We start from the raw sequence: 56,937 nt of genomic DNA, 5'->3' as shown, positions 1-56,937 counted from the left end.
CGCGTGGCTCGTGCATCGCGCGGCGCACGGCGCGTCGGCCACCACGATCGAGGACGTGCTGCATTGGGGCACGCAAGGCGGCGCCCGCGTGCTCGGGCTGGATGCGGTCGGCACGCTCGGGGTCGGACAAGCCGCCGATCTCGTGCTGTACGACGTGAGCGGACCGCGCTTCAACGGTTTCCACGACCATGCGATCGCGCCGGTGGCGGCCGGCGAGCCCGCGCCGGTGAAGTACAACATCGTGAACGGTCGGATCGTGGTGGACAACGGCGAGATCCCGGGGCTCGACCTTGCCGCGTTGCGCCGTGCGGCCGTCGCCGCGGTGCGGCAGTTGCTCGACTGAGTGGAGGCCATCCGATGAATCCGCGCATCCGCATCGGCATCCTGACGCCGTCGTCGAACACCGCGCTCGAGCCGCTGACGAGCGCGATCGTCGCCGACCTGCCACACGTCAGCGTGCATTTCGCGCGCTTCACCGTGACCGAGATCGCGCTCAGCGCGGCCGCGCTCGACCAGTTCGACGCGGCGCACATCCTCGTCGCCGCGCGGCAGCTCGCCGACGCGCGCGTCGACGTGATCGGCTGGAGCGGCACGTCGGCCGGCTGGCTCGGCTTCGAGCGCGATGCCGCGCTGTGCCGCGGCATCGAAAAAGCGACCGGCATCCCGGCGACGACGTCGGTGCTCGCGCTGAACGAGTTGCTCGAGCGCACCGGCGTGCGGCGGCTCGGCCTCGTCACGCCGTATCTCGACGACGTGCAGCAACGGATCGTGCGTCAGTATGCGCAGCTCGGCATCGACTGCGTGGCCGAACGGCATCTCGGGCTGCGCGACAACGCCAGCTTCGCGGACGTGCCCGATACGCAGCTCGCGGCGTTGATGCGCAAGACGGCACAGGCGCGGCCGGATGCGGTGGCGACGTTCTGCACGAACCTGCATGCCGCGCATCTGGCCGGGCCGTTCGAACAGGCGACGGGCATCGCGGCTTACGACACGGTGTCGACGGTCGTGTGGAAGGCGTTGCGGATGGCCGGCGTCGATACGGGCGTGCTGGCGCGGTGGGGAAAGCTGTTCTCGATGAGTTGATGCGCATCGCCGCGGCCGCGAGTATGCTTGTGCTTCGCACGCTCTCCAACACGCGGCGGCACGGCGCAAGCGACACCGATGCCCCGCCAACCGCCACTCATCATCGATGGATTTCGACGTCATCGTTCTCGGCGCCGGCATCGTCGGCGTCTCCGCCGCGCTGCACCTGCAGGATCGCGGGCGCAAGGTTGCGCTCGTCGATCGCGGCGCGCCCGGCGAAGGCACGAGCTTCGGCAATGCCGGGCTGATCGAGCGCTCGTCGGTCGAACCGTACCCGTTCCCGCGCAGCCCGTTCACGCTGATGCGCTATGCGCTGAATCGCTCGACCGACCTCTACTGGCACAGCGCGTCGCTGCCCGCGTTCGCGCCGTGGCTCGCGCGGTTCTGGTGGGAATCGGCGCCGCTGCGTCACGCGGCGGCCTCGCGCGACATGCTGCCGCTGATCGAACGCTGCATCGTCGAACACGACGCGCTGATCGCCCGGGCCGGCGCCGGCGAACTGATTCGCGCGAACGGCTGGCTGGAAGCGTTCCGCACGCCGGCCGCATTCGAACGCGGCGTGGCCGAGGCCGGCCTCACCGCGCGCCGCCACGGGCTCGGCATCACGCCGCTCGACGCGGCCGCGCTGCTCGCGCATGAACCGAGCCTCGCGGCGGGCTTCTGCGGCGCGCTGCACTGGCTCGACCCGAAAAGCGTCGTCGATCCGTCCGCGCTCGTCAAAGCGTATGCGCAGCTGTTCGCGCAGGGCGGCGGCACGCTGCTGACGGGCGACGCCGCGAGCCTCGACGCGCTGTCACCCGGCTGGCAGGTGAAGACCGACGACGGCCCGGCGGCCGCGCCGGCCGTCGTCGTCGCGCTCGGCCCGTGGTCCGACACGGTGTTCGGCAAGTTCGGCTACAAGATTCCGCTGCGCGAGAAGCGCGGCTATCACATGCACTACGCGCCGTCCGCGCGCGGCGTGCCGTCGGCGCCGATCGTCGATCGCGAATACGGTTACGTGATCGCGCCGATGCGGCGCGGATTGCGGCTGACGACCGGCGTCGAGATCGCGCGGCGCGGGCTTCCGCCAACGGGCGTGCAGCTCGAACGCGCGGAACGCGTCGCGCGGCCGGTGTTCGGGTTCGGCGAGCGGCTCGACCCGCATCCGTGGCTCGGCTTCCGGCCGTGCACGCCCGACATGCGCCCGGTGATCGGCCCCGCGCCCGCGCATCGCGGGCTGTGGTTCGCGTTCGGCCACAACCATCACGGCCTGACGCTCGGCCCCGTCACCGGCCGCCTGCTCGCCGAGATGATGACCGGCGAGGCGCCGTTCACCGATCCGGCGCCGTATCGCGCGGATCGCTTCTGAGCAGGCGATCCCCCGACGCGCCGCCCCGAATGGCGTCGAATCCGGCGTCGTCAGCGAAAGCGCAGCTGATCTCGCCCGAGCTGCGCAACGGACGCGCAGCCCATCAGCCGCATGTCCCGTTCGATCTCCGCCCGCATCAGTTGCAACGCGCGCTCGACGCCGGGCTGCCCGGCGGCGGCGAGCGGGAACAGGTAATAGCGTCCCAGCCCGACGGCCTTCGCCCCCAACGCCAGCGCCTTCAGTACGTGCGAACCGCGCTGCACGCCGCCATCCATCATCACGTCGATCCGGTCGCCCACCGCGTCGACGATCTCGGCAAGCTGATCGAACGCCGCGCGCGAACCGTCCAGTTGCCGTCCGCCGTGGTTCGACAACACGATGCCGGTACAGCCGATGTCCACCGCCCGGCGGGCATCGTCGACCGACATCACGCCTTTCAGGCAAAACTGCCCGTTCCACTCCCGCACCATCGCGGCGACGTCGTCCCATGACATCGACGGATCCAGCATGTCCGTGAAGTAGCGGCTGATCGACATCGCGCCGCCGCCCATGTCGACATGCCGGTCGAGTTGCGGCAAACGGAACCGCTCGTGGGTAAGATAGTTGATGGCCCAGGCCGGCTTCAACGCGAACTCGGTCAGCCCCGCGAGAGTCAGCCGGAATGGAATCGAAAAACCGGTGCGCTTGTCACGCTCGCGATTGCCGCCGGTAATGCTGTCCACCGTCAGCATCATCACGTTCACGCCGGCTTCCCTCGAGCGGTTCATCATCTCGCGATTGAGGCCGCGATCCTTGTGAAAGTAGAACTGGTAGACCTGCGGGCCCTGGCTGATCGCACGCGCTTCTTCCAGGCTCACGGTGCCGAGCGACGACACGCCGAACATCGTGTCGAATTTCGCGGCCGCGGCGGCGACCGCGCGCTCGCCGTCATGATGAAACAGGCGTTGCAGCGCCGTCGGCGAACAATAGACCGGCATGCCGAGCTTCTGCCCCATGACCGTCACCGACAGGTCGACATCGCGCACGCCGCGCAACACGTTCGGCACCAGATCGCAGCGTTCGAACGCACGCGTGTTGCGTCGATACGTGGCTTCATCGTCGGCCGCACCGTCGATGTAGTTGAAGATCGGTCCCGGCAACCGCCGCCTGGCGAGTTCGCGGAAGTCGTGGAAATTGTGGCAATCGTTCACGCGCATTCGTCACACTCCATTCGGCGCGCGAGCGGCGTGCCGGTCGACCGGCGCGCGTCGCTCGCAGCGCAGCGTTCGTTCTGTCCCGACGGCCGGTGCGCTCGCACGGCGCGGACGCCGCATCGACACCCGGAAGGGTCCGCGTCGCGTGCGCCGTTTCCCGACATGCAGGAAATCGATTCGTGCGCTCAGTCGAGCGCGCGGCCGAAGATGCGGATCACTTCGTCGAGATGCTCGGCCATCGCGCGGCGCGCGGCGTCCGGGTCGCGCGCGCGGATCGCGTCGAGGATCGCGCGATGCTCGAGTTCGGACCGGTGCGGCATGTCGTTCGGCATGTACAGCGACTGCAGCCGCTGGAACATCAGGTCGTACTTGTGCGCGAGCAACTGCTTGATCATCAGCGCATACGCGGGGTTGTCGCTCGCTTCCGCGATGCGGATGTGGAACAGCCGGTCGCCCGGGTGCGTGAGCGAGCCGCTGCGGTTGTCGTCCTGGTTGCGCAGGAACGCTTCGTGAATCCCTTCGATCTGCGCGTCCGAGCCATGCTTCGCGGCCAGCGACGCGGCTTCCGGCTCGATCAGCCGGCGCGCCTGCAGCAGCGCGAACGGCGGGATTTCGGTATCGAGGTCGAGCGCGATGCCGAGTTCGGGATCGATCTCGACGATCGAGAACGGCGCGACCTTCGCGTCGGGCGCCGGCGCGGGTTCGGGCACGGCAGCCGCTTCCGGGTGGCGCACCTTCACGCCGTCGCCGACGCGCACGCTGACGAGCCCGTTCACTTCGAGCGCGATCAGTGCCTCGCGCACCGACGTGCGCGACACGCCGAAGCGTTCGGCCAGTTCGCGCTCGGGCGGCAGATAGCTGCCCGGCGGGAAATCGCCGGACTCGATCATCGCGCTGAGCTTGTCGGCGATCTGCTGGTAGAGGCGGCGGTTCTGAATCGGCTGGATGGACATACGTTGACGCTGGTAATCGGTTTCGTTCCGGACGGTCTGACGAATCGGCAGACCGCTCGCGCCTATTTTATATGCCGCGCTTCATGTCGCCCGGCACCGCGTAGCAACGCGCGGCCGTGCCGCCCCACAACGCGTCGCGCTCGGCCGCCGACAGCCGCGATTCGGCCCAGCGCTCGACGAGCGACGCCACTTCGTCATACGACGCCGCGAGCAGGCACACGGGCCAGTCCGAGCCGAACATCAGCCGCTGCGGGCCGAACGCGTCGAGCGCCGCGTCGAGGCACTGTTCGACATGCCGGATATCCTGTCCGCGCAGACCGCGCCGCCAGTCGGCCTCGGTCACGAGCCCCGACAGCTTGCACACGACGTGCGGCAGCGCGCCCAGCTCGCGCAGCGCCGCACGCCAGCGCGGAAATGCCGTGTCGTCGCGCTCGAACGCGGCGAGCGCCGGCTTGCCGCAATGATCGAGCACGAGCCAGTGCGCGTCGTGCCGCGCGCAGAACGCACGCACGTCCGGCAACTGGCGCTCGAACACGAGCACGTCGTACACGTAACCGTTCGCCTGCAGCCACGCGACGCCGCGATTGAAGCCGGGATCGGCGACGAACGCGCCGACGTCGGCTTCGTCCTGCACCTGGTGACGAAAGCCGCGCAGCTTCGGGCTGCGCCACTCGGCGACACGGTCGGCCAGCGCCGGCGCGCCGAGATCCTCCCAGCCGACCACCGCCGCGATGCGTGCGTCGTCGCGCGCGAGGTCGAGCAGGAATGCCGTCTCGTCGCGCCCGGCGCGCGCCTGCACCGCGATCGACGCGCCGAGCGCCTGCGCATGCATCTGCGGCCACAGCGCGTCGGGCAGGTAGTCGCGCGCGAGCACGCCCATGCCGGGGCCGATCCACGGATAGTCGGCCGCGCGATAACGCCAGAAGTGCTGATGCGAATCGATACGCACTGCGCCCATGATGCCCTCGTGTTCAATCGCCGCGGCGGCGACGGCCCGCATCGTCGCCACCATTCGCCACGTTCAGTCGTACAACACCGCCGTGATCTTCGGATCGTCGATATTGGTCTTGTCGTACCAGTAGAACCCGGTATCGATGACCTTCGGCAGCTTCTCGCCCTTGATCGCCTTCACGGCCGCCTCGACGGTCTTGTAGCCGATCCCGATCGGGTTCTGCGTGATCGCGCCGGCCATCAGCCCGCTGCGGATCGCGTCCTTCTGCTGCTTGCCGGAATCGTAGCCGATGATCACGACCTTGCGCTTCATCTCGCGCACGCCGTTGACCACGCCGATCGCCGAGCCTTCGTTGGTGCCGAACAGCCCCTTGAGCTTCGGATACGCCTGCAGGATCGACTTCGTCACCTCGGTCGACTTCAGCTGGTCGCCCTCGCCGTACTGCACGGTCACGACCTGTACCTTCGGATGCGCGGACTTCATCCGTTCGAGGAAGCCGTCGCGGCGGTCGATGCCGGTGCGGCTCGTCTGGTCGTGCGCGACCACGGCCACCTCGCCTTCGTCGCCGATCAGCGCGGCGAGCTTGTCGGCGGCGAGCGCGGCGGCCGCCTTGTTGTTGGTCGCGGCCGTCGTCACCGGAATGTCGCTGTCCACGCCCGAGTCGAACGCGATCACCGGAATCTTCTCGGCCTGCGCCTTCTTCAGGAGCGGCAGCGCGGCCTTGCTGTCGAGCGCCGCGAAGCCGAGCGCGGCCGGTTTCTTCGCGATCGCGGCCGACAGCATGTCGATCTGCTTGTCGACCATCGCCTCGGTTTCCGGCCCTTCGAACGTCACCTTCACCTTGTAGTCCTTCGCCGCCTGCATCGCGCCCGATTTCACGGCCTGCCAGAACTGATGCTGGAAGCCTTTCGAGATCAGCGGGATGTAGGTTTCCTGCGCCTGCGCGCCGGCCGTGACGCCGACGGCGAACGTCAGCCCGACGATCGCGTTCAACACCTTGCTCCTGATCACTTCGCGTCTCCTTGGTTGGTATCGACTGAAATGCCGGCCCGGCCGGCGGTGAAGCCCGTTCGTGCTTGCGCCCGTACCTGCGTCAGCGGCGCCGCCGGCGCAGGATGTCCACGTAGACGGCGAGGATGATGATCACGCCCGTCACGACCGTCTGCCATTCCTGCGCGACCGACATGATGCGCAGGCCGTTGGTCAGCACGCTCATGATGAACGCGCCGATGATGGTGCCGACGATGCTGCCCGCGCCGCCCGACAGCGACGTGCCGCCGATCACGACGGCCGCGATCGCATCGAGCTCGTAGCCCTGCCCGAGCGCCGGCTGCGCGGAGTTCAGCCGCGACGCGATCAGCAGGCCGGCGATCCCGCACACCGCGCCGCTGAACGTGTAGACGGCGATCTTCCACGCGTCGACGTTCACGCCGGACAGCCTGAGCGCCTCCTCGTTGCTGCCGAGCGCGAACGTGTAGCGGCCGAAGATGGTGCGGTTCAGCACGATCGACGCGCCGATCGCGACGAGGAACAGGATCAGCACCGCGTTCGGGATCGGCAGCGCGGGAATCAGGTTGCCGATCAGCGAATCCTGCGCGATCGACGTGAAGCCCGGCGTGTCGTTGAAGTAGATCGGCCGCGTGCCGGAGATCACGAGCGACAACCCCTTGAGCAGCATCATCATGCCGAGCGTCGCGATGAACGGCGGCACCTTCATCTTCGCGATCACGATGCCCGACACGCAGCCCGACAGCGCGCCGAAGCCCAGCGCCGCCAGAATCCCGAGCGGCAGCGGCATGCCCCATTTCGTCAGCACGACGCCGGCCATCACCGCGCAGAACGTCATCAGCGTGCCGACCGACAGGTCGATGCCGGACGTGATGATCACGTACGTACAGGCGACGGCCAGCACGCCGTTCACGGCGGTGGCCTGCAGGATCGACACGAGGTTGTCGACTTCGAGGAAGTTCGACGACGCGAAGCTGAAGAACACGATCAGCAGCACGAGGCTCGCGAACGCGAGCAGCTTCTGCCGCGCGGCCGGGTTGAAGAAGCGCGATTTCAGGCTCGCTGCGGCGGCCGGCGTGTCGCCGGTGGCCAGGGACGGAACGGGATGCGTATCGTTGGACATGATCGGGTAGGCGTCTGAGCGTCTGATTCAGGACAATACGGTCGACTCGCGCTGCGTCGCGAGCTGCATGATCTTTTCCTGCGTGGCGTCGGCCGCGCGCAATTCGCCGGTCACGCGGCCTTCGCACATCACGAGGATCCGGTGGCTCATGCGCAGCACCTCGGGCAGCTCCGACGAGATCATCACGATCGCCTTGCCGTCGGCGGCCAGCGCGTCGAGCAGCTTGTAGATCTCGCTTTTCGCGCCGACGTCGATGCCGCGCGTCGGTTCGTCGAAGAACAGGATGTCGCAGTCGCGCAGCAGCCACTTCGCGATCACGATCTTCTGCTGGTTGCCGCCCGACAAGAGCCGCGCGGGCTGCGCGACCGACGGCGTGCGGATCGCGAGCTGGCGCACGTACGACTGCGCGGCCTCGCGCATCCCGCGCGCATCGAGGAACATGCCGCGGCGCACGAAGCGGCGCATGCTCGACAGCGCGATGTTGTTCTGCACGTCCATCCCGACCGCGAGCCCGAAGTGCTTGCGATCCTCGGACAGGTAGCCGATGCCGAACTTCACCGCGTCGGCCGGCGTGCGGATCGTCACGGCCCTGCCGTGCACGCGGATCTCGCCCGCATCGACCGGATCCGCGCCGAACACCGCGCGCGCGACCTCGGTGCGGCCCGCGCCCATCAGCCCGGCGAAGCCGAGGATCTCGCCGCGCCGCAGCGTGAAGCCGACGTCGCGGATCGCGCGGCCGCGCGACAGCCCGCGCACTTCGAGCGCGATCTCGTTCGCGGACGTATCGGGCGGCGTGCGGGTTTGCGCATCGAGCTGGCGGCCGACCATCATCGAGATGATCGTGTCCATCGACGTGTCCGCCATCGGCACGGTCGCGACGTACTTGCCGTCGCGCATCACGGTCACGCGATCGGCGATCTGGCGCAGCTCGTCCATCTTGTGCGAGATGTAGATGATGCCCACGCCGTTCGCGCGCAGGTCGCGGATGATGCGGAACAGCTCGGCGATCTCCGCGTTGTTCAGCGCGGCGGTCGGCTCGTCCATGATCAGCACGCGCGAGTCGAACGACAGCGCCTTCGCGATCTCGACCATCTGCTGCTTCGCGACCGTCAGCCGGCCGACCGGCGTGCGCGGATCGAGATCGAGCCGCATCCGCCGGAAGATCGCGGCAGCGTCCCGGTTCAGCCTGTCTTCGTCGACGAACACGCCGAAGCGGCCGCGCGGCTCGCGGCCGATGAAGATGTTCTGTGCGACGCTCAGGTGATTCATCAGGTTCAGTTCCTGATGGATGATGCCGATGCCGAGCGCCTGCGCGGCACGCGGGTCGGCGATCTCCACCGGGCGGCCGTCCATCCGGATCTCGCCCGCGTCGCGCTGGTAGACGCCCGCGAGTATCTTCATCAGTGTCGACTTGCCGGCGCCGTTCTCGCCCATCAGCGCATGCACTTCACCCGCATGCAGGTCGAAACGGCAATCGTCGAGCGCCTGCACGCCCGGAAAGCGCTTGCCGATGCCGGTCAGCGCGATCAGCGGCGGCGGGGTGTTCGGGGTCGGGTCGGGTTGCATGGAACGCGGCCCTCAACTGATCGCACGATCGAGATGCGTGTAGCCACCATCGACGAACAGCCACTGGCCCGTCGTGTGCGATGCGCGATCCGACAGCAGGAACACGGCCGTATCGGCGATCTCGTCGGCCGTCGTGAAGCGCCGGCCGAGCGGCACCTTGCCGGCAATTTCCGCGACTTTCGCCTCCGGATCGTCGAAACCGGCGATCCAGTTCTGGTAGAGCGGCGTCATCACCTCGGCGGGAATCACCGCGTTCACGCGCACGCCGTCATCGCGCAACGCGACCGCCCATTCACGTGTCAGCGCGAGCTGCGCGCCCTTCGACGCACAATAGCCGCTCGTGTTGCCCTGCCCGGTCACGGCCGTCTTCGACGAAATGTTGACGATCGCGCCGCGCGCCGCCTTCAGGTGCGGCACGCAGTAGTGCGCCATCACGTAGTAATGGATCAGGTTGCGTTCGAGCGACGCGACGAACGCATCGCGTCCGGCGTCGAGCCCGATGCTGTCGTTGATGCCCGCATTGTTCACGAGGCCGTCGATACGGCCGAAGCGCGCGACGGTCTGCGCGACGGCATCGCGGCACTGCGCATCGTCCTGCAGTTCGACGCTCACGCACGCAGCGCGCGGCTGATGCTGCGCGAGTTCGCGCCAGAAGGCGTCGTCGGGCGCGTGGCGCGCGAACACCACCGGTATCGCGCCCTCGCCGGCCAGCCGCATCGAGACCGCGGCGCCGATGCCCGACGCGCCGCCGGTCACGATCACGACCTTGTCTTGCAGATTCAAATCCACTTCGCGTCTCCGTCGTTCATGTTGTCGCCGCGCACGACGCGCGCGGCGCGCCGTCGCGCGTCGCCCCGCGTCAGCCGCGGAACCGGTATTGCTCCAGCGATTCGGGCTTCATCTCGATCGAGAAACCGGGCGCCGTCGGCGGCATGTACGCCGCGCCGCGCACCACGCACGGTTCGACGAAATGCTCGTGCAGGTGGTCGACGTACTCGGTCACGCGCCCTTCCTTCGTGCCGGAAATGCACACGTAATCGATCATCGACAGGTGCTGCACGTACTCGCACAGCCCGACGCCGCCCGCATGCGGGCACACCGGCAGCCCGTACTTCGCGGCCATCAGCATCACCGCGAGAATCTCGTTCACGCCGCCGAGCCGGCACGCGTCGATCTGCACGACGTCGATCGCGCCGCGCGCGATGAACTGCTTGAACAGCACGCGGTTCTGGCACATCTCGCCGGTCGCGACCTGCACCGGCGCGATCGCCTTGCGGATCTTGCGATGCCCTTCGACGTCGTCGGGGCTCGTCGGCTCCTCGATGAACCACGGCCGCGCGAACGCGAGCTCGCGCACCCAGTCGATCGCCTCGTCGACCTCCCACACCTGGTTCGCGTCGATCATCAGCTTGCGGTCGGGGCCGATCACCTCGCGCGCGATCGTCACGCGGCGGATGTCGTCCTCGAGGTTCCCGCCGACTTTCAGCTTCACGTGGTCGAAGCCTTCTTCCACCGCCTCGCGGCACAGCCGGCGCAGCTTGTCGTCGCTGTAGCCGAGCCAGCCGGCCGACGTCGTGTAGCACGGGTAGCCGTCGCGCTCGAGCGCGGCGATCCGCGCGGCCTTGCCGGGCGCCTGCCGGCGCAGCAGCTCGAGCGCTTCGTCCGGGCTCAGGCAGTCGGTCAGGTAGCGGAAGTCGATCGCCCGCACCAGCTCCTCCGGACTCATGTCGGCGACGAGCCGCCACAGCGGCTTGCCGACGGCCTTCGCCCACAAATCCCACACCGCATTGACGACGGCGCCCGTCGCCAGGTGGATCGCGCCCTTGTCGGGGCCGATCCAGCGCAACTGGCTGTCCGACGTGACGTGCCGCCAGAAACGGCCCATGTCCTCGCGGATCCAGTCGAGGTCCAGGCCGACGACGAGGTGACGCATCGCGTCGATCGCCGCACAGCAGATTTCGTTGCCGCGCCCGATGGTGAACGTGAGCCCGTGACCTTCGAGCCCGTCGTGGTCGGTTTCGAGCACGACGTAGGCCGCCGAATAATCGGGGGCCGGATTCATCGCGTCGGAGCCGTCGAGCTGGCGCGAGGTCGGAAAGCGCACGTCGAGGACGCGCATCGATCGAATGATAGGCATGACGAACCGTCCGTTAAAGGGAATCAGGCCTGCACGGTGCGCTGGCGTTGCTCGCCGAGCCCGTCGATGCCGAGCGTGATCACTTGTCCGGCGCGCAGGTAGACGGGCGGCTTCTGCCCGAGGCCGACGCCCGGCGGCGTGCCGGTCGAGATCACGTCGCCCGGCTGCAAGCTCATGAAGCGGCTCAGGTAGCTGATCAGGTGCGGCACGCGGAACACCATCGTCGCGGTCGAGCCGTTCTGGTAGCGGTGGCCGTCCACGTCCAGCCACAGCCGCAGCGCGTGCGGATCGGGCACTTCGTCGGCCGTCACGAGCCAGGGCCCGAGCGGGCCGAACGTGTCGTTGCCCTTGCCCTTGTCCCACGTGCCGCCGCGTTCGAGCTGATATTCGCGCTCCGACACGTCGTTCACGACGCAGTAACCGGCGACGTGCGACAGCGCATCGGCTTCGTCGATATAGCGGCCGCCCTGGCCGATCACCACGCCGAGCTCGACTTCCCAGTCGGTCTTCTCGGAGCCGCGCGGGATTTCGACGTCGTCGTTCGGGCCGGAGATCGCGCTCGTCCACTTGCCGAACACGACGGGCTCCTTCGGCACCTCCATCCCCGATTCGGCCGCGTGATCCGAGTAGTTGAGCCCGATGCAGATGAACTTGCCGACGCGGCCGACGCACGCGCCGAGCCGCGGCGTGCCTTCGACGAGCGGCAGCGACGACGGCGGGATGTCACGCAGCCGCGCGAGCGACGCGGGCGTCAGCGCGTCGCCGGCGATGTCGTCGATCACGCCGGACAGATCGCGAATGTGGCCCTGCGCATCCAGCAGGCCCGGTTTTTCATGGTGTTTGTCGCCAAATCTCAGCAGTTTCATATCGTCGTCCGAACGGAAACGGAAAGTGAATGGAAAGGGGCGGTCAGTTTGACGCGGTCAGTTTGACCAGCCGCCGTCGATCAGGTGAATCGTGCCGGTGGTGAACGACGCTTCGTCGGACGCCAGGTACAGCGCGAGCGCGGCCACTTCGTCCGCGGTGCCGATGCGGCCGATCGGCTGCCGCGCGACGAACGCCTGGCGCACCTCGTCGGTCGACACGTGGCGCGTGCGCGCCTGGTCGGCGATCCGCTGCTCGAGCGACGGCGATTCGATCGTGCCCGGGCAGATCGCGTTGCAGCGGATGCCCCGCTCGACGAAATCGGCGGCCACCGCCTTGGTCAGCCCGATCACCGCCGCCTTGGTGGTGCCGTACACGAAGCGGTTCGGTACGCCCTTCACGCTCGACGCGGCCGACGCCATGTTGACGATCGACGCGCCGCCGGCTTCGAGCATCGCGGGCAGCAGCGCGCGGATCAGCCGGTACATCGACGTGACGTTCAGGTTCAGCGAGAACGCCCACGCGTCGTCGTCGCAGTCGAGGATCGAGCCGTGGTGCACGTAGCCCGCGCAGTTGAACAGCACGTCGAATGCGCGTTCGCTCGCGGCGAGCGCGGCCACCTCGTTCGCGTCGGTGACGTCGAGCCGCCGCGTGACCAGCCGTCCGCCCGCGCGCTCGGCGTCGGCTTCGAGCCGCACCAGCGCGGCTTCGTTGATGTCGGTCGCCAGCACGTCGGCGCCCTCGCGCGCGAACCGCAGCGCGGTCGCACGGCCGATGCCCTGCCCGGCCGCCGTCACCAGCGCGCGTTTGCCCTGCAATCTCATGAGCACTCTCCGAAAAAGCCGGCCGCCAGTCGGCCGATTGGCACAAAGGACTAAAGGTCCAACCAATCATAGGAACGGATCCCGCGTTTGTCACGAAATCGGAATTCAGTATTTACCCGGGGCTGGCGAACCCGTCCGGCGGATAAGGATTCGGCGTGAGAGCGGCGTCGAGGCTTTGCTTGGGCGATCCGCGCAAAGCCAATACGGGCGGGCCTTTGCGCCGATTCTTCGGCGCCGTTCGGCACGGCGAACGGCGCAACCTGACAAAAAAGTCATGTTCGCGTCAGGGTGTCAACGGGTGGCGCACGCCATCATGGCGTTGCCGGACCGCGCTTCCGGTACATCGCCTCCCCGCCCGCGCAGGATCCCTGCGGGCACCTCCGTCCTCCGGCGATGTATCCCGTGACTGGGCGAGCAGACACGGCGCGCGGGCCGATTTTCCGCCCCGGACGTCCCCGTCCGGGGCTTTTTGTCCTTGGTTTTTCAAGAAAATAAGCGTGGATTGTTTCTAAATCGGCAAAAGGTAATTTGAGCCAGACAGGATGTTTTTTCCGGTCACAGACGCTTACATTTAGCGCACCACTCATGGAAACCCCTACGGATTCCCCCTTGGGTAGTGACACCCCACTGCCATGGCCGAACCCGCACGGGCTTTAGGAAACGGCAAAATGAAGGCCTCCAAATCCCTGCCTGCGCTCGATCCCGCCGACGTCCACGTCGAAATCCTCGAACGTTCCGATACGCTGCTCGTCGTCCGCTGGGTCGAACCCGGCCGCTGTCACTACGGCGAACAGCGCTGGCGCCGCCGCTTCGCGCAGCGCACCGGCACCTGCGCGCTGTCGCGCCAGGTCATCCATCGCGGCGACGAAGTGTTCCGCCCGGCCGAGCGCCCGGCCCCCGCGAACGCCGCCGCCATGATCTCCGCCGCCGAAGTGCTCGCGCTGGCCGGCAGCAGGTAACACCTGCCGGCCGCGCGCCGGGCTCGCGGCGCCACGCGCCAGCCCTAGAAGCGCCGGTCTAGTTCCCCCGCTTGTCTGCTCCGTCCGCCCGCACTATCGTTACACCACTCAATGTAACGATTACGTGCCGCGGCCGACCGGCTGCGCCGATGGAGGCAGACATGCATGCATGGAGCGCGCGCCACGTCCCGGCGCAAGGCGGCAAGATCGCGGTCGTGACCGGCGCCAACAGCGGTCTCGGCTGGCAGCTCGCGGAAACGCTGGCCGCGAAAGGCGCGACGGTCGTGATGGGCTGCCGCGACGCCGCACGCGGCGCGCAGGCGGCCGACGCAATCCGCCGGCTTCATCCTCATGCCCGCGTCGAAGTCGATCCGCTCGACCTCGCCGATCTCGCGTCGATCGCCCGCTTCGCCGCCGACGTCGGCGAACGCCACGGCCGCGTCGACATCCTCTGCAACAACGCCGGTGTGATGTTCCTGCCGCTGCGGCACACGCGCGACGGCTTCGAGATGCAATTCGGCACCAACCACCTCGGCCATTTCGCGCTGACCGGCCAGTTGCTGCCGGCGCTACGCGCCGCGCGCCGGGCGCGCGTCGTCACGATGTCGAGCGGCTTCAACCGCGGCGGCCGGATTCGTGTCGACGACCTGCGCGCCACGCAGCGCTACAACCGTTATCTCGCCTACTGCGACAGCAAGCTCGCGAACCTCGTGTTCGCGATCGAGTTGCAGCGCCGTTTCGAGCGCGCGGCGTTCGCCGGCATCAGCGTCGCCGCACACCCCGGCTACGCGGCGACCAACCTGCAGTTCGCGGGCCCGGCGATGGACAGTTCCCCGGCCCGCGCCGCGCTGATGCGTGCCGCGAACCGTTATCTCGCGCAGCCGGCCGACCAGGGCGCGCTGCCCGCGATCCATGCGGCAACGTCGCCCGATCTGGCGGGCGGCGCGTACATCGGCCCGTCCGGCTGGTTCGAGTCGCGCGGGCTGCCGGCGCCGGCGAGCGTACCGCGCGCGGCACGCAACGTGGCGTCGGCGGCATTGCTGTGGGAGGCCTCGGAAGCCGCCACGGGCGTGCGCTTCCTCAGCGCCGGGGCGCCCGCCGCACGCGCGCCGGGCCGGCCGTTCGATGCGGCGGCCGAAGCACGCTGAACCGCCCGCGCGCGATCTCGATATTCTTCATACTTATTACGGCAACCGAAAAGAAAGCCCGTTGAAAGACTGATTCGACGCTCCACTGTTACCAGACAGGAAACAATCTATCGTCAAAATCAGCGTTTACCCTGAACCGCCCGGTGACTAAGATTTGATCAATCGCTCAAGACATGGTGTCGAGAGCGAACTCAATAAAACACCGGAGGTCACCATGAAATCGCTCGTTTCCGCAGTCGTTGCCGCTGCCGCCCTGTCCGCTTCGTTCGGCGCATTCGCCCAAAGCACCGTGACGCGCGCTCAAGTGCGCAACGAACTGGTCCAGCTCGAAAAGGCCGGCTACAAGCCGGGTCTGTCGAGCCCGTACTACCCGAACGACATCCAGAGCGCCGAAGCGCGCGTTCATGGCGCCGACACCAGCGGCTACGGCGGGCAACCGGCTCCGCTCGTCCACTCGGGCGCACCGGCTGCCGCGTCGTCGAACGCACGCGACTCGATCTTCTTCGGCCAGTAAGCCGACGCGCCCCCGGCGGGCGCCGCGCGTCGCGCGCTGAAGTCAAGCAGTCCGGACGAGCCCCCTTCGCGGGGCTCGTCTTTTTTGTGAAACGCATACCTCCGCCGCCCGGCAGCGGGTGGCTTCGCCCGGACGCCTGGCGTCCGGGTGCTTTTTCCCGAACAGGTGTGCGAGAAGGCGCCGTGCGTGTCGGTCAGCGCGCCGCGGCCGCAGCCCCGGCCGGCGCCGATCGCGACAGCACGCGCCACCGCGACAGCAACTCGTCGCGATCGACGTAACAGCCCTGCAAGTGCCGGCGGCCCGTCGACGGGTCGAACTCGGTGCGCGCGTGCAGCACGCGCCGGTTGTCGAACGCCCACATGTCGCCTGCCCGCAACCGGCGCTGCACGCGAAAACGCGGCTCGCGCGCCAGCGCGAGGAACCGCCGATACGCACGATAGACGGCCGACACCGCGCCGGCCGGCGCATCGAGCGGGCCGCGCAGGAAATTCGCGACACGCACCTCCGTCACATGACCGCGCGCATCGAGCCCGATCACCGGCGCCGAACAGCGGTAGTCGCTGTTCGCGCTCTTGTTCCAGAACTCGAACGGCGTCGATGCGAGCCGCTCGAAATCGTCCGGATGTTCGCGCCGCAACGCATCCGCGAGCGCGAAGCCATCGAGGAAGATGCTGTCGCCGCCCGTCGCGTCGTTCGCGAGACAGTGCAGGAACTGCACGCCCGGCTGCAATTCGCGCGTCGGCAGATCGGTGTGCGGCGGAAGATTCAGCGACGTATACGCATTGCTGTCCGGGCGCGGCTTCGATTCGACGTCGAACAGCACGCCGAAATTGCTTTCGCGGATCAGGCCGACGCGGCGCGCGATCTCGTCGACACGGCCGCGCTCGGCCGGCACGCCTTCGACGAGCGTCAACCCCGTGCGCTGCAACGCGCCGAGCCATGCCAGCAACGCGCGGTCGTCCTCCATCACGTCGCGCCACGCGAACACGCCGATCGCCGTCGCATCGTCGCCGGTCCATACGTGCCGCCGATGCGCGGCCAGACGCTCCGCGCGCGATGCGTCGTCGTACGCATGCGCACGCAACCAGCCCGGCGACCACGCACTGCGGTGCCCGTCGTTCCATTCCACATGCAGCGCGCCATCGGTTTCGACGTGCGCGGTGAGCGCGGACAGATCCTCGCGCGCATCGGCGATCTCGAATACCTGTTCGCGCGTGATCGCGTGCACGCACGCGGAACACGCGCAGTTGTCGCGCAGCCAGTCGAAATGGAACGGCGAGCGTCGCGCGTCGCTCCACTCGACGTCCACCGCGCCATCGCCGATCGTCGCCGCCGCGATGGCCGCGTCGGCCGAAAACGTCCGCCAGTCCTCGATACGGTGTTGCACCGCTGCCTGCATCGTTGCCTCCCCGAAAACGCCCGCTACGCGTGTGGTGCGAGCAAGAACCCGCCGACCATCCGGTGCATCCGTGCGGCCTGCGGGCTCGTTCCGAGCGCGCGCCAGCAGCCATGCACCAGCCCCTCTCCCATCCAGCCGTGCGCGACCCCGCCGGCCGCGCGAATCCGCTCGACGTACACGCGCGCATCGTCGCGCAGCGGATCGTGCTCGGCGCCGATCGCGAGCACCGGCGGCAAGCCGTCGAAGCGTGTGGCTTCGAGCGGCACCGACGCGCGCAGCAGCGGGTCATCGTTCAGCAGCACGGCCGACAGGTCGCCGTTCCAGTACAGCGCGCGGTAGCGATGCACGTCGTCGAGCGTCAGCATCGGCGCGTGCGCTTCCGTTTCGCGCGCGGGCGATTGCGGTTCGAAACCGAGCATCGGATAGACGAGCGCGATGCCGTCCACGTTGCGTTCGCCCGCATCGCGCAGCGCGGTCGCCACCGCCGCCGCGAGCATCCCGCCCGCGCTGTCGCCCGCGAGCGTCAGCGGATGCGCGCACGGCCCGAACGGCCAGCGCGCATCGCGTGCGGCGCGCGTGACTTCCATGCAATCGTCGAGCGCGGCCGGCGCGCGGTGTTCGGGCGCCAGCCGATAGTCGACGGCGATCACGTCGAGGCCAGTATCGGCCGCCAGTTGCGCGGTGATCAGCGCATGACTGTCGAGCGAGCCGACGACGAAACCGCCGCCATGAAAAAACAACACCGTGCCGCGTGGCGTGCCGTGCGCGGACGTATAGCGCCGCAGCGCGATCGGGCGGCCGTCCGGCGCGTGCCACACGGCGTCCCGCCGCACGATGCCGGCCGGCAGCGCGGCCGGCGTCCATTCGGCCGCGAAGCGGTCGTAGAGGCGGCGCTGCTCGTCGGGCGAGCGCGCCGCCGCATCGGCCGGATACCACGCGTCGACGGCCGCGACGAACGCCGCGATTTCCGGTTCGAGCATCGTGTGCGCTCCGCGATCGAGGATGACGATGGAAAAGATGACGCGCGTTGCTAGCGCCGCGGCGGCAACCCGATCACGCGGCCCGCATAAGCAGGCGCCGCGCAATCGCGCTGCAATGCGTGCAGTTCGGCCACGCGCGCGGCCACGTCGTCGTCGAACGGCGCCGACTTCGCACCGCCGCGCGTATCGACGTGCAGCAGCATCTGCTCGCTCGCCGATACCGCGTCGTCATGCCCGTCGGCGAAGAGTTCGAGATACAGATGCAGCCGCTTCGCGTCGTGCGCCAGCACGCGCGCATCGACGCGCACCGGCGTGCCTTCCTTGATCTCGTGCAGGTAGTTCACATGCGCTTCGAGCGTATAGACCGAGCGGCCCCGCTCGCGACGCGCGGCGTCGTTAAGGCCGATGCGATCCAGCAGCGCATCGGTCGCGAAGCTGAAGATCAGCAGATAGAACGCATCGCGCAGGTGGCCGTTGTAGTCGACCCATTCGGGCCGCACCACGTCGCGGTAAATCGTCAGCGGGATATCGCCCGTCATCGTCTAGTCCTCGAATCGCATCCCGTGCCGCGCCTTCACCGCGGCGATCGATTTCAGCACCTCGGTGATGCACTCGTCGCGATAGCGTTCGAGCTCCTTGATGCTGCGCGTGCCCTGCTGTTCGGTCGTGCCTTCGACGACGCTGTCGATCAGCGCGTCGGTCAACGTCGGCGCGACCAGCTTCGTCCACGGCAGTTCGAGCGCGGGGCCGAATTGCTGCATGAAGTGTCGCATGCCCGCGTCGCCGCCGGCCAGCGTGTAGGTGAGGAACGTGCCCATGAACGACCAGCGGATGCCCGCGCCGAAGCGGATCGCATCGTCGATCTCGCCGGTGGTCGCGACGCCTTCGTTGACGAGATGCAGCGCCTCGCGCCACAACGCTTCGAGCAAACGATCCGCGATGAAGCCCGGCACTTCCTTGCGCACGTGCAGCGGCCGCATGCCGAGCTTGCGATAGATCTCCATCGCGCCTTCGACCGCTTCCGGCGACGTGCGCGCGCCGCCGAGCACCTCGACGAGCGGCAGCAGGTACACGGGGTTGAACGGGTGGCCGACCACGCAGCGCTCCGGATGCGTCGCCCGCGCGTAGAAATCGGTCGGCAGCAGCCCCGACGTCGACGACGCGATGATCGCGTCGGGCTTCGCCGCGCGGCTGATCTGCTCGTGCAGTTCGAGCTTCAGCGCTTCGCGCTCGGGCGCGCTTTCCTGGATGAAATCCGCATCGGCGACGCACGCCTCGATCGTCGACACGAACCGCAACCGCGCGGGATCGGCGCCCGGTGCGAGGCCGACGCGTTCGAGCGCGGGCCACGCGTTCGCGACGTTCGCGCGCAGCCGCGCTTCGGCGCCCGGCGCCGGGTCCCACACGACCACGTCGAGACCGTGCGCGAGCGCGCGGGAAATCCATCCGCTGCCGATCACGCCGGTGCCGATGGCGGCAAACGTCTTGATGTCGGTCTTCACAGCCATGTCAACGCATCCTTCAAATCAGGGGAAATCGGGGGGCGGCCGCGCGGGGACGCACGCCGCCATGTCATGTCATGTCAGTCGGCGAGACGGTGAAACGGCTCACGCGAATTCGGCAACCGCACGGCGTTCGAGCAGTCGCTCGCCGCGCGCCGGCAGGCCGAGCTTGCGGCGGCCCTCGGCCGGCGTCAGCACGCGGCCGCCGAGGCGTTCGACGATCTCGCGGGCGCGTTCGACGAGCGTGCCGTTGGTCGCATGCACGCCGCGGTCGAGCCAGATGTTGTCTTCGAGGCCCACGCGCACGTGGCCGCCGAGCAGCATCGCCTGCGCGACCATCGGCATCTGCATGCGGCCGATCCCGAAGCCGGCCCAGTGCGCGCCCGGCGGCAGGTTGTCGACCATCGCCTTCATCGTGCCCGTGTCGGCCGGCGCGCCCCACGGAATGCCGAGGCACAGCTGGAACAGCGGCGGATCGTCGAGCAGCCCTTCCTTCAGCAGTTGCTTCGCGAACCACAGATGGCCCGTATCGAAGATCTCCAGTTCCGGCTTCACGCCGAGTTCCTGGATGCGTTTCGCGCCGGCGCGCAACTGCGCGGGCGTCGACACGTAGATGTAGTCGCCGTCGCCGAAATTCAGCGTGCCGCAGTCGAGCGTGCAGATCTCGGGCAGCAGCTCCTCGACGTGCGCCAGGCGCGTGAGGCCGCCGACCAGGTCGGTCCCCTTGCCGAAGCGCATCGGGTCCTCGCCCGGGCCGATCTCGAGATCGCCGCCCATCCCGGCCGTCAGGTTGATGATCACGTCGACGTCGGCCGAGCGGATGCGGTCGACCACCTCGCGATACAGGTTCGGGTCGCGGCTGCCGCGCCCCGTCTGCGGATCGCGCACGTGGCAGTGGGCGACCGTCGCGCCGGCCTTCGCGGCTTCGATCGCGGCGGCCGCGATCTCCTTCGGCGTGACCGGAATCGCCGGATGCTTGCCGACCGTATCGCCCGCGCCCGTGACGGCGCAGGTGATGATGACTTCGTGGTTCATGCTGGATGCCTCGCTTGATTCGGGTTGTGTCGCATTGCAGATAGCGCGTGGGCGCCGGCCGTTACAGGCCGAGATACGCCTTCACGGCAGGCAGGCCGTCCTTGCCGTCGAACGTCTTGACGCCCGCGAGCCACGGATCGAGCACCTGCGGGTTCTTCTTCAGGTACGCCTTCGCGGCCTCGGCCGGCTTGGTCTTGTTCATCACCGACTGCATCAGCTGGTTCTCGAGCTCCGTCGAGAAGCGCAGGTTCGTCACGAGCTTGCCCGCGTTCGGGCAACGCGCGATGAAGTCGGGCGCGGTCAGCGTGTACACGCGCGCTTCGCCGTAGTTCGGGCCGAACGCCGCGTCGCCGCCGGACAGGTAGTTCATGCTGAGCTGGATGTTCATCGGATGCGGCTCCCAGCCGAGGAACACGACCCACTTCTTCTCGCGGATCGCGCGCTCGACCGTCACCAGCATCCCGGCCTCGCTCGATTCGACGAGCTTGAAGCCGCCGAGCCCGTACTGGTTCGTGTCGATCATCTTCTGGATCGTCGCGTTCGCGCTGCTGCCCGGCTCGATCCCGTAGATCTTGCCGTCGAGCTCCGCACGATGCTTCGCGATGTCGTCGAAGGTCTTCAGGCCGGCCTGGTATTCATAGCTCGGGACCGCGAGCGTCGCCTTCGCGCCGGACAGGTTCGGCGGTTCGACGACGTTGATCGACTTGCTGTCGAGGAACGGTTGCAGCTGCTTCTGCTGCACGGGCCACCAGTAGCCGAGCGACACGTCGAGCTGCTTGCTCTTGAGGCCGGCAAACGAGATCGGCACCGACGCGATCGTCGTGGTCGGCTTGTAGCCGAGCGCCTCGAACACGGTCGACGCGAGCGCGGTGGTCGACGTGATGTCGGTCCAGCCGATATCCGCGAAACGCACGGTGCGGCAGGTCGCGGCCTCCGTCTCGGCAAGCGCGGCGTTCGTGAACGCGCCGGTCGCCAGCACGGCCGCGGCGAGCGCGGCGATCTTCGTCGACTTCATGGTTCGATTCCTCCCGGTTGGTCTCGCGGCAGCCGGTGCGCGGAGTGTGCGCCGGCCTGCATCGTGGGAGTAAAAGTAACGAGCCATATTCGCCGCGAGAAGACCGGCGGCGACCTGTTCTTGCCTGTTTGCGACTATGAGTGGAAACCACTAGCTTGCGCTTGAGGCTTTCCTGACGGGGGTTTGGGGTTTTTTTGGGGATCGGCGGGATTGCCCGGAAGCGGCGCACGCCTTTCGATTCCGCCACGGCCTTGCTGACAGACTTCCGACACGTCGCCGGATGCCGTGGGCGGGCCCTATGCTGGAAGCCGCCGGGCGATCGCGCGCGGCCCGCCAGTTGCCGCGCCGCCCCGGGCCCGGGTACTGCGTATCACTGAAATGGACGGAGACGAACATGACCGGCCGTCGCGATGTCCGTCTCCGGTTTCTTCGGCCAGGAGCAATACGATGCTTGTCGCTTTCTTCGTCGTCGCCCTTTTTGCCATCATCGTGGCCATGCATCGCGGCGTGACGCGCGGTGCGAATGCGAAACTTGGCGCGCGATTCGACGCGGAAGGCCCGCGCGGCGAGCTATCGCGGCGGTTGATGCGCGACGCGGGGTACCGCGTCTGAGTCATGACGTCGGTTCGATCGAACCCGCGTGTCGATCAGGAAGCGCGCCGTTCAGCCCGCCGTCACCACCCGTGCGAACGCCTGCGCCAGCACCGTCGGCTGCGCCGGCAGCACCAGCGCGCATACCGACTTCGCGTCTTCATCGGAAATCGGCACGAACACGACGCCGTCGATCCCGACGCTCGCCATCCGCGCCGGCACGATCGCCACGCCCCGGCCGGCCGCGACGAGATTCAGCATCGACGTCTTCGGCGACACGATCCGCGCGGCCACCGGCACGAAGCCCCGCTTCAGGCACAGATCGATGACGACGCGCGCGAGGCCGCCCCGCTCGCGATACACGGCCGACACGAACGGCTCCCGCCGCAACCGCGCGATCGCGATGCGCTTGCGGCCCGCGAGCGCGTGATCGGCAGGCACCGCCACGCACAGGCGCTCGGCCGCCAGTTCGACGAAGCGCACGCGTGCATCGCGCCGCAGCACCGGCAGCCGAACGATCCCGATATCGGCATGGCCGTTCGCGATTTCGGTCACCTGATCCTCGGACGACGCGCGGTCGAGATCGATCCGCGCGCCCGGACAATCCCGCATGAAGCGGTCGAGATCCGGCATCAGGCTGCTGACGGGCACGGTACTGGAATGCAGCAGCCGCAGCACGCCGGCTTCCCCGCGCGACAATTGCGAGCCTTCGTCGGCAGCCGCCGTCAGCGTGGCCGGGATCGACGCCACGCGTTCGCGGTAGATCGCGCCGGCCGGCGTGAGCCGCACGCCCCTTGGCTCGCGGTCGAACAGCACGAAACCGAGTTCGTCCTCGAGCTGGCCGATCTGCCGGCTGAGCGCCGACTGCGCGACATGAAGCGCGCCCGCGGCCGGCGTGAAGCCGCCGAGGTCCGCCACGGTCAGGAAATACTGGATTTGCCGGAGTGATGGCATGCCGAAACGAGATGGATGAACGCCAGATTCGATATTTGCGTTATACCGGCGTGCTCCGCAGAATGAAAGCCTTCCGTGCCGGAATCACCGTTGCGGCCATCCTTGCGGAGCGTTCATCGTCGTGGCTACCCTCCTGTCTTACCTGCTGGTCGTGGCGGCCGGCATCAGCGTGGCGTTGCAGCAGGTGCTCAACGCGAACCTGCGTGCGCAGATCGGCTCACCGTGGTGGGCCGGCTCGGTCAGCTATCTCGTCGGCCTCGCCGCGATGCTGGCGGTCGCGTTGCTGTCGCCTCATCCGCGCCTGAGCGGCACGTTTTCCGGGGCGGGGTCGTGGTTCAGCTGGACGGGGGGAGTGTTCGGCGCGGTATTCGTCGGCGTCGCGATCCTGATGGTGCCGCGCCTGGGCGCGGCGACGACGCTCGCGCTGATCGTCGTCGGCCAGATGACCGGCGCGCTCGTGTTCGACCACTTCGGCGTACTGGGCATCCAGCAGCATTCGGCGAGCCCGATCCGCGTCGCGGGCGCGGCGTGCCTCATCCTCGGGGTCGTGCTGATCCGCGCTTGACAGCGCGTGCGTGCGTTCCCGATCCGCCGGCCACGCACGCGCTCGCCGCGACGCTCACGCGTAGTTCATCATCACCGACTTGCTTTCCGTGTACTGGTCGATCACCGCGCGACCGAGTTCGCGGCCGAAGCCCGACTGCTTCATCCCGCCGAACGGCAGCGCGTTGTCGAGCAGCGAGTGGCAGTTGACCCACACGGTGCCCGCGGCAATACGCGGGACCAGCTTGTGGATCGCGGACAGATCGTTCGACCAGATGCTCGCGCCGAGGCCGTACGGCGTGTCGTTCGCGAGCTGCACGGCCGTATCGACGTCGTCGAACGGCATCGCGACGAGCACCGGCCCGAAGATCTCCTCGCGCACCACGCGCATCGCCTGCGTCGTATCCACCAGCACCGTCGGTTCGACGAAGAAGCCGGGGCCGTCGATCGCGCGGCCGCCTGCGGCGGCACGCGCGCCCTCGCCGAACCCCGAGTCGATGTAACCGCACACGCGCTCGCGCTGCTTCGCCGAGACGAGCGGGCCAATCTGCGTTGCCGGGTCCATCCCCGGGCCGATCTTCAGGCTCGCGGCGATCTTCGCGACGCGCTCGATCACGCCGTCGAACACCTTCGAATGGATGTAGGCGCGCGAGCCGGCCGTGCACACCTGCCCCTGGTTGAAGAAGATCGCGTTCGCGACGCCCTGGGCGGCCTTGTCGAGATCGACGTCGGGCAGCACGATCACCGGTGACTTGCCGCCGAGTTCCAGCGACATCCGCGTCATGTTGTCGAGCGCCGCGTGGCCGATCGTCTTGCCCGTCTGCGTCGATCCGGTGAACGCGATCTTGTCGATGCGCGGATCGCGCGACAACGCGGCGCCCGCCGTGTGACCGTAGCCGGTGACGATATTGACGACACCGTCCGGAAACCCGGCCGCCTGGATCAGCTCGCCCAGCCGCAGCGCGCTCAACGGCGTATCCTCGGCAGGCTTCAGCACGACGGTGCAGCCGGTCGCGAGCGCCGGCGCGATTTTCCACGCGGCCATCAGCAGCGGGAAATTCCACGGGATGATCGCGCCGACCACGCCCACGGGTTCCTTTCTCGTATAGGCGAAGATCTCGCTGTCCGGCAGGTACGGCATGCCGGCATCGATCACGCTGCCTTCGATCTTCGTCGCCCAGCCGGCCATGTAGCGGAAGCACTGCGCGGCCATCGCGACGTCGAGCCCCTGCGCGACCATCACCGGCTTGCCGTTGTCCAGCGATTCGATCTCGGCCAGCTCGCGCGCGTTGGCTTCGATCAGGTCGGCCAGCACGAGCATCAGGCGCTCGCGGTCGGTGGTCTTCGCGGTGCGCCACGGGCCCGCATCGAAGGCGCGGCGCGCGGCGGCGACCGCCTGCTGCACGTCGCGCTCGTCCGCTTCGGGCACGCGCGCAATCACGGTGCCGTCGGCCGGGTTCACCACATCGAGCTGGCGGCCCGACGCGGCATCGCTCCATTCGGCGCCGATCAGCATCTGCTTCGGCTTCGCGAGAAACGCGCGCGTCGCGTCGAGCAGCGCAAAGGTTTCGTTCGTCTCCATGTTCACGTTTCCTTGATTCGTTGAGTGAGTCGGTCAGTAGCGATCCGTAACGCCGTCGATGCCGCGCGCCTGCAACGCGCGGACGAGACCGGCGCGCTCGGTCGCGACGTCGGACAGCGCGGGGCGGCGGTGCGCGGCGACTTCCGCGGCCGTATAAGGTTTGAAGTCGCGCGGCAATGCATCGCGGTTCATCGTCGTGAGCACCCAGTTCAGCACGTCGGCCAGTTCCCGATCCGACAGCGCCGAGTTCGACGCGCCGGGCACGCGCATCACGTACTCGCGCCCGGCCGGCACATGCGTGAAATAGCCGAGCGAATTCGCGAGCGGCGGCACCTTGCCGGGAATGCCGCCGCCCGTCGCCGTGTGGCAGCCCATGCAGTTGAGCACCCAGTGTTGCCGGGCGAGCACGGCGTCGGCCGCACCGTCGGCCCGCGCGGACGTGGCAAACGCGCACGCCGACGCGCCCGCCAGCAGCAGCCAGCCCGACACGCGACGCGCCACGCTGCCCAGCCGCGACGCCACCGCGCAGCACGTGCGCCGCGCCGGCGAGCACGCGCCGCTCACAGGCTGAGCCCCTTGATCACCACCGCGCGCTGCGCATGCACGGCCGCGCCGTCCATCGGCTTCGCGCGCGCCGCCCGGATATCGGCCGCAGTGAACGGTTTCGCATCGCCGTGCTGCGCATCGAGGTCGAACACGACGTAATTGAGCAAGTGCGCGATGTCGTCGTCGCTCGCGCTCGCGAACGACGGCATCTTGAAGTTGTAGCGCTTGTCGTGCACCTCGATCTCGCCGAACATCCCGTGCAGCAGCGTCGCGATCAGTTGGGCACGCCCGGCTTCCACCGTCGCGTACTTGCCCGGATACTCGGTCAGCGGCGGCGCGAGGCCGTCCTGCCCTTTCCCGCCCGCCTGGTGGCACACCGCGCACTGCGCGTCGAACAGGCCTTTCCCGGCCGGGTAACGCACGGTTTCCTGTGCGTTGCCCGCGCCGGGCAACGCGAAGGCCGTCGCGGCCGTCATGCATGCAACGATGCGCTTTCCTGCTTGCTTCACTTTCATTGCTTCGCCGCTCCCAGCAGAACCGAAACCGAACAGTGGTAATTCGAGTTACCGTTCGCCATGCACCAGTTGATGTCGTTGTTCAGCGACAGCTTGTACAGCGGCTTCTCGCGCTCGTTGCGGTTGCAGAAGCACTTGCCGCACGAGGTCTTGCCGCAGCAGTCGTTGTACGACACGATGTAGTCCGACCCGTCGTGCGGGTTGCGGCAGGTGCCGATCCACGTGATCGGCGAAGGCGTCGTGCCCGGCGGGCAACTGCTCGACGTGCCGCCGCAGCAGCTGCAGAGCCAGCCGTCGATCGCGCAGTATTTCCAGTAGTCGCAGCTCATCGGATCGTCGCTCGCACCCGCGGCGGCGGCGCCGGATGCGCCCGACGGACCCGACGCCGCATCGGCCGCATACGCAGTGCGATCGACGGGCAGCAACGGCAGCAGCGCCGAACCGACCAGCACCTTGCCGAGCCTTGCCATCGCGCTGCGCCGCGAACTGTGCTGCGCGACGCCGCGCGCCGACCGCTCGAACCATGAATCAAACACGCCCATGTCGTCGTTCTCCAATGACGTTGAAAAAGGTTCGGCCGATCATGCGTGCTGCGCGTGCGCATCGTGCGCATCGTGGCTGTGATCGCCGTGCACGAACTGCTGCAGCGACGCGACGCCGCGCTCCTTCGCCTCGAACAGGCTCTCCAGGTGCTCGCGCGTGTTGACGAGCCCCTTCGCGCGCACGGTGCCGGTTTCGTCGAGCAGCACCGCATACGGCAGCTTGCCGATCTGGTACGCGAGGCCGAGCTCCTGCGACAGCACGTACGGGAAGCGCCCGAGGTCGTGCTTTCGCGCGAAGCGCGTGTGTTCGTCGGCATCGCCGTCGCTCGCGAGCACGATGTTCACGGGCGTCGCTTCGCTGGCCTGCAGCGACGGCAGCAGCGGCAGCAGCTTCTTGCAGACGGGGCACGTCGGCGACAGGAAGAACAGCAGCGTGGCCTTGCCCGAGGCGTCGATGCCGCCGACCTTCACGTGCGCGCCGCGAATGTCGGTCAGTTCGAACGTCGGCGCGATCGCGCCGACGGCCGGCCCCTTGTCGATCATCAGCGCGCCGGCCGGCATGATGCGTTCGTACAGGATGCCGATCTGGCGCACCAGCGCGAGGCAGATCGCGCCGAGCGCGAGGACGGCCACCCACAGCAGGGCGGTGGAAACGGTGAGAGCGGTTTGCATCATGAATTCCTCAGGTGGGAAAGGCGCGGGACGTTGGCGAGCAGCACGTCGACGGTGAGCAGCGCGCAGACGATCAGCAGCACGGAGAAGAACAGCGTCAGGTAGTCGAACCACATGACGACGCGCGTGCCCGGCTCGACGAACGCGGTCGCGGCCAGCGCGACGAGCAGCAGCACGCGGCCGACATGCAGCCAGCCGATGCCGCGCGGTGCGTCCGCACGGGCGGCGGTGAAGCCGGAACAGCCGCAGTCGATGTCGGTGTGGCCGCGCAGCAGGTTGATCGCGAGCCCGGCCGCGAACGCCAGGAGCAGCGCGATCAGGCCGATCGCGCCGACCGTGCGCGTGTCGGGAAACAGCAGCGCCGCGGCGCCGAGCGCTTCCGCGAGCGGAAGCGCGAACGCGACGGGCGCGGTCAGCGCGTCGGGCAGCAGCCGGTAGCCGGCGAGTGCCTGGCGAAATTCGGCGGGCCGACGCATCTTCGCGAAGGCGCCGAGCAGCACCACGACGGCCGCGCCGGCCTGCGCGCTGGTGGCGAGTACGGGATCGAGGGTCATCGCGGCCTCACGGGTTGACGAGCAGCGACGACGTGTTGCCGATCTGCTTCTCGACGTGCTGCAGCGCGCCGGTACGCGCATCCATCACGACGAGATCGGAGGTCGCCGTCAGCCCGTAGAACAGCGGCTTGTCGTCCTCGCTGACCTGGATCGACACGAGCGGCTCGACCTTCTGCTGCGCGAGATCCCAGCGCGCGACGCGCTGCTTCGACTTCAGGTCGTACACCCACACCTGCGTGCCGGGATCCTTGTGCGACCCGTCGGCGCCCTTGTGCATCAGCACGTAGTAACGGTTCTGCTTCGCCTGCACGGCCGTCTGCTGCATGCCGCCCGGCCGCCAGCCTTCGGCGCGCTCGGCGTCCGTCAGCAGCGACCACGGCTTGCCGAATGCCGGCTTGTCGCCGCTGAAATCGGCGCTGCGCACGTTGCCGACGTAGGTGGTGAACAGGTAATCGCCCTTGTACCGCGACGCGTTCACGAACGCCGGATCCTTGTCGACGTCGATGAACGCGTCCGACATCGTGCGCTTCGCCTCCTTGCCGTTCGCGTCGAGCGTGACGGTCAGCGCCTTGCCGCTTTCGCACAGCGCGGTGAAGCGGTCGTTACCGGCCGGATACGCGAGCACGCATGCGGCCGTGTCGATCTCCGACAGCACCTTCTTCGATACGGCGTCGATCACGGTCACCGAGGCGGCCGGCGTGATGTTCGCGACGTACAACCGCTTGCCGTCGGCGCTGAACGCGGTGTTGTACGGCGACGGCACGTGCTGCGCATGCTTCGCCGGAATCACGATCTCGCCCGCATGATCGAGCGTCGTGTTGTCGATGATTTCGACGACGTCGGTACGCGTGCCGTGCGAGCCGCGCGAGAAGTAGGTCGTCGCGACGACACTCGCTTTGCGGTCGGGCGCGATCGCGAAGCCGGGACCGAAGCCGCCGTCGATCTGGCCGAGCAGCTTCTTCGCGTCGGCGTCGTAGACGTAGATGCGCCCGTCCGTCATCGACGGCATCGAGATGTCGACGATATAGATCTCGTGCGGATGCCACGGCGGCATCTTCTGCACGACCAGTTCCTCGGGTTTTTCCGTCGCGTTCGCGCTGCCGGCCCATGCCGCCGCCAACGCCAGCGTCGCCGCGAGCGCCGCGGTTCGTCGCCTTGTCCTCATGCCGCCTCCAGTGGGAATTCACGTTATGTGGGGCGACTGTAGTTCGACAATAAATGCCGTCAGCACCCGGACCGGCAACGTGTGCGTGCCGATTCGGGATATTGGAAATGCGTGTGAAAGCCGCGCGGCCGCGTGCCTTCCGACCCTCTGAAACACCCGCGCGGAATAGCGCTCGCCCTGATTGCGCCGACCGCTCGGTCGGTTTAATCTTGCGCGGTCCGAACGATCGCCGGAGGCACCGTGCTCGTGTTACATCAGAGGTTCGACGACGCAGACCGGCATGCCGAGGCGCTGCGCGGCTGGAACCAGCGTTACGACCAGATCGGTTCCGGCGCGTATCGCAGCGCGGTCAAACACGCGGTGCTCGACGGCGTGCAGCTGTTCCAGGAAACGGCAAACGTGCGCATCATCCAGCGCGGATGTCTGCCACACGGCCATACGGTGTTCGGGATGCCGCTCACCGGCTCGGGCGCCTTCGCGTTCGGCGGCGCGCGCGTCGAGCGCGGCACGATCGTGATGGCGCGTGGCGGCACACCGTTCGAACTCCATTCACCGGACGAGATGTCGCTGATCGGGGTGGTCGTCCACCCCGAACTGATGCAGCAGATCGAAGATGCCGCCGACGTCCGGCTGGACGCACGCACGCTGCGGCACGGCGTCGTGGAGGTGCCGGTCGCCGCGCGCGAACGTGCGAGCATGCAACTCGCGACGCTGCTCGAGCGCGTGCTGTCGGCACCCGATACGTTCGACGCGGCACGCGCGCAGTGCGCGATCCGCGCCGAGGTCGGCAATGTGCTGGTCGATCTCCTCACGTACCGGATGCCCGAGCCGCCGAACCGGCTCACGCACGCATGCCACGCCGACATCGTGCGCCGCGTGCATGACTACGTGATCGAGCACCCGGAAGCGCCCGTCGACATCCTGAGCCTGTGCGCGCAACTGCGCGTCAGCCGGCGCACGATGCAGAACAGCTTCCAGTCGGTCGTGCAGACGGGCCCGCTCAACTACACACGCTCGCTGCGCCTCGCGCAAGTCCGACGCCTGCTGCTCGACACGCGGCAATCCGACCTGCCGATCAGCGAGGCGGCCGCACGCTGGGGCTTCATTCATCTCGGGCATTTCGCGAAAGCGTACAAGGCCCAGTTCGGCGAACTGCCGTCGGCAACGGCGCGCCGCACGATGCGCGACGCAAAAACGCGCTGAGCACCGGCAAAACCCGCGATAATCCCGGCTTGACCGTTCTGCGCCTGCGAACCGGGCGCGGCCCGCGCCGGCTCGCTCGGCGCGTCGCGCGATACGCGACGACCACCGGATTCGATCCCCTGCCCCGATGCCCGAGGATTTCCATTTCCTGCTGCTGCCCGGCTTTTCCGCGCTCGGCTTCATGTCCGCGGTCGAGCCGCTGCGCGTCGCGAACCGCTTTCGCACCGAACTGTATCGCTGGCACGTGATCAGCGCGGACGGCGCGCCCGTCACCGCGAGCAACGGCATTCCGGTCGCCGCCGAGGCCGCGTGCGCGGACGTCCCGCAGGTCGATACGGTATTCGTCGTGGCGGGCTTCGATCCGCTCGTGTGCTACACGCGCACGCTCGGCGACTGGCTGCGCCGCCAGCACCGGCATGGTGCAACGCTCGGCGGCATCGATACGGGCAGCTTCGTGCTCGCGGAAGCCGGGCTGTTCGACGCGTCGCAGCCGCTCACGCTGCACTGGGAAGCGCTGGCCGCATTCCGCGAGCGCTATCCCGGCCTGAATGCGACGCAGGAGCTGTTCGAGATCGACGACCGGCGCATCACCTGTGCGGGCGGCACCGCGTCGATCGACATGATGCTCGACCTGATCGGTCGCCGGCACGGCGCCGACCTCGCGGCGGCGATCTCCGAGCAGTTCGTCGTGAGCCGCATCCGGCAGCGCTCGGACAGCCAGCGGCTCGAGATCGCCGCGCGCTACGGCGTGCACAACCGCAAACTGATCCAGGTGATCGGCACGATGCAGCGGCACATGGACAACCCGCTCGGCTCCGACGCGCTCGCGCGGGAAGTCTCGATCACGCGGCGCCAGCTCGAGCGGCTGTTCAGCGCGACGCTGAACGACACGCCGACGCACTTCTACCTGAACCTGCGTCTCGATCGCGCCCGCGAACTGCTGCAGCAGACCGACATGAGCATCACGTCGGTGTGCGTCGCGTGCGGCTTCGAATCGCCGTCGCATTTTTCGCGTACCTATCGCGCGCGATTCGGGATGAGCCCGCGCAGCGACCGGCGGGCGACACGCTGATCGTCGCAGCTTTTAATCACAATCCGGCGCGGTATTGCGCGTTCCGGCAGCGTTTCCCGCCGCCCGCTGAACAATGCCGGCGATTGATCGACCGACCGAAGCGATCGTCGAAAATAATTTGGAATGTCGCTGAAAATATTCTGTAACATACCAAAAAAAGTTAGATAGGCTGCCTAACGGACCGGCACGCCGCGTCTCGACGCGCGTCGCGCCACGCAGGCTGCCAACCGATATCGATCCGATCCGAGGGGTATGACATGACGATGCTCGCTTCGCCGTCGCCGCACCTGCCTGCCGTTCGCATCCCTTCACGCGCGTCCCCCGCTTCGCCTGCCCGCTTCTTTTCGACCTGACATTTAGGTTTCCTTAGTCAGTCGAGACTCTCCACACCGCTTCGCCGCACCGGTTCCATCGAACCGGCGCGCGGGCCGTGTCGTGCCTGTTCGCCACGAGCGTGCGGGCGTGTCCAACCGTTGAGATGAGGATCACGTATGCAGACATCACGCAAAGCATTGCCGTTCGCCCTGGGTCTCGCGCTCGGTTTCGGCATCGTCGGCGGCACCGTGGCCGATACGAAAGTATCGAACCCGCAGGCCGCGAGCCTGCGCGAAAGCCTGACGCGCGGCGTCGCGCCGCCGGCCGCGAAGGCCGACACGGCCGCCGGGCAATTCCGCGCGGACGGCGTCGCCGTCACGCTGTACAACCCGGCCTACCGCGCCAGGAAGGCCGCCGCGACGCCTGCCGCCACCGCACGCGACTTCGTCGCGTCGCAGGCGGCGCAACTCGGGCTCGACGCGGCCGCGCTCGCGAGCCTCGTCGTCACGTCGGAACGCAACGACGCCGACTTCACCGTCGTGCGCCTGCAGCAGCAAGCCGCCGGATTGCCCGTGTACGGCAGCGAGATCGCGGTGACCGTCGCGAAGGACGGCCGCATCCTGTACGTCGCGAGCAACACGATCAACGGCGTGGTCGCGACGACGCGCAAGTCGCAGGCCGTCGACCAGCAGCAGGCGCTCGACCGCGCCCGTGCGTATCTCGGCGTGAGCGGCTTCACGCATCTCGATGCGCAACTCGTCGCGTTCGTCGACAAGGCCGGCACGCATACCGCGTGGAAGGTGCGCGGCCGCCCGCAGGACGGCCCGAAGGGCGATTGGGAACTGCTGATCGATTCGGGCAGCGGCGAAGTGCTGCGCGCCGAGGACAAGGCGTTCTACGCGACCGACGGCACCGGCTTCGTGTTCCGCCCCGATCCGCTGTCACCGACGAAAAGCAGCTACAGCAGCACGGGCTACAAGGACAGCAACGACGCCGACTCGACGCAGCTCACGGCCGCCCGCGTGCGCGTGACGCTGAAGGATCTCGCGCAGTCGGGCACCCGCTACACGCTGACGGGCCCGTACGCGGCGTGCGTCGATTTCGATGCGCCGCTCGACAAGGCGTGCCCGTCGCAGTCGACGCCCGCGTTCGAATTCACGCGCGGCAACCTGTATTTCGAGGCCGTGAACGTGTACTACCACATCGACACGTTCCTGCGCTACGTGAACCAGACCCTCGGCATCAAGGCGTTGCCGTACCAGTACACGGGCGGCGTGCAGTACGACCCGCACGGCGAATCGGGCGACGACAACTCGTCGTATTCGTCTAGCAGCGGCCGGCTGACCTTCGGGCAAGGCGGCGTCGACGACGCGGAAGACGCGGACGTCGTGATCCACGAGCTCGGCCACGGTATCCACGACTGGATCACCAACGGCGGCCTGTCGCAACAGGAAGGCTTGTCGGAAGGCACCGGCGACTATCTCGCCGCCGCGTACAGCCGCGACTTCAACCAGTGGAGCCCGTCGGATGCGCAGTATCACTGGGTCTACAACTGGGACGGCCACAACGAGTTCTGGGGCGGCCGCGTGACCAACTGGAACGTCGGGCGCACCTATGCGCAGGCGCGCGGCGCGGAGATCCACACGGCCGGCCAGTACTGGGCGTCGTGCAACCTCGTCGCGCGCGACGCGATCGGCGCGCAGGCAATGGACAAGGCGTTCCTGAAGGGGCTGTCGATGACCAACGGCTCGACCAACCAGAAGGCCGCCGCGCAGGCCGTGCTGACGGCCGCGTCCGCGCTCGGCTACAGCAGCGCGCAGCTCACCGCGATCGGCAACGCGTACAACAAGAGCTGCACGTACGGCGTGACCGTCCCGCAGAAGTCGTAATACCGCAGCAGGCGGGAGCGCCTCGCACGATCTGCGGCGCGCTCCCTTCATCGACATCGCCATCCTCACGAGATCGACCATGCCCACTCTGAAACCGACCCGCCTGAGCGCCGCGCTGGGCGGCATGCTGCTGACCGCCGCCGCGCACGCGACACCCGTCTGGATCACGCTCGGCGACACCGCGTTCCGCCAGCTTCAACGCATCGATGCAAGCGCAACCACGCAACACAGCACGACAGTCGACGCCGGCAAGGCGGCCGACGGCGCCGCGCGTCGCGAGACCGTTCACGTCGTCGAGATCGACGATTCCCGCCTCGGCGAACTGGCCCGCGCGGTCCACCACACGCGCGGCCACGGGCCCGGCTACGTCGTGCACGATTCGTTCGACGACGCACGCCAGGCGCTGCAACCGTTGCCGGCGACGCTCGCGAAACAGGCCGCCGCCGCGTACACGGTGTCGAACGTGCCGCAGATCGGTACGTGGGTCCAGCAACTGCAGGCCAGCAACCTCGTCGGCACGATCACGTCGCTGTCCGGCTTCACGAACCGCTACTACACGACGTCGCACGGCGTCGCCGCGTCCGACTGGCTCGCGCTGCAGTGGAAGCAGCTGGCGGGGGCGCGCGCCGACATCACCGTCGAACAGGTCGCGCACACGGGCTTTCCGCAGAAATCCGTGATCCTGACGATCCGCGGCAGCGATCCGGCCGCGGGCACCGTCGTGCTCGGCGGCCACCTCGATTCGACCGTGGGCCGCACGACGGAGAACACGCGCTCGCCCGGCGCGGACGACGATGCGTCGGGCATCGCCAGCCTGACCGAGGCGCTGCGCGTGCTGCTCGCGAACAACTACCGGCCGAAACGGACGATCAAGTTCGTCGGGTATGCGGCCGAGGAAGCCGGGTTGCTCGGTTCGAAGGCGATCGCGAAGCAGTTCCGCACGCAGAATGCGAACGTGGTCGGCGTGCTGCAGCTCGACATGACGAACTACAAGGGCGATCCGAAGGATATCTACCTGATCACCGACTACACGAACGCGGCGCAGAACACCTACGTGAAGAACCTCGCGGCGACCTACCTGCCGGAGCTCGCGGTCGGCACGTCGCAATGCGGCTATGCGTGCTCGGATCACGCGTCGTGGAATGCGCAGGGGTATCCGGCGTCATTCCCGTTCGAGGCCGACCAGAACGACAGCCCGTACATTCACACGGTGAACGACACGCTGGAGAACTCGGATCGGCAGGCCAACCATGCGCTGAAGTTCGGCAAGCTGGCGCTCGCCTACGCGGTCGATCTCGGCGGCCTTGCCGGCGCGACGGTCAAGCGCTGAGCGCTCTTCATCGAGCGGTTGTCGCGTTCGGCGACGAAACGGGCGTTCACCCGCACGGGTGCGCCCGTTCGAATACGTTGTCTCCGGCCGGCTAGAATCGTCGTTCGACCACTCGCTACACGCTTTCGCACCATGACCGAATCCAACCGCTCCCTCGACGACCTGTCGCCCGCCCGCGTCACGACCGCATTCGACCTGCCCGGCCATACGACCGTCCGCTCGCTCGGCGTCGCCCAGGGCATCGTCGTGCGCTCGCGCTCGATCGTCGGCTCGTTCGGCGCGTCGCTGCAAACGATCTTCGGCGGCAACATCACGCTCTATACGTCGCTGTGCGAAAAGGCGCGCGAGCAGGCGTTCGACAAGATGCTCGCCGAGGCGCGCAAGCTCGGCGCGAATGCGATCGTCGCGATGCGTTACGACTCGACCGAGATCGGCTCGGGCGTGACCGAAGTCATCTGCTACGGCACGGCCGTGCAGGTCGCACACGCCGCCGGCGCCTGACCGTCAGCCGCGACGCGCTGGCCGCACACACTGCCATTCGACCGAACCGGGTGCGGAAAAACCGTTTTGTCGGATGATTGTCCGGCACGGCCGTCGTTTGGCATGTGACTGAAACGAGAAAGCAATTTGAAATGAACTGCAGTGAACGAGAAGCCGCTTCACCTGAAAGCATCGGCCTCTCGCGTCGGCTCAATGATCGCGCTCCAGCGACGCCATGTTCCGCAAGCTCGGGAACAGCCGCATCCAAGTAAGCGCGACGGCGATCGTCGCCGCGCCGCCGACGACGATCGCCGCGGGCGCGCCCCACCACGCAGCCGTCACGCCCGATTCGAATTCGCCGAGTTGATTCGACGTGCCGATGAACAGCGAATTGACCGCGCTCACGCGACCGAGCATGTCGTCGGGCGTACGCAGTTGCACGAGCGACAGTCGCACGACGACGCTCACGACATCCGACGCGCCGAGCGCCGCCAGCGCGACGAGCGACAGCGCGAAATGCGTCGACAGCCCGAACACGATCGTCGCGACGCCGAACGCGATCACGCCGCCGAACATCGCGCGGCCCGGCCGCCCCTTCAATGGAAAACGCGTGAGCCACAGCGTGCCCGCGAGCGCGCCGACTGCCGGCGCCGCGCGCAACGCACCGAGCCCCCACGGGCCGACCTGCAGGATGTCGCGCGCATAGATCGGCAACAACGCGGTCGCGCCGCCGAACAGCACGGCGAACAGGTCGAGCGACAGCGCGCCGAGAATCGCCGGTTCGCGCCGGATGAACGCGATGCCGGAAAACACCGAGCGCAGCGTGACCGGCTCGCGGGCGGGCGGCGCGCCGCGCAGCGGAATCGTGCCGCTCAGCATCGCCGCGATCCCGAATGCCGCGACGCTCGTGCCGAACGCGACGGGCGCGCCGACACCGTAGAGCAGCCCACCGAACGCGGGCCCGAGAATCTGCGCGGCCTGGTTCGCGGACGTCGACAACGCGGTCGCGCGCGGCAGGTCGCTGCGCGGCACGACGGCCGGCAACAGCGACGACACCGACGGCGACTCGAACGCGCGGGCCGTGCCGACGATCGCCGCGAGTGCATACACGGCCGGCGCGGCGAGCCACCCTTGCATCGCGCCGAGCAGGAACACGCCGGCGGCCAGCGCCTCGACGCTCTGGCAGATCGTCGCGATGCGCCGACGGTCGTAGCGGTCGGCCACCTGCCCGACGACGAGCGTCAGCGCGAACATCGGCACGAACTGCGCGAGGCCGACGAGACCGAGCGCGAATGCGCTGTGCGTGAGCGCATACACGTACCAGCCGATGGCCACCGACAGGATCTGGAAGGCCAGCGACGACATCACGCGCGTGCCCCAGAAACGCTGGAACGGCGCGTGGCGGAACAGGTTGGCGGGTAACGGGGACGACGGACTGGAATCGGGCACGGGGGTAGTCATCGGGGTCTCGGCGGTTGGCGGTGCGCACTGCAACCGTTCGGGAAAAGCGACGCCGCACGCGAGTGGGCGTGCGGTAACGGTACGGACGCGGCCAAATCGCGATGATATGCCAACGGCTGAAAACCGGCCGGCCGCCGGCACGCGCGCCGTCGAGCCGACACACCGCACAAAAAAAAAGCGCGAACCGCGGTTCGCGCCAAAGAGAGACCTCGCTGAAGACGTCACACCACCCCACCACCCCGCTTAGAACGAATGCCGCATCCCGATCCGCACGTCGGCCTGCGTTTGCGTCGTCGACGGCGTGAAGCTGTAGCCGATCACCGCATCGACACCCTGCGACGCGCGCAGATAGTCGCCGGAGATGTACACGTCGGTGCGCTTCGACAGCAGGTAATGCAGGCCGGCCGTGCCCTGGTTCCAGTGATGGCCTTCGAAGCGCGTGTGCTGGTAGCCCGCGATGAAGCTCAGCGCCGGCGTGAACTGGTACAGGCCGCCGCCTTCGTACACCTGCATGTGCGACGACTGGCCGAAGCCCTTGATCGTCGTATACGAGTAGTTGGCGTCGAGCGTCAGCTTGCCGATCGTGTAGCTCGTGCCGATGCCGAACGTGCCCTGGCTGTCGACGTCCATCGGCGTGTTCGCGAACAGGTCGGTGCGCGCGCCGGTCGCGGGATCGACGGTGACGGTCTGCTGGCCGAGGAACGTGTGCGTGCCGATCATCGCGTACGGATCGAACGCGTAGATGCCGTTCGGGTTGTTCAGGCGCGTGTACGCGGCGCCGATCGAGAAGTCGCCCTTCGTGAAGCTCGCGCCCGCGCTCCATGCGCTGTTGCGATGGAAGTTGCCCGCGACGTTGCCGAACGAGTACATCGCGCCGACCTTGAAGCCGCTCATGTCGTTCGACAGGAACTTCACCGAATTCGGCAGGCGGTCGCCGTTGAAGCGGTCGAAGTCGCCCTGGTGGATCGCATAGCCGCTGCCCCACGCCGAGATGTTGTAGATCGACACCAGTTCGTTCGTGATGTCGAGCTGGTTACCGAACGACAGCGTGCCCCAGTCGTTCTGCAGGCCGACATACGCCTGCCGTCCGAATTCGGCGCCGCCGAAGCCGAGTTGCCCGTTGCCGAGACGGAAGCCGCTCTCGAGCGCGAACACGGCCTTCAGGCCGCCGCCCAGGTCTTCGGTGCCCTTGAGGCCGAAGCGGTTTCCGTATGCGACGCCGTCGTCGAACTTGACCACGTGCGAACCGCCCGTGTTGTTCACGTAGGTGATCCCGGCGTCGAGAATCCCGTACAACGTCACGCTGCTTTGCGCATGCCCGATGGCGGGAATACAGGCCGCGCATGCAAGCGCGGCGGCTACGGCAACTTTCGTGTGCTTCATTGTCGACCACCCTCCCTGAACCGTTCGATGGATAGAATCGCTTCCCGACGCGTGCCGCGATGCGCCGGTGGATTCGAATTCAGACCGCCCCGCTGGCTTCGGCATTTCGTTTTCCGCAATAACGCAGCCATTGGCGAAAAATACAAACCCATATTTCGCGTCACCCGTCTGAAGGCGACACTAAATGGTCACGATGCGACGGATCGGGAAAACACGTAGACAGGCGGCGCGGTGAAAACCGGCCGCCCGAAGAGAGGGAATCAGCGCGCGTCGAGGGCCGCGCGCACGGCCGGCAGGCCCGGTGCGCCGGCCGCCGTCGTCACGCCGTCGAGCCAGGCGGCAACCAGCGCCGGCTCGGCCTTCAGCGCATGCTGCGCCGCGAGCGCGGGCGACGTCTTGTTGTCGAGCATGTCGGCGATCATCCGGTTCTCGACGTCGACCGAGAACGTCATCTGCCGGAACAGCCGCGCGAGATTCGCGCACTGGCCGGCGAACCCGGAACGCGTGACCGTATTGACCGTCGCGCCGCCGTAGTTCGGGCCGAAATACGCATCGCCGCCCGACAGATACGTCAGATGGAACTTCGTGTTCATCAGATGCGGCTCCCACGCGAGAAACACGATCCAGCGCTTGTCGCGCACCGCGCGCTCGACCTGCGTGAGCATACCGGTCTCGCTCGATTCGACGAGCGACCAGTTCGCGGACCCGAGCGCGTGGTCGGACAGCATCCGCTTGATGTTCTGGTTCGCGGGCGCGCCGGGCTCGATCCCGTAGATCTTGCCGCCGAAGCGGTCCGCGTAGCGCGCGAGATCGGCGAACGTATGCACGCCGGCGGCGGCCACATAGTCGGGCACCGCGAGCGTGAACTTCGCGCCGCTCAGGTTCGCATGCAGCACGTCGATCGATTTCTCGTCGACGAACGGCTTCACGAGCGGCGCCTGGGCGGGCATCCAGTTGCCGAGGAACACGTCCACCTGCCCCTTCTTCAACCCCTGGTACGTGATCGGCACCGACAGATTCGCCACGTCCTGCCGATAGCCGAGCGCCTTCAGCACGACGCCCGCCATCGCGTTCGTCGCGTCGATGTCGGTCCAGCCGGGCGCCGCCATCTTCACGTCGCTGCACGTCTGCGGATCGGCGGCAGACGCAGGCTGCATCGCCACCACGCACGCGGCGGCGGCGAACGCCGCGCCGATCCTTCGGATTGCTGCATTGCCTTGCCGTTTCATGGTTCGCTTCCTCCGTCGTTTTTCAATGACCGCGATGCCGGACGCTCAGCGCCCGACGCGCGGAAAACGCGCCATCGCCTCGAGCGTGTCGAGTTCGATGTGATTGCGCATGTAGCGCTGGCTCGCGTCGGTGAACGGCTGCCAGTCCCACGCCTGGATGCGGCCCTGCGTCGTCGCCGCGTAATGGAAACGCCGGCGCCGCTGGCTCGCGCGCACCTGCCTGTCCAGCTCGGGCAGGTTCCAGCGCTGCGCGGCGTGCGCGCGGAACGCGGCGAGCACGTCGGCGGCTTCCGGCCGGCCGGCCAGGTTCGTCAGTTCGCGCGGGTCGTCGGACAGGTTGTAGAGCTGATCGGGATCGGCCGGGCAATGCACGTATTTCCAGTCGCCGCGGCGGATCATCACGACCGGCGCGAGCGCGCCTTCCGCGAGGTATTCGCCGAGCGCGACATCGTGCGCGGGCGTGCCGTGCAGATGCGGCACGAGGCTCGCGCCGTCGACCGGGTCCGGCCAGCCGCCGGCGGGCGCGGCGCCGGCCAGCTCGACGAGCGTCGGCAGCAGGTCGACGTGCGACACGGGGCCGCGCACGCGCGCGGCGTCGAAGCGGCCCGGCGCATGCACGATCAGCGGCACGCGGCAGCCGCCTTCGAAGAACGTCATCTTGTACCAGAGGCCGCGCTCGCCGAGCATGTCGCCGTGGTCCGACGTGACGATCACGATCGTGTCGTCGGCGAACCCGCATTGCTCGAGCGCGGCCAGCACGCTGCCGAACTGCGTATCGACGTAGGACGTCGCGCCGTAATACGCGCGGCGTGCGGCGCGGATCTGCGCGTCGGTCGGCGGCGTGCGGTCGTTCTCGCAGACGAAGCGCAGCCGCTGCGAATGCGGATCGCTGTCGGCGGCATCGAGCCGCACGGCCGGCATGTCGATCTCGTCATCGTCGTAGCGATCCCAGTATTCGCGCGTGATCGCATACGGGTCGTGCGGATGGGTCAGCGACACGACCATGCAGAACGGCCGCGCATCGTGCCCGGCCGCGCGCTCGCGCGCGACGTCGTACAGCTTCTGCTTCGCGGCGAACGTGACCTCGTCGTCGAAGTCGAGCTGGTTCGTGCGCACGCACGGGCCGGCGTCGAGCACCGAACTCATGTTGTGATACCAGCTCGGCCGCTCGGTCGGGCTGTCCCAGTCGGGCACCCAGCCGAAATCGGCCGGATAGATGTCGGTCGTGAGGCGTTCCTCGAAGCCGTGCAACTGGTCGGGTCCGCAGAAATGCATCTTGCCGGACAGCATCGTCCGGTAGCCGCCCGCGCGCAGGTAGTGCGCGAACGTCAGCGTTTGCGCCGGCAATTCGGCGGCGTTATCGTAGGCGCCGATCCCCGACGGCAGCTTGCCGGTCAGCAGCGAGAAGCGCGACGGCGCGCACAGCGGGCTCGCGCAGTAAGCGGCGTCGAACACCACGCCTTCGGCGGCGAGCCGGTCGAGCGTCGGCGTGCGGGCGACGCGGTTGCCGTAGGCCGGCAGCGCGAACGGCGTGAGCTGGTCGGCCATCAGGATCAGGATGTTGGGTGTCGGGTTCGTCATCGGCGGTCGTGGGGAAAGCGGTGTTCGAATGGAACGGCTCGCCGTTCGGGCAGCGAGACGTCCGGCATGACGGAGGCGGCCTGAAGAAACTGCCGCGCGGGCGGGCCGCGCTGGCTAGAATCGCGGGAGGCCTGTCGGCCGCCACGGAGCGCGTGTGCCGCACCGTCCGCTGCACTATCGCCCGCCCGAATTCGCGCGGGTAGGCGTCCGGCCCTTATGGGGCCATTAGAGGGACTTATGTCGAAACCCGAACCGTTACCGTCGATGCAGGCGCTGCGCGCGTTCGAATCGGCCGCCCGGCTCGCGAGCTTCACGGCCGCCGCGCGCGAGCTCGGCTCGACGCAACCGGCCGTGAGCCAGCAGGTGTATCAACTCGAAGCCGAACTCGGCGTGCCGCTGTTCGAACGCAGCCCGCGCGGCGTCACGCTGACCGCCGATGGCGAGTGCCTGTACGAAGCCGTGCGCCTGAGCCTCGACACGCTGCGCGGCGCGACCGCGACGCTGCGCGCGCGCCGCGAGCACGGCGCGCTCACGATCGTCACCGACTTCGGTTTCGCGACCTACTGGCTGATGCCGCGTCTGGCCGGGTTGAAGCGCGTGATGCCGGACGTCGACGTGCGCGTCGTCACGTCACAGGATTACGACGCGCAGCGTGACCACGGCGACATCGCGATCCTGTTCGGCGACGGCCACTGGCCGTCGTGCACGGCCGCGCGGCTGTTTCCGGAATCCGTGACGCCCGTCTGCGCGCCCGCGTTCCGCGACGCGCACCCGGGCGTCACGCGGCCCGACCATCTGCTCGCGCTACCGCTGCTGCACGTGCAGCCGACGCGCCCCGAGCGCTGGCTGTCGTGGTCGGGCTGGTTCGACGCGCACGGCCTGGAACCGCCACCCGCCGCCCGCGGCGTGACCTTCAACAGCTATGCGCTCGTGATCCATGCGGCGCTGCTCGGCGAAGGCGTGGCGCTCGGCTGGTCGCCGCTCGTCGACGAACTCGTCGCGTGCGGCCAGCTCGTGAAACTGGTCGATGCGCCCGTCGTCACGTCGCGCGGCTACTTCCTGGTGCGGCCGCCGCAGCGGCCCGAGCCGGACGCGACGCACGTGTTCCGGCGCTGGCTGCTCGACGCGTGCGCGGGGGCCTGACGCAGCGCCCGTCCCGCTGGCCCCGCTGGCCCCGCTGGCGCACCGATACCAGCCACACGGCGGGTTGGTTCTATCCCGCCCGAAATCGTCCTGATTTACTTGAGTCTCCCGCTACCCGCGCGGCGCGGCGCTGTCGTGCGCCGCCGCGCGGCCGTGCGCCCCTGCCATCCGAGGAGTCTCATGACCGCCGAGCACCGCCCCGATCAATTCGTCCTGACACTGTCGTGCCCGAGCGCGGCCGGCCAGGTCGCCGCCGTCGTCGGCTTTCTCGATCGCCATCGATGCTATGTCGATGCGCTGAACGTGTTCGACGACGATCTCAGCAACCGCTTCTTCGTGCGCTGCGTCTTTCATCCGACGGATGAAACGCTGCAGATCGACGCGCTGCGCCAGGAATTCGCCCCGATCGCGGCCGGACTCGGCGGCCACGCGGGCGACATGCAATGGGCGATCCATGACGTCAATGCGCGGCCGAAGGTACTGATCATGGTGTCGAAGCTCGAGCACTGCCTCGCGGACCTGCTGTTCCGCTGGCGGATGGGCGAGCTGAAGATGGACATCGTCGGCATCGTGTCGAACCACCCCGACTTCGAGCCGCTCGCCGCGCAGCACGGACTGCCGTTCCGGCACTTCCCGATCACGGCCGAGACCAAGGCGCAGCAGGAAGCGCAATGGCTCGACTTCTTCGAATCGAGCGGCGCCGAGCTCGTGATCCTCGCACGCTACATGCAGGTGCTGTCGCAGGAGACGAGCGCGAAGCTCGCGAATCGCGCGATCAACATCCACCACTCGTTCCTGCCCGGCTTCAAGGGCGCGAAGCCGTATCACCAGGCGCATGCGCGCGGCGTGAAGCTGATCGGCGCGACCGCGCACTTCGTCACCGACGATCTCGACGAAGGCCCGATCATCGAGCAGGTCGTCGAGCGTGTCGATCATGCATTGCGTCCCGAGCAACTGCTCGCGGTGGGACGCGACGTCGAAAGTCTCACGCTCGCGCGTGCGGTGAAGGCGTTCATCGAGCGGCGGGTGTTTTTGAACGGCGACCGGACGGTGGTGTTTCCGTAAGCAGACCGCCGTCGCGTTCGAAGGCGGCAGAAACGAACAAGGCCCGACCGGCGTGTTCCGTTCGGGCCTTTTTTTGCCGTCGTGTTGCGCCGGCGCTTCTCGCGATGGCCCCGTGTGCGGTTTCCGGAGCCATCGCGTGCTGCCACACGCACGCATCGGCATGCATTACCGCATCACTTCACCCACGCGAAGTAATACGACAGCCAGATCGTCAGCCCCGCACCGATCAGCGCCGCATACGGCATCAGGCTCAGCCACATCGCGCGCTGCGGCACTTCGAGCTCCATGTCGCGCTGCATCTGCGCGGGGAAACGGCCGCGATCCTGCCAGTAGTGGCGGAACAGGAACACCGGCACGATCAGCAGCATCGCGATCAGCCCGTTGCGCAGCGTGCCTTCACCCTGCAGGTTCGCGCCCGCGCCGACGTAGACGAGGTTCGCATAGCCGCAGATCGAGCCCGCGACGAGCAGCCAGGTCGGGCAGCGGAACGGCCGGTCCCAGTTGCCGCGATCCATCCGGTGGATCCAGCCGGACTGGAGATTCAGGAATACGAACAGCATGTAGCAGACGTTCGAGATCGACAGCACCGTCATGTAGTCCGACATCATCAGCAACACGAGGTTGAAGCCGAGATCGGTCCACATCGCGCGCGTGGGTGAGCCGTGCTCGTTCACGTGCGACAGGTACTTCGGCAGCCAGCCGTCGACCGATGCCTGGTACAGCGTGCGCGACGAGCCCATCATCGACGTCATCACGATCAGCAGGATCGACAGCATCAGCATCACGACGACCGCGTTCGCGACCCACGCGCCGCCGCCGACGATCTTCGCCATCGCGGCCGCGACGCCGGTACCGTCGCCAATCGCCGGATCGAGCATCGCCTGCGTGCCGAGCGCGCCCTGGAACGCCATCGGTACGAGCGTCATCACGACGAGACACAACGCACCCGACCAGAAAATCGCCTTGGCGGTATCGCGCCGCGGATCGCGGAATTCGCGCGTATAGCAGACGGCCGTCTCGAAGCCGTACGAGGCCCAGCCGGCCATGAACATCGCGCCGAGCGCCATCGTCACGCCCTGCCCGTTCCACGAGCCGAAGGTCGCGGCCGTGAGGTTGCCCTGCGCGTCGTGACCGAGCGGCAGCAACGGGAGCAGGTTCGACATCGGCACGTCGCCGGTGACGAACGGCACGATGCCGACGATCAGGAGCGGCGTGAGCGATGCAATCCCGAGAATGCGCTGCGTACGCGCAGCCTTCGATGCGCCGCTATGCTGAAGCTTGAACGTGATGAGAAGCAGAATCGTCGCGATGATGAACGTCGCGTTGATTCGCAGAGACAGACCCGGCTTGATGAAACCGAGATCCGCAACCTTGAGTTGCCAGTGCAGCACCGCCGCATCGGCGGGAAAGAGGCTCGTGAGCGCATAGCTCGCCGCGAGGCCGCAGCCGAGCGCAAGCATCGGCGACCACGCGAGCCAGTTGCACCACACGGACACCGGGGCAATCAGCTTGCTGTAACGGACCCAGCCAATCGCGCCGTACACCGACGCGCCGCCCGATTTATGGGGAAATAGCCCCGATATTTCCGCATAAGTCGCGCTTTGAATCAGCCCCATCGTGATCGCGGCGATCCAGATCGCCCACGCGGGCTGGCCGATCGTCGCGCATACGCCGCCGATCGTGAACAGCACGCCTGCCGGCACGCCGCTCGTCACCCAAAAAGCGTCTTTCCAGGTCAGGCCACGATGCAGCGTGTGGCCCGTCGAATCATGTGAGATGGGTGTTCCAACATCACTGGTGCGGTTCGCACGCAGTCCTGCCTGACTCATCCAGTTCCTCCTGTGATGATTCTGCACAAGCGCCGTAGTGTAACAACTTACGGGCTTTTTTGCAGAATCTGAAAAAGAATTCCGGGATATGGCCGCATTACATCCTGATTGTTTCGGATTCCTGCATGCCATTCCCGGCGTGTTTTTATGATGATTCGTACGACGTATGTCGAGGTGCTTACTGCGCGCCTTCCGTCCACGAATTCACGCGGTCCGCATGGGCTGCGATCCACGCGTCGGCGGCTGCTTCCGGCTTCGAGCCGTTCTGGATCGCCAGCATCACGCTGTCGATTTCACCCGGCTTCCACTGGAATTTCTTCAGGAATGCGACGACCGGCTTCGCCTTGGTTTCGAGGCCCGGATTCACGACGCTGTCGACGTGCTCGGCGCCGCCGAACACCTTCTTCGGATCCTCGAGGAAGCGCAGCTTCCATTTCGCGAACATCCAGTGCGGCGCCCAGCCCGTCACGATCACCGGCTTGTTCGCGCCCACCGAACGCGACAACTCGGCCGTCATCGCGCTGCCCGAGCTCGGCATCAGCGTGTAGTTCAGCCCGTAGCTCTTGATCGCGTCGTCGGTCTTGCGCATCACGCCGGCGCCCGCATCGATGCCGACGATCCGGCCGCCGAAGCTGCCCTTCTCGGCGTTCAGGTCGTCGATGCTCTTCGCCTTCACGTACGCGGGCACGATCAGGCCGATCTTCGCATCGGGGAAATTCGCGCCGAGGTCGACGACCTTGGCCTTGTACTCGTCCCAGTACGAGCCGTGCGTGACCGGCAGCCACGCGGACAGCGTCGCATCGAGATCGCCGCGCGCAACGCCCTGCCACATGATGCCGGCCGCGACCGGCACGAGCTTCACTTCGTAGCCGAGCTTCTTCTCGATCACGCGGGCCGCGACGTTCGACGTCGCGACGCTGTCGTCCCAGCCTTCGACGTAGCCGATTTTCAGCGTCGGCTTCGTATCGGCGAGCGCCGATGCGCTCAATGCCACCATTGCCGACAGAGCGCCGGTCCACAACAGCTTTCCGAACAGTTTCATGGTCGATCTCCTTGGTCTGCGCACCGTGCGCGTTGTCTCTCTAGGTTCTTCAACCACAAATCCGCGGTATCGTTGTTTTCCGACGGAAGCTTGTCCGGACGCGACGCGCCCGGACAGCCGATGGCCTGTTTCGACTACTTGTCGATCACGAGATCCGACAGCGGCTTGCTGCAGCACAGCAGCACCATCCCCTGATCGATCTCGCGCTGGCGGATGCCGCCGTTGTGCTTCATCTCGACCTGCCCCGACACCAGCTTCACCTTGCAGGTGCCGCACATGCCCTGCGTGCACGAGGCCGGCAGCCGCACGCCCGACTGGCGCGCCGCGTCGAGCACGTGCTGCTCCGAGCCGCACGCGATCTCGCGGTTGCTCTTCGCGAAGCTGACCGTGTACTGCTTCGTCGCGGCGTCGACACCCTCGGCGGCCGGCACGAGTTCGGCGAGCACTTCGTCGCTCGCGGTCTGCGCGAGCGTCTCGAACGAGAAGCTTTCTTCGTGATACTGCTTGCGATCGAAGCCGGCTTCGTCGAGCAGGTCGCGCACCGCCTTCATGTACGGCGCGGGGCCGCACGTGAAGATCTCGCGCTCCATGAAATCCGGCGCGATCAGCTTCAGCAGCGGCAGCGTCAGGAAGCCCGTGACGCCCGGCCAGTTGGTACGTGCGCCGACGCGCTCGACGACGAACGACGTGCGGAAATTCGTGTGGTTCGACGCGATCAGGTCGAGCTCGCGCGCGAAGATGATGTCGTCCGGCGTACGTGCGCTGTGCACGAACAGGATGTCGCGATCCTCGGCGAGATCATGGTGCGCGCGGCTCATCGACATCAGCGGCGTGACGCCCGAGCCGGCCGACAGGAACAGGTACTTGCGCGCCGGATGCCGTGCGCACGTGAATTCGCCGGCCGGGCCGAGCACGCGTACCGCCGCGCCCGGCTGCAGGTTGTCGTGCAGCCAGTTCGACACCTTGCCGCCCGGCACGCGCTTGACCGTGATCGAGATCGTGTGCGGCCGCGCCGGCGACGACGAGATCGTGTAGCAGCGATTGATCGTCTCGCCGTCGATGTCGAGCTCGAGCGTGATGAACTGCCCGGGCTCGAACGAAAACGTGCGGCCCTGCGGCGAACGGAAGAAGAAGCTCTTCACGTCGTGGGTTTCCTGCCGCACGTGGCAGCACACCAGCGTTTCCTCGACGTCGCTCGTCCAGCGCTCGGGCAGCGCGTTCCAGAACGCCGGGTGCGTCACCCGGCTGTCCGCCGGCTCGAAATTGGCCGCATCTCGCATCATGTCTTGCTCCGCATATACGCTGCTAAGTACTACGCGCCGGTTTTTTCGGCGAGCCGGCCGATGTACCAGGCCGAGAATTTTTCGACGAGACCTTCCGTGTACGGCGAATACGGGCCCGGCTCGTACGCGCTGCTGGTCGCGCCGCGCTGCGAGAATTCGACGAGCGCGCGATCCTGGTCATTGGTCGCGTTCCACACGGCCGTGAGGTTCTTCACGTCGTAGTCGATGCCTTCCTTCGCGTCCTTGTGCACGAGCCACTTCGTGCGCACGAGCGTCTTGCCGGCCGACAGCGGGATCACCGAGAACGTCACGATGTGATCGCTCATGAAGTGGTGCCACGAGTTCGGCTGCGTCCAGAACGACAGCCCGCCGAGATCGGCCTTGTCGAAGCCGCCGAGCAGCTTCTTCGACGCGACCTTCGCATCGAGCGTCTGCGATTCGCCATGACGATCGAGCGGCAGGCGCTGCGTGCGGAAACCCGTCACGTCGAGCAGCTTCTCGATTTCGGCGGACGGCAGGCCCATCTCGGCCCACTCCTTGCCGCGCCGCACGCACGTTTCGGCGAATGCGTCCATGCCTTCGGCGTTCGCGTCGGAACGCTGGTAGCCGAAGCCGTATTCGTACAGCGAGATCGTCAGCTCCGGATGGTTCGCGACGCAGTGATAGCACTCGCGGTTGTTCTCCATCGTGAGCTTCCAGTTGCCTTCCTCGATGATGTCGATCTGCGCGGCGATCTTCGTGTTCGGCAGGTCGTGCGGCAGCAGGTACGGCTCCATCTCGGCGCGCATCTGCGCGAAATCGACCGGCGGCTCGTCCGCGAGGCAGATGAAGATCAGGCCCGCGAGATTCTCGACGTGCACCGACTTCAGGCTGTGCTTGCAGCGATCGAACTTCTCGCCCATGTGCTCGGCGAACATCAGCTGGCCCGTCAGGTTGTAGGTCCAGCTGTGGTACGGGCACACGATGTTGCCGACCGAGCCTTTATCTTCGTTGCACAGGCGCGCGCCGCGGTGACGGCACACGTTGTGGAACGCGCGGATCGCCATGTCGTCGTCACGCACGATCAGGATCGAATCGCTGCCCAGCTCCACGGTCACGTAGTCGCCCGGCTCGGGAATGTCCGGTTCGATCGCCACCTGGATCCAGTGCTGGCGGAAAATCGCCTCCATGTCGAGCGCGAAGATGTCCTCGCTCGTGTAGAACGGTGCGTCGAGGCTGTGCCCTTCCTTGCGCCGCTCGATCAATGCACGAATGTCTGCCGATACTTTCATCGTTTGCTCCGGATTCCTTGCATCCCTGGGTTCTTGCCGACAGGCATCAAAATCAGTAGTCGATGAGCTGATGCTCGCGCAAATACGCGAGGATCACTTGTGCTTTTTCGACCGAACTCCCTTCATTTACGACGTTGCCGCCACGGCTTTCGGTCGTCGTCGCGGACAGCATCCGCGCATGCCCGGAGCGCTTCTCGGCGGCGACCAGCTTTACGGGTTTACGCTCGACCGGGCCGACCGTCCACGCGGCCGCATCGGCGTCCGCGCCGGGCGCCGCGAGCGCGGGCCGGATCGCGCCGGCGCGCAGCCGTGCATACGCATAGCGCGGCTCCACGCTCGCAAGCGGATGCACGGCGACGACGGCCGGCAGCGCCGCGTCGACACGCCGCCGCAGCCCTTTCGGCAAAAATTGCCGAACCGCCGCGCGGCCGCCGTCGACCGTCACGTCGACGGCCGAGCCCACGAGCGGATAGCCGAGCGCCGCGGCGATGCGATACGGCAGCATCCCGGTGTCGTACGCGCCCTCGGCGCGCGTACCGGTCAGCACGAGGTCGTAGCCGTCGAGGCGCGCGGCGAGTGCGTGCACGGCATCGTCGCCGTCGCGGCAGGCCAGCACTTCGACCTCTCGCGCACCGAGCGCCAGATACTCGGCGAGCGCCGCATTCGCGGGGTCGCCGGCATGAATCACATCGAGCGTCGCGCGATGCTTGTCGGCGAGCTGCCGGCCGGTTTCGAGCGCGGCCGCATCGTTGCGGCTGTAGCGCGCGACGCCGCTGACCGGATGCCGGCCGACGGACACGAGCACCGCGATGCGTTGCAAGGGACGAGGGGCGTTCATGCGGCGACTCCTTCGGGTTCACGGGTACCGACCGCGGCCGGCGATTCGCCGCGCGCGGCCCGCGCGGCCTGGACCTGTTCGATCAGCGCGGCGATCGTCGCCTGCGCGTCGCCGACCACCGTCAGGTTCGCGCGCTTCGCGATCGGCGCGCTGCCGTCGAGGTTGACCGCGATCACGTGGCGGCAGTCCTTGATCCCCTGCAGGTGCTGCACCGCGCCCGAGATGCCGAACGCGATGTACACGCTCGCCTCGACCGTCTTGCCGGTCGCGCCGACCTGCTTGTCGCGCGTGAAGTGGCCGTTGTCGACCGCGACGCGGCTCGCGCCGATCGCCGCGCCGAACACGCCGGCCAGCCGCTCGAACGCGCCGATGTCGGACACGCCGTTGCCGGCCGACACGATGAAATCGGCTTCCTCGAGCGCGACCTGGGCTGCGTCGATTTCGTCGAGGCCGAGATCGCGGTACGGCTGCGCGGCATCCCGCGCCGGGCGGATGAAGTCGGCGGCGACGCGCTCGCCCGCACCGACGAACGGCAGCTTCGCGTCCACCGCGTTCTGCGCGAGCAGGATCACGTCGGGCAACGCCCGGGTGGCAAATGCACGCCCGGCCTGCGCATACGCGCCCACATGCTTCGCGTCGATTTCGACGACGTGGGTCGCGACGCTCGCGCCGGCGGCCGCCGCGTAACGTCGGCCGAGATCGCCGTCGCCCGTCGCGTTGTCGGGCACGAACACGTGCTTCGGTGCGAGCGCGGCCACGCAGGCCTGCAATGCTTGCAGTTCGCTTTCGGGATCGAACGCACGGCGCTCGAAGCCGGCCAGCTCGATCAGCTTGTCGACGCCGAGTTCCGCGACGTCATCCTTCAGTTCGCCGAACGCGAGCAGCGCGACTTCCGTCTGCGCATCGGCGAGCACGGCGGCAGCGGCAATCGCCTGCCGCGAATGGTCGTCGAGCGCGCCGCGTTCGCTGTGCGCGACCACCAGCATCACGTGCTTCGGGTCCTGCAGCGCGCGGCGCGGCTTCGCGGCCGCGCCGCCATGACCGTGCGCGGACCACTGCGCGGCGTTCGCATCGGCGCTGCCTTCCTCGCCGAGCGTGATGCGCTTCAGGCCGGCGGCCGTGATGATGAACGGCCGGCGCGGATCGATTCGTTTGATCGTATTCATCGATTCACTCCAGCGAGGCAGCGACGAGTTCGGCGACGTCGAGCACGTCGGGGCGCGGGCCCACGACACCTTCGAGCATGGCCGTGCAGTTCGGGCACGCAACCGCGACCACGTCCGCGCCGATCGTGCGCGCGTCGGCGATGCGGATGTCCGGAATGCGCTGCTTGCCGGGGATGTCGGTCAGCGGCGCACCGCCGCCACCGCCGCAGCAGCGGCCGCGCATGCCGTTGCGCTCCATCTCGACGACCTGGATGCCGATCGTCTTCAACAGCTTGCGCGGTGCTTCGATCTCGCCGTTGTAGCGGCCGAGGTAGCACGGATCGTGATACGTGGTGCGCTTCTCCTGCAGCGCCTCGACCGCCTTCGGCGCGATCTTGCCGCTGTCGGCGAGTTCGGCCAGATAGGTCGTGTGATGCTTGACCGTCACGCGCAGCCCGAGCGCACGGTATTCGTTGCGCAGGCTGTGCATCACGTGCGGGTCGGCCGTCACGATCTGCTGGTACGACAGCGTGCCGAGCGTGCCGATCAGGCGCTTCGCCATCTGCTGGAACGTCGCTTCGTCGCCGAGCCGGCGGGCGACGTCGCCCGTGTCGGTCTCGGTCGGGCCAAGCACCGCGTAATCGACGCCCGCCTTGTTCAGCACCTTGACGAACGCGCGCAGCGTACGCTGGTAGCGCATGTCGAACGCGCCTTCGCCCGCGACGAACAGCACGTCGACCGGCTTGCCCGGCTGCGCGACCGGCGCGCTCAGGTCGACCGACCAGTCGTAGCGCGCGGCCGTGTCGTAGCCGCCCATCGTGCCCGTCTCGCGCAGGTTCGCGAGCACTTCCTGGCCCTTGCCCGGCACCGTGCCGTGCACGAGCGTGCGGTTGCGGCGCATGTCGACGATCGCGTCGACGTGCTCGATCAGCATCGGGCATTCCTGCACGCATGCGCGACAGGTCGTGCACGACCACAGCGTCTGCTCCTCGATCAGGCCCGACACGATCGGGCCGTTCGGCTCGCCGCGATGCTGGCCGACCGCGAGGCCCGGCGTCGGGCTGCCCGCGTACGCCGCATCGGTGCCGCCGGCCATCCCGACCACGAGATCCTGGATCAGCTTCTTCGGATTCAGCGGCTGGCCCGACGCGAACGCGGGGCACGCGGCTTCGCACTTGCCGCACTGCACGCATGCGTCGAAGCTCAGCAACTGATTCCAGCGGAATTCGACCGGCTTCGCGACGCCGTACTCCTGATGCTCGATGTCCGGCAGCTTCAGTGCGGTCGGCGGCGTGGCCGTGCCGTTGCCGGTGAACGATTCACGGGTGGCCGCGAAACGCTCCTGGCGCGGGTGGAACGCGAGATGCAGCAGGCCGGCGATCGCGTGCTTCATCGGGCCGCCCTTCGCGGCGCCGACCGTCATCGTGAACGCGCCGATGCCGATCAGCAGCGCGCAGAGCACCGCGAACGCACCCGACATCGCGCCGGTCGGCACCAGCATGAACAGCACGAGGCCGAGCGCGAACGAACCGAGCAGCCAGGGCAGCGTGTTCCACGGGCCGCGCGACAGGCGCGCCGGCACGTCCTTCGCCGCGCGGCGGCGCCACACGAACACCGCGCCGACCAGCATCGCGAGCGCCGCGACGAAGATCAGCTTGTCGAGCCACGGCGAGTAGATCGCGAGGCCGTAGTTGACGAACACCAGCGCGAGCGCGCCGATCGCGCCGCCGGCGGTCGCGACGTGAGTCTTCGCGATGTACGGATCGCGGGCGACCACGTGGTGCAGGTCGACGAAATAACGCTTCGGAATCGCGAACAGGTTCGCGACGCCGAACGAGCCGGGCGCCGTCGCGCGACCCAGACGCCAGTAGGACGAGCGCTTCGCGACCGCGAACGCGAGCCCCGCCACCGACAGCCACAACAGGGCGGTAATGAGGAAGGACGGGTTCATCTTTTAGAAATCCTTCACGAGACGCAGCGAGTCGTAGATCGCACCGTGGACGTTGTGCATCGAGATGCAGTCGCCGACACGGAACAGCAGGAAACGGCCGTTGCCGAGCTCTTCCGACAGGCACGGTTGCGGCTCGGCCGCGAACAGCGTGTGCGGATCGATCTGGCCGCGGTTCACCGATTCCGGCTTGAGCTTCCAGTACAGCTCGTCGTTCGGCGACGAACCGTTCTCGATCACCACCTGGTCGACCGCGCGCTCTTCCAGCTCCTCGGTGTACTCGTTGCGCAGCACGGCGATCATCTTGCCGTTCTCTTCATAGACGCGATCGAGCATCGTGTTCGGCGTCGGAATCACGCCGAACGCGTACAGGCGACGGTAGAAAATCGGGAACGTCGTGCCGCCGCAGTCGTCGGCCACCTTCACGTCGGGCGTCACCACCTCGACCTTCGAGCCACGGCTCGCCATGAAGTCGGCCACGCCCGCGCCGGCATGCGTGCTCACGCCGTCGAACAGCAGCACGTTCTGCTTCGGCTCGACCTTGCCGGTCAGGATGTCCCACGAGCTGACCGCGAGGCCTTCGGCCACGCCCCACGCCGGCACCTGCCACGTGAAGCTCGACCCGCCCGTCGCGAGCACGACGATGTCCGGCTTCTCGGCCATGATCATCTTCTCGTCGGCGGCCACGCCGAGGCGCCGGTCGACGCCCAGACGCTTCGTTTCCATGTCGAACCAGCGGATGATCCCCGACATCTGTTCGCGCTGCGGCGCCTTCGCGGCGATCATCACCTGGCCGCCCACTTCCGCGTTCTTCTCGAACAGCACGACGTCGTGGCCGCGCAGCTTCGCGACACGCGCCGCCTCCAGGCCCGCGGGGCCCGCGCCGACCACCACGACCTTGCGCTTCGGGCCACGCGACTTCTCGATGATGTGCGGCATCGTCGCTTCGCGCGACGTCGCCGCGTTCTGGATGCACAGCACGTCGAGGCCGTTGTACTGACGGTCGATACAGTAGTTCGCGCCGACGCACTGCTTGATTTCGTCCTCGCGGCCGTCGCGGATCTTGATCACCATGTGCGGATCGGCGATCTGCGCGCGCGTCATGCCGACCAGGTCGATCATCCCGTTCGCGAGCAGGCGCTCGGCCTGGCCCGCATCGCGGATGCTCTGCGCGTGCATCACCGGGATCTTCACGACCGACTTGATGCCGGCCGCGAGGTGCACGAACGGCTCCGGCGGCAACGCCATCGGCGGCATGCAGTTGGCGATCGTGTTGTGCGTGTCGCCGCCCGAGCCGACCACGCTCAGGTAGTCGATCAGGCCCGTCTCCGACATCGCCTGCGCGATTTCCTTCAGCGCCTCGTGATCGAGGCCGTCCTCGTGGAATTCGTCGCCGCACATGCGCAGGCCGACGCAGAAATCCTTGCCGACCGCCTCGCGCACGGCCGTCAGCACTTCGATGCCGAAGCGCAGGCGGTTTTCGAGGCTGCCGCCCCATTCGTCGGTGCGATGGTTCGAACGCTTGCTCCAGAACTGGTCGATCAGGTGCTGGTGCGCGGCGGAGATTTCGATGCCGTCCATGCCGGCCGCCTTCACGCGCTTCGCGGCCGCCGCGAAATCACCGATGATGCGGCGGATTTCCTCGATCTCGATGATCTTCGCATTGCCGCGGTGCACGGGTTCGCGCACGCCCGACGGCGACATCAGGTGCGGCCAGTGCTCGCCGTGGAACGACGAGCGGCGGCCCATGTGCGTCGCCTGGATCATGATTTTCGCGCCGTGCTTGTGCATCGTGTCGGCCAGGCGCGTGAGCGGGTCGATGATCTTGTCGGTCGACAGGTTCACCGATTTCCACCAGCCCTGCGGGCTGTCGATCGACACCGGGCTCGAACCGCCGCAGATGGCCAGGCCGACGCCGCCCTTCGCCTTTTCTTCGTAGTAGCGGATATAGCGGTCGCCCGGCAGGCCGCCCGGCTCGGCGTACACCTCCGCGTGCGCGGTGCTGACGATCCGGTTGCGCAGCGTCAGCTGGTTCAGCTGCATGGGTTTGAACAGGTGGGGATAACGCATCGCTGGCGACCTCTGGCGTTCGAATGTCTCGTGTTGCGGGTGTTGTTCTGTTTCAGTGAATCAATGCATCAGTGCGCGATCGGCGACACTTCGAAGACGCAGTGGTCGTGATGCTCGGCCGCACACTGCACTTCCTTCGATTGCGCGCGCGGGGCGCCCTTGCCTTCCGGCGTCGTGTCGTTGACCCAGTCCATCGCGCCGGCGAACCAGCCCGCGAACATGTAGCAGAGCTTGCCTTCCTTGCCCGGCTGCTGGAGCACGAACGACGAGTGGCGCAGTTCGATCTTCGCGCGGGCGCTCGCCGGATCGGCCTCAATGATCGAGAACAGGCCCCAGCCGCGTTGCGACAGGCGCTTCAGGTAGTGCTCGAACACGGCCATGCCGGTCAGGCCGTGCAGCTTCGCTTCCTTGTCGCACCAGTGGTACGCGGACTTGTAGCCGGCCTTGTAGAGGATTTCGGCATACGCTTCGACGCCGAGCGCTTCCTCGACGGCGACGTGGTTGTTCGTGAAGAAGTGGCGCGGCACGTACAGCATCGGCAGCGCGTCGGTGGTCCAGACGCCGGTATCGGGATCGACGTTGATCGGCAGTTGCGGTTGCATCGTGGTGACTCCGTGAGGAAAGTGGCCGCGCGGTTCAGTGCGCAGGCGCGACATCGTCCGCGCGCCAACGCGGCAAGCGTTGGCACGTCCCGATTTTTTTATGTTGAAACGCGAGTAGCGGGTTCGGCGGGGGTGGCGCTTACGCGCCCCACACGTCCTTGAACACGCGCACCCAGTTCTCGCCCATGATCTTGCGGATACGCGACTCCTTCCAGCCGTGGCGTTCCATCGCCGCGGTCAGGTTCGGGAATTCTCCGATCGTGCGGATGCCGTCCGGGTTGATCACCTTGCCGAAGTTCGTCAGCTGGCGATAGCGGCCCTTGTCATGCGTCAGCATGTCGAAGAATTCCTTCGCGAAATCCTGCGTGAAGTCCGTGCCGATGCCGACCGCGTCCTCGCCGATCAGGTTCACGACGTAGTCGATCGCCTCGATGTAGTCGTCGATGTTCGCTTCGATCCCGCGCTTCAGGAACGGCGCGAACATCGTCACGCCGACGAAGCCGCCCGCATCGGCGATCTCCTTCAGCTGCGCGTCGCTCTTGTTGCGCGGATGCTCCTTCAGGCCCGACGGCAGGCAGTGCGAATAGCACACCGGCTTCTTCGAGAACGCGATCGCTTCCGACGACGTGTTGCCGCCCACGTGCGACAGGTCGACCATGATGCCGACGCGGTTCATCTCGGTGATCACTTCGCGCCCGAAGTCCGACAGGCCGCCGTCGCGCTCGTAGCAACCGGTGCCGACCAGGTTCTGCGTGTTGTAGCAAAGCTGCACGACGCGCACGCCCATGTCGGCGAACGCTTCGATGTAGCCGAGGTTGTCCTCGAACGCATGCGCGTTCTGGAAGCCCAGGATGATCCCGGTCTTGCCTTCCTTCTTCGCGCGGAAGATGTCGTCCGTCGTGCGCACGAGCGTCAGCAGCTCGCCGTTGTCGCGGATCTTCTTCTTCATCACGCCGATGTTGTCGACGGTCTTGGTGAAGTTCTCCCACACCGACACCGTGCAGTTCGCGGCCGTGATGCCGCCACGGCGCATGTCCTCGAACACCGGCTTCTCGAACTTCGAGATGTTCAGTCCGTCGATGATGATGCTGTCCTGATGCAGCGTGCTCATATCTGCTCTCGCTCGTGTGACTGTTCTTGTGGGGGTCGATCAGTAGATCGGGAAGCGCTCGCACAGCGCGAAGATCTCGCGGCGCACGCGCTGTTCGGTTGCGTGGTCCCCTTCCGGGTTCGCGCGCAGCGCGTCGAACACTTCGAGGATCAGGCGGCCGATCTCGCGGAACTCCGCGACGCCGAAACCGCGCGTCGTCCCCGCCGGCGTGCCGAGGCGAATGCCCGACGTGACGGTCGGCTTCTCGGTGTCGAACGGGATGCCGTTCTTGTTGCAGGTGATGCCCGCGCGTTCCAGCGCCTGCTCGACCGGCGCACCTTTCAGGCCCTTCGGGCGCAGGTCGACCAGCAGCAGATGGTTGTCGGTGCCGCCCGTGACGA

The 56,937-nt window shown here is 67.5% G+C and carries 54 protein-coding genes (2 of these 54 running past the window's edge); 15 read left to right on the top strand and 39 right to left on the bottom strand.

Going from position 1 to position 56,937, the window contains the following annotated elements:
* The 3 genes from H0X95_RS15700 to H0X95_RS15690 all read left to right on the top strand — a co-directional run.
* Positions 1-343: the final stretch of an amidohydrolase family protein gene (locus H0X95_RS15700; protein ID WP_080331900.1), read on the top strand. It extends 1,040 nt beyond the left edge of the window; 343 of the gene's 1,383 nt are visible here — the last part of the coding sequence; the start codon falls outside the window, past its left edge; the stop codon is at positions 341-343.
* Between the two features lie 14 nt (positions 344-357).
* Entirely contained in the window at positions 358-1,083 is a 726-nt protein-coding gene (locus H0X95_RS15695; RefSeq protein WP_058903435.1) for a maleate cis-trans isomerase family protein, read from the top strand.
* A 106-nt stretch (positions 1,084-1,189) separates the two neighbouring features.
* Positions 1,190-2,431 (top strand): NAD(P)/FAD-dependent oxidoreductase, encoded by a 1,242-nt coding sequence (locus H0X95_RS15690; protein ID WP_006484725.1) that lies wholly within the window; start codon positions 1,190-1,192, stop codon positions 2,429-2,431.
* A 50-nt stretch (positions 2,432-2,481) separates the two neighbouring features.
* On the opposite strand, the gene H0X95_RS15685 is transcribed toward H0X95_RS15690, so the two are convergent.
* From H0X95_RS15685 to H0X95_RS15640, 10 genes are all read right to left on the bottom strand, one after another.
* Complete coding sequence (locus H0X95_RS15685; RefSeq protein ID WP_059721857.1) at positions 2,482-3,627, bottom strand: alpha-hydroxy acid oxidase; 1,146 nt, start codon at positions 3,625-3,627, stop codon at positions 2,482-2,484.
* 182 nt (positions 3,628-3,809) lie between these two features.
* A complete protein-coding gene (locus H0X95_RS15680) occupies positions 3,810-4,577 on the bottom strand; it encodes a FadR/GntR family transcriptional regulator (RefSeq protein ID WP_006484716.1) in 768 nt (255 codons plus the stop codon).
* Between the two features lie 67 nt (positions 4,578-4,644).
* Positions 4,645-5,535 carry an amidohydrolase family protein gene (locus tag H0X95_RS15675; protein WP_012493519.1) on the bottom strand — a complete coding sequence of 297 codons (891 nt, stop codon included), beginning with the start codon at positions 5,533-5,535 and terminating at the stop codon, positions 4,645-4,647.
* A gap of 63 nt (positions 5,536-5,598) precedes the next feature.
* Complete coding sequence (locus H0X95_RS15670; protein WP_006484743.1) at positions 5,599-6,540, bottom strand: ABC transporter substrate-binding protein; 942 nt, start codon at positions 6,538-6,540, stop codon at positions 5,599-5,601.
* An 82-nt stretch (positions 6,541-6,622) separates the two neighbouring features.
* Positions 6,623-7,660: an ABC transporter permease gene (locus H0X95_RS15665; RefSeq protein ID WP_006484738.1), complete on the bottom strand. Its 1,038-nt coding sequence runs from the start codon at positions 7,658-7,660 to the stop codon at positions 6,623-6,625.
* A 27-nt stretch (positions 7,661-7,687) separates the two neighbouring features.
* Positions 7,688-9,226 carry a sugar ABC transporter ATP-binding protein gene (locus H0X95_RS15660; protein ID WP_059721854.1) on the bottom strand — a complete coding sequence of 513 codons (1,539 nt, stop codon included), beginning with the start codon at positions 9,224-9,226 and terminating at the stop codon, positions 7,688-7,690.
* A gap of 12 nt (positions 9,227-9,238) precedes the next feature.
* A complete protein-coding gene (locus H0X95_RS15655; RefSeq protein WP_059721852.1) occupies positions 9,239-10,015 on the bottom strand; it encodes an SDR family oxidoreductase in 777 nt (258 codons plus the stop codon).
* A 70-nt stretch (positions 10,016-10,085) separates the two neighbouring features.
* The gene (locus tag H0X95_RS15650) at positions 10,086-11,363 is read right to left on the bottom strand and encodes an L-fuconate dehydratase (RefSeq protein ID WP_080331901.1); all 1,278 of its coding nucleotides are present in this window, start codon (positions 11,361-11,363) and stop codon (positions 10,086-10,088) included.
* Between the two features lie 23 nt (positions 11,364-11,386).
* Positions 11,387-12,229 (bottom strand): ureidoglycolate lyase, encoded by an 843-nt coding sequence (locus H0X95_RS15645; RefSeq protein ID WP_006484749.1) that lies wholly within the window; start codon positions 12,227-12,229, stop codon positions 11,387-11,389.
* Between the two features lie 57 nt (positions 12,230-12,286).
* Entirely contained in the window at positions 12,287-13,051 is a 765-nt protein-coding gene (locus tag H0X95_RS15640) for an SDR family oxidoreductase (protein WP_006484753.1), read from the bottom strand.
* Between the two features lie 668 nt (positions 13,052-13,719).
* On the opposite strand from H0X95_RS15640, the gene H0X95_RS15635 reads away from it, so the two are divergent.
* From H0X95_RS15635 to H0X95_RS15625, 3 genes are all read left to right on the top strand, one after another.
* Positions 13,720-14,010: a DUF3331 domain-containing protein gene (locus tag H0X95_RS15635; protein ID WP_006484717.1), complete on the top strand. Its 291-nt coding sequence runs from the start codon at positions 13,720-13,722 to the stop codon at positions 14,008-14,010.
* Between the two features lie 161 nt (positions 14,011-14,171).
* The gene (locus H0X95_RS15630; RefSeq protein WP_006484712.1) at positions 14,172-15,158 is read left to right on the top strand and encodes an oxidoreductase; all 987 of its coding nucleotides are present in this window, start codon (positions 14,172-14,174) and stop codon (positions 15,156-15,158) included.
* A gap of 214 nt (positions 15,159-15,372) precedes the next feature.
* Entirely contained in the window at positions 15,373-15,672 is a 300-nt protein-coding gene (locus H0X95_RS15625; protein ID WP_196446105.1) for a DUF4148 domain-containing protein, read from the top strand.
* 193 nt (positions 15,673-15,865) lie between these two features.
* Here the strand turns inward: H0X95_RS15625 and H0X95_RS15620 are convergent, their stop codons facing one another.
* The 6 genes from H0X95_RS15620 to H0X95_RS15595 form a co-directional block, all read right to left on the bottom strand.
* Positions 15,866-17,071 carry a TauD/TfdA family dioxygenase gene (locus H0X95_RS15620; protein ID WP_196446104.1) on the bottom strand — a complete coding sequence of 402 codons (1,206 nt, stop codon included), beginning with the start codon at positions 17,069-17,071 and terminating at the stop codon, positions 15,866-15,868.
* A 23-nt stretch (positions 17,072-17,094) separates the two neighbouring features.
* Positions 17,095-18,051, bottom strand: coding sequence for an alpha/beta hydrolase (locus H0X95_RS15615; RefSeq protein WP_006484746.1), 957 nt, complete (start codon positions 18,049-18,051; stop codon positions 17,095-17,097).
* Positions 18,052-18,101: 50 nt separating this feature from the next.
* Positions 18,102-18,590, bottom strand: coding sequence for a thioesterase family protein (locus H0X95_RS15610; RefSeq protein ID WP_080331903.1), 489 nt, complete (start codon positions 18,588-18,590; stop codon positions 18,102-18,104).
* 3 nt (positions 18,591-18,593) lie between these two features.
* A complete protein-coding gene (locus tag H0X95_RS15605; protein WP_006484739.1) occupies positions 18,594-19,559 on the bottom strand; it encodes an L-carnitine dehydrogenase in 966 nt (321 codons plus the stop codon).
* A 99-nt stretch (positions 19,560-19,658) separates the two neighbouring features.
* On the bottom strand, positions 19,659-20,588 hold the full coding sequence (locus H0X95_RS15600; protein WP_006484708.1) for a 3-keto-5-aminohexanoate cleavage protein: 930 nt from the start codon (positions 20,586-20,588) through the stop codon (positions 19,659-19,661).
* A 61-nt stretch (positions 20,589-20,649) separates the two neighbouring features.
* The gene (locus H0X95_RS15595; RefSeq protein WP_196446103.1) at positions 20,650-21,603 is read right to left on the bottom strand and encodes a choline ABC transporter substrate-binding protein; all 954 of its coding nucleotides are present in this window, start codon (positions 21,601-21,603) and stop codon (positions 20,650-20,652) included.
* 378 nt (positions 21,604-21,981) lie between these two features.
* Here H0X95_RS15595 and H0X95_RS15590 point away from each other — a divergent pair, with 378 nt between their 5' ends.
* Positions 21,982-22,215: a hypothetical protein gene (locus tag H0X95_RS15590; RefSeq protein ID WP_124550714.1), complete on the top strand. Its 234-nt coding sequence runs from the start codon at positions 21,982-21,984 to the stop codon at positions 22,213-22,215.
* Between the two features lie 51 nt (positions 22,216-22,266).
* On the opposite strand, the gene H0X95_RS15585 is transcribed toward H0X95_RS15590, so the two are convergent.
* On the bottom strand, positions 22,267-23,148 hold the full coding sequence (locus H0X95_RS15585; RefSeq protein WP_006484721.1) for a LysR family transcriptional regulator: 882 nt from the start codon (positions 23,146-23,148) through the stop codon (positions 22,267-22,269).
* A 121-nt stretch (positions 23,149-23,269) separates the two neighbouring features.
* Here H0X95_RS15585 and H0X95_RS15580 point away from each other — a divergent pair, with 121 nt between their 5' ends.
* Positions 23,270-23,713: a DMT family transporter gene (locus H0X95_RS15580; RefSeq protein ID WP_006498764.1), complete on the top strand. Its 444-nt coding sequence runs from the start codon at positions 23,270-23,272 to the stop codon at positions 23,711-23,713.
* Between the two features lie 54 nt (positions 23,714-23,767).
* Here the strand turns inward: H0X95_RS15580 and H0X95_RS15575 are convergent, their stop codons facing one another.
* Genes H0X95_RS15575 through H0X95_RS15545 form a run of 7 tightly spaced genes read right to left on the bottom strand, consistent with a single transcriptional unit; the run spans position 23,768 to position 29,267 of the window.
* A complete protein-coding gene (locus tag H0X95_RS15575; RefSeq protein WP_006484740.1) occupies positions 23,768-25,273 on the bottom strand; it encodes an aldehyde dehydrogenase family protein in 1,506 nt (501 codons plus the stop codon).
* A 33-nt stretch (positions 25,274-25,306) separates the two neighbouring features.
* Positions 25,307-25,795: a c-type cytochrome gene (locus H0X95_RS15570; protein ID WP_111442279.1), complete on the bottom strand. Its 489-nt coding sequence runs from the start codon at positions 25,793-25,795 to the stop codon at positions 25,307-25,309.
* 38 nt (positions 25,796-25,833) lie between these two features.
* The gene (locus H0X95_RS15565; protein ID WP_196446102.1) at positions 25,834-26,334 is read right to left on the bottom strand and encodes a c-type cytochrome; all 501 of its coding nucleotides are present in this window, start codon (positions 26,332-26,334) and stop codon (positions 25,834-25,836) included.
* Positions 26,331-26,876, bottom strand: a complete 546-nt coding sequence (locus H0X95_RS15560; RefSeq protein ID WP_006483798.1) for a methylamine dehydrogenase light chain — start codon at positions 26,874-26,876, stop codon at positions 26,331-26,333. Before H0X95_RS15560 ends, H0X95_RS15565 begins: the two co-directional genes overlap by 4 nt.
* 39 nt (positions 26,877-26,915) lie before the next feature.
* Positions 26,916-27,551, bottom strand: coding sequence for a methylamine dehydrogenase accessory protein MauD (gene mauD / locus H0X95_RS15555; RefSeq protein WP_043206082.1), 636 nt, complete (start codon positions 27,549-27,551; stop codon positions 26,916-26,918).
* Entirely contained in the window at positions 27,548-28,102 is a 555-nt protein-coding gene (locus H0X95_RS15550) for a MauE/DoxX family redox-associated membrane protein (RefSeq protein WP_196446101.1), read from the bottom strand. Before H0X95_RS15550 ends, mauD begins: the two co-directional genes overlap by 4 nt.
* A 7-nt stretch (positions 28,103-28,109) precedes the next feature.
* Positions 28,110-29,267 carry an amine dehydrogenase large subunit gene (locus tag H0X95_RS15545; protein WP_060263711.1) on the bottom strand — a complete coding sequence of 386 codons (1,158 nt, stop codon included), beginning with the start codon at positions 29,265-29,267 and terminating at the stop codon, positions 28,110-28,112.
* A gap of 240 nt (positions 29,268-29,507) precedes the next feature.
* Between H0X95_RS15545 and H0X95_RS15540 the strand changes: the two genes are divergently transcribed.
* The 5 genes from H0X95_RS15540 (at position 29,508) to H0X95_RS15520 (ending at position 35,577) form a co-directional block, all read left to right on the top strand.
* Positions 29,508-30,470: a helix-turn-helix domain-containing protein gene (locus tag H0X95_RS15540; protein ID WP_060263707.1), complete on the top strand. Its 963-nt coding sequence runs from the start codon at positions 29,508-29,510 to the stop codon at positions 30,468-30,470.
* A gap of 127 nt (positions 30,471-30,597) precedes the next feature.
* A complete protein-coding gene (locus H0X95_RS15535) occupies positions 30,598-31,542 on the top strand; it encodes a GlxA family transcriptional regulator (protein ID WP_006483802.1) in 945 nt (314 codons plus the stop codon).
* A 491-nt stretch (positions 31,543-32,033) separates the two neighbouring features.
* Positions 32,034-33,746, top strand: a complete 1,713-nt coding sequence (locus H0X95_RS15530) for a peptidase (protein ID WP_059721835.1) — start codon at positions 32,034-32,036, stop codon at positions 33,744-33,746.
* Positions 33,747-33,825: 79 nt separating this feature from the next.
* The gene (locus tag H0X95_RS15525) at positions 33,826-35,076 is read left to right on the top strand and encodes a M20/M25/M40 family metallo-hydrolase (protein ID WP_196446100.1); all 1,251 of its coding nucleotides are present in this window, start codon (positions 33,826-33,828) and stop codon (positions 35,074-35,076) included.
* Between the two features lie 132 nt (positions 35,077-35,208).
* The gene (locus H0X95_RS15520; RefSeq protein ID WP_006491379.1) at positions 35,209-35,577 is read left to right on the top strand and encodes a YbjQ family protein; all 369 of its coding nucleotides are present in this window, start codon (positions 35,209-35,211) and stop codon (positions 35,575-35,577) included.
* Positions 35,578-35,766: 189 nt separating this feature from the next.
* On the opposite strand, the gene H0X95_RS15515 is transcribed toward H0X95_RS15520, so the two are convergent.
* The 4 genes from H0X95_RS15515 to betC all read right to left on the bottom strand — a co-directional run bounded on the left by H0X95_RS15515 (position 35,767) and on the right by betC (position 41,210).
* The gene (locus H0X95_RS15515; RefSeq protein ID WP_125331601.1) at positions 35,767-37,017 is read right to left on the bottom strand and encodes an MFS transporter; all 1,251 of its coding nucleotides are present in this window, start codon (positions 37,015-37,017) and stop codon (positions 35,767-35,769) included.
* Positions 37,018-37,260: 243 nt separating this feature from the next.
* On the bottom strand, positions 37,261-38,400 hold the full coding sequence (locus tag H0X95_RS15510) for a porin (RefSeq protein ID WP_006483801.1): 1,140 nt from the start codon (positions 38,398-38,400) through the stop codon (positions 37,261-37,263).
* Between the two features lie 260 nt (positions 38,401-38,660).
* A complete protein-coding gene (gene choX, locus H0X95_RS15505) occupies positions 38,661-39,629 on the bottom strand; it encodes a choline ABC transporter substrate-binding protein (protein ID WP_006483794.1) in 969 nt (322 codons plus the stop codon).
* A 45-nt stretch (positions 39,630-39,674) separates the two neighbouring features.
* The gene (betC, locus tag H0X95_RS15500) at positions 39,675-41,210 is read right to left on the bottom strand and encodes a choline-sulfatase (protein ID WP_006491381.1); all 1,536 of its coding nucleotides are present in this window, start codon (positions 41,208-41,210) and stop codon (positions 39,675-39,677) included.
* 237 nt (positions 41,211-41,447) lie between these two features.
* On the opposite strand from betC, the gene H0X95_RS15495 reads away from it, so the two are divergent.
* Together H0X95_RS15495 and purU are read left to right on the top strand one after the other, a co-directional pair.
* Positions 41,448-42,353, top strand: a complete 906-nt coding sequence (locus tag H0X95_RS15495; RefSeq protein WP_006486273.1) for a choline sulfate utilization transcriptional regulator — start codon at positions 41,448-41,450, stop codon at positions 42,351-42,353.
* Between the two features lie 180 nt (positions 42,354-42,533).
* Entirely contained in the window at positions 42,534-43,418 is an 885-nt protein-coding gene (purU, locus tag H0X95_RS15490; protein ID WP_006486276.1) for a formyltetrahydrofolate deformylase, read from the top strand.
* A gap of 173 nt (positions 43,419-43,591) precedes the next feature.
* On the opposite strand, the gene H0X95_RS15485 is transcribed toward purU, so the two are convergent.
* From H0X95_RS15485 to H0X95_RS15435, 11 genes are all read right to left on the bottom strand, one after another.
* Entirely contained in the window at positions 43,592-45,247 is a 1,656-nt protein-coding gene (locus H0X95_RS15485; RefSeq protein ID WP_006486278.1) for an APC family permease, read from the bottom strand.
* A 178-nt stretch (positions 45,248-45,425) separates the two neighbouring features.
* On the bottom strand, positions 45,426-46,289 hold the full coding sequence (locus H0X95_RS15480; protein WP_006486270.1) for a glycine betaine ABC transporter substrate-binding protein: 864 nt from the start codon (positions 46,287-46,289) through the stop codon (positions 45,426-45,428).
* Between the two features lie 134 nt (positions 46,290-46,423).
* On the bottom strand, positions 46,424-47,572 hold the full coding sequence (locus H0X95_RS15475) for a hybrid-cluster NAD(P)-dependent oxidoreductase (RefSeq protein ID WP_060211956.1): 1,149 nt from the start codon (positions 47,570-47,572) through the stop codon (positions 46,424-46,426).
* 29 nt (positions 47,573-47,601) lie between these two features.
* Positions 47,602-48,843, bottom strand: coding sequence for an aromatic ring-hydroxylating oxygenase subunit alpha (locus H0X95_RS15470; RefSeq protein ID WP_006486272.1), 1,242 nt, complete (start codon positions 48,841-48,843; stop codon positions 47,602-47,604).
* A gap of 52 nt (positions 48,844-48,895) precedes the next feature.
* Positions 48,896-49,681, bottom strand: coding sequence for an electron transfer flavoprotein subunit beta/FixA family protein (locus H0X95_RS15465; RefSeq protein ID WP_006491387.1), 786 nt, complete (start codon positions 49,679-49,681; stop codon positions 48,896-48,898).
* Positions 49,678-50,847, bottom strand: a complete 1,170-nt coding sequence (locus tag H0X95_RS15460) for an electron transfer flavoprotein subunit alpha/FixB family protein (protein WP_006488991.1) — start codon at positions 50,845-50,847, stop codon at positions 49,678-49,680. The genes H0X95_RS15465 and H0X95_RS15460 overlap by 4 nt, the downstream gene beginning before the upstream one ends.
* A 4-nt stretch (positions 50,848-50,851) precedes the next feature.
* Positions 50,852-52,777, bottom strand: a complete 1,926-nt coding sequence (locus tag H0X95_RS15455; RefSeq protein ID WP_006488989.1) for a (Fe-S)-binding protein — start codon at positions 52,775-52,777, stop codon at positions 50,852-50,854.
* 3 nt (positions 52,778-52,780) lie between these two features.
* Positions 52,781-54,844, bottom strand: a complete 2,064-nt coding sequence (locus tag H0X95_RS15450; protein WP_006488987.1) for an NADH:flavin oxidoreductase — start codon at positions 54,842-54,844, stop codon at positions 52,781-52,783.
* A 68-nt stretch (positions 54,845-54,912) separates the two neighbouring features.
* Positions 54,913-55,446 (bottom strand): DUF5943 domain-containing protein, encoded by a 534-nt coding sequence (locus H0X95_RS15445; protein WP_006488993.1) that lies wholly within the window; start codon positions 55,444-55,446, stop codon positions 54,913-54,915.
* 139 nt (positions 55,447-55,585) lie between these two features.
* Positions 55,586-56,557, bottom strand: a complete 972-nt coding sequence (locus tag H0X95_RS15440) for a dipeptidase (RefSeq protein WP_006488981.1) — start codon at positions 56,555-56,557, stop codon at positions 55,586-55,588.
* A 39-nt stretch (positions 56,558-56,596) separates the two neighbouring features.
* Positions 56,597-56,937, bottom strand: partial view of a serine hydroxymethyltransferase gene (locus tag H0X95_RS15435; protein WP_006488995.1) — the end only. It continues 934 nt past the right edge of the window; the window shows 341 of its 1,275 coding nt (coding positions 935-1,275); the start codon falls outside the window, past its right edge — the gene reads right to left on this strand; it ends in the stop codon at positions 56,597-56,599.

This window comes from Burkholderia sp. 9779_493, assembly GCF_015712215.1.
Lineage (GTDB): Bacteria > Pseudomonadota > Gammaproteobacteria > Burkholderiales > Burkholderiaceae > Burkholderia > Burkholderia cenocepacia.
This window is presented reverse-complemented; position numbering and strand designations above follow the sequence as displayed.

Bases quoted from the DNA above. Each gene is read 5' to 3' on its own strand.
- H0X95_RS15695 (WP_058903435.1), top strand. From the start codon at position 358: ATGAATCCGCGCATCCGCATCGGCATCCTGACGCCGTCGTCGAACACC.
- H0X95_RS15690 (WP_006484725.1), top strand. From the start codon at position 1,190: ATGGATTTCGACGTCATCGTTCTCGGCGCCGGCATCGTCGGCGTCTCC.
- H0X95_RS15685 (WP_059721857.1), bottom strand. From the start codon at position 3,627: ATGCGCGTGAACGATTGCCACAATTTCCACGACTTCCGCGAACTCGCC.
- H0X95_RS15680 (WP_006484716.1), bottom strand. From the start codon at position 4,577: ATGTCCATCCAGCCGATTCAGAACCGCCGCCTCTACCAGCAGATCGCC.
- H0X95_RS15675 (WP_012493519.1), bottom strand. From the start codon at position 5,535: ATGGGCGCAGTGCGTATCGATTCGCATCAGCACTTCTGGCGTTATCGC.
- H0X95_RS15665 (WP_006484738.1), bottom strand. From the start codon at position 7,660: ATGTCCAACGATACGCATCCCGTTCCGTCCCTGGCCACCGGCGACACG.
- H0X95_RS15660 (WP_059721854.1), bottom strand. From the start codon at position 9,226: ATGCAACCCGACCCGACCCCGAACACCCCGCCGCCGCTGATCGCGCTG.
- H0X95_RS15650 (WP_080331901.1), bottom strand. From the start codon at position 11,363: ATGCCTATCATTCGATCGATGCGCGTCCTCGACGTGCGCTTTCCGACC.
- H0X95_RS15645 (WP_006484749.1), bottom strand. From the start codon at position 12,229: ATGAAACTGCTGAGATTTGGCGACAAACACCATGAAAAACCGGGCCTG.
- H0X95_RS15640 (WP_006484753.1), bottom strand. From the start codon at position 13,051: ATGAGATTGCAGGGCAAACGCGCGCTGGTGACGGCGGCCGGGCAGGGC.
- H0X95_RS15635 (WP_006484717.1), top strand. From the start codon at position 13,720: ATGAAGGCCTCCAAATCCCTGCCTGCGCTCGATCCCGCCGACGTCCAC.
- H0X95_RS15630 (WP_006484712.1), top strand. From the start codon at position 14,172: ATGCATGCATGGAGCGCGCGCCACGTCCCGGCGCAAGGCGGCAAGATC.
- H0X95_RS15625 (WP_196446105.1), top strand. From the start codon at position 15,373: ATGAAATCGCTCGTTTCCGCAGTCGTTGCCGCTGCCGCCCTGTCCGCT.
- H0X95_RS15620 (WP_196446104.1), bottom strand. From the start codon at position 17,071: ATGCAGGCAGCGGTGCAACACCGTATCGAGGACTGGCGGACGTTTTCG.
- H0X95_RS15615 (WP_006484746.1), bottom strand. From the start codon at position 18,051: ATGCTCGAACCGGAAATCGCGGCGTTCGTCGCGGCCGTCGACGCGTGG.
- H0X95_RS15610 (WP_080331903.1), bottom strand. From the start codon at position 18,590: ATGACGGGCGATATCCCGCTGACGATTTACCGCGACGTGGTGCGGCCC.
- H0X95_RS15605 (WP_006484739.1), bottom strand. From the start codon at position 19,559: ATGGCTGTGAAGACCGACATCAAGACGTTTGCCGCCATCGGCACCGGC.
- H0X95_RS15600 (WP_006484708.1), bottom strand. From the start codon at position 20,588: ATGAACCACGAAGTCATCATCACCTGCGCCGTCACGGGCGCGGGCGAT.
- H0X95_RS15595 (WP_196446103.1), bottom strand. From the start codon at position 21,603: ATGAAGTCGACGAAGATCGCCGCGCTCGCCGCGGCCGTGCTGGCGACC.
- H0X95_RS15590 (WP_124550714.1), top strand. From the start codon at position 21,982: ATGGACGGAGACGAACATGACCGGCCGTCGCGATGTCCGTCTCCGGTT.
- H0X95_RS15585 (WP_006484721.1), bottom strand. From the start codon at position 23,148: ATGCCATCACTCCGGCAAATCCAGTATTTCCTGACCGTGGCGGACCTC.
- H0X95_RS15575 (WP_006484740.1), bottom strand. From the start codon at position 25,273: ATGGAGACGAACGAAACCTTTGCGCTGCTCGACGCGACGCGCGCGTTT.
- H0X95_RS15565 (WP_196446102.1), bottom strand. From the start codon at position 26,334: ATGAAAGTGAAGCAAGCAGGAAAGCGCATCGTTGCATGCATGACGGCC.
- H0X95_RS15560 (WP_006483798.1), bottom strand. From the start codon at position 26,876: ATGGGCGTGTTTGATTCATGGTTCGAGCGGTCGGCGCGCGGCGTCGCG.
- mauD (WP_043206082.1), bottom strand. From the start codon at position 27,551: ATGATGCAAACCGCTCTCACCGTTTCCACCGCCCTGCTGTGGGTGGCC.
- H0X95_RS15550 (WP_196446101.1), bottom strand. From the start codon at position 28,102: ATGACCCTCGATCCCGTACTCGCCACCAGCGCGCAGGCCGGCGCGGCC.
- H0X95_RS15545 (WP_060263711.1), bottom strand. From the start codon at position 29,267: ATGAGGACAAGGCGACGAACCGCGGCGCTCGCGGCGACGCTGGCGTTG.
- H0X95_RS15535 (WP_006483802.1), top strand. From the start codon at position 30,598: ATGCCCGAGGATTTCCATTTCCTGCTGCTGCCCGGCTTTTCCGCGCTC.
- H0X95_RS15530 (WP_059721835.1), top strand. From the start codon at position 32,034: ATGCAGACATCACGCAAAGCATTGCCGTTCGCCCTGGGTCTCGCGCTC.
- H0X95_RS15525 (WP_196446100.1), top strand. From the start codon at position 33,826: ATGCCCACTCTGAAACCGACCCGCCTGAGCGCCGCGCTGGGCGGCATG.
- H0X95_RS15520 (WP_006491379.1), top strand. From the start codon at position 35,209: ATGACCGAATCCAACCGCTCCCTCGACGACCTGTCGCCCGCCCGCGTC.
- H0X95_RS15515 (WP_125331601.1), bottom strand. From the start codon at position 37,017: ATGACTACCCCCGTGCCCGATTCCAGTCCGTCGTCCCCGTTACCCGCC.
- H0X95_RS15510 (WP_006483801.1), bottom strand. From the start codon at position 38,400: ATGAAGCACACGAAAGTTGCCGTAGCCGCCGCGCTTGCATGCGCGGCC.
- choX (WP_006483794.1), bottom strand. From the start codon at position 39,629: ATGAAACGGCAAGGCAATGCAGCAATCCGAAGGATCGGCGCGGCGTTC.
- betC (WP_006491381.1), bottom strand. From the start codon at position 41,210: ATGACGAACCCGACACCCAACATCCTGATCCTGATGGCCGACCAGCTC.
- H0X95_RS15495 (WP_006486273.1), top strand. From the start codon at position 41,448: ATGTCGAAACCCGAACCGTTACCGTCGATGCAGGCGCTGCGCGCGTTC.
- purU (WP_006486276.1), top strand. From the start codon at position 42,534: ATGACCGCCGAGCACCGCCCCGATCAATTCGTCCTGACACTGTCGTGC.
- H0X95_RS15485 (WP_006486278.1), bottom strand. From the start codon at position 45,247: ATGAGTCAGGCAGGACTGCGTGCGAACCGCACCAGTGATGTTGGAACA.
- H0X95_RS15480 (WP_006486270.1), bottom strand. From the start codon at position 46,289: ATGAAACTGTTCGGAAAGCTGTTGTGGACCGGCGCTCTGTCGGCAATG.
- H0X95_RS15475 (WP_060211956.1), bottom strand. From the start codon at position 47,572: ATGATGCGAGATGCGGCCAATTTCGAGCCGGCGGACAGCCGGGTGACG.
- H0X95_RS15470 (WP_006486272.1), bottom strand. From the start codon at position 48,843: ATGAAAGTATCGGCAGACATTCGTGCATTGATCGAGCGGCGCAAGGAA.
- H0X95_RS15465 (WP_006491387.1), bottom strand. From the start codon at position 49,681: ATGAACGCCCCTCGTCCCTTGCAACGCATCGCGGTGCTCGTGTCCGTC.
- H0X95_RS15460 (WP_006488991.1), bottom strand. From the start codon at position 50,847: ATGAATACGATCAAACGAATCGATCCGCGCCGGCCGTTCATCATCACG.
- H0X95_RS15455 (WP_006488989.1), bottom strand. From the start codon at position 52,777: ATGAACCCGTCCTTCCTCATTACCGCCCTGTTGTGGCTGTCGGTGGCG.
- H0X95_RS15450 (WP_006488987.1), bottom strand. From the start codon at position 54,844: ATGCGTTATCCCCACCTGTTCAAACCCATGCAGCTGAACCAGCTGACG.
- H0X95_RS15445 (WP_006488993.1), bottom strand. From the start codon at position 55,446: ATGCAACCGCAACTGCCGATCAACGTCGATCCCGATACCGGCGTCTGG.
- H0X95_RS15440 (WP_006488981.1), bottom strand. From the start codon at position 56,557: ATGAGCACGCTGCATCAGGACAGCATCATCATCGACGGACTGAACATC.